The sequence below is a fragment of the Candidatus Nitrotoga sp. 1052 genome, assembly GCF_927312905.1.
GTDB lineage: Bacteria > Pseudomonadota > Gammaproteobacteria > Burkholderiales > Gallionellaceae > Nitrotoga.
In genome coordinates this window covers 1-41,206 of record NZ_CAKMHQ010000025.1, presented here as the reverse complement: position 1 = coordinate 41,206, position 41,206 = coordinate 1, and the positions used below count along the sequence as shown (strand labels likewise).

29 protein-coding genes are annotated in these 41,206 nt (G+C 52.0%); 7 read left to right on the top strand and 22 right to left on the bottom strand.

The features are described 5' to 3' along the window. The 11 genes from MJ768_RS05610 to gloA form a co-directional block, all read right to left on the bottom strand. Positions 1 to 3,882 (bottom strand): PAS domain S-box protein (locus MJ768_RS05610; protein WP_239288760.1); only part of this gene is annotated, 3,882 nt, incomplete at its 3' end. Beyond that, positions 3,879 to 5,117 (bottom strand): ABC transporter substrate-binding protein, encoded by a 1,239-nt coding sequence (locus MJ768_RS05605; protein WP_239288758.1) that lies wholly within the window; start codon positions 5,115 to 5,117, stop codon positions 3,879 to 3,881. The genes MJ768_RS05605 and MJ768_RS05610, both read right to left, overlap by 4 nt. 204 nt (positions 5,118 to 5,321) lie before the next feature. Further along, a complete protein-coding gene (locus MJ768_RS15135) occupies positions 5,322 to 5,453 on the bottom strand; it encodes a hypothetical protein (protein WP_256449828.1) in 132 nt (43 codons plus the stop codon). 39 nt (positions 5,454 to 5,492) lie between these two features. Further along, positions 5,493 to 8,768 (bottom strand): ATP-binding protein, encoded by a 3,276-nt coding sequence (locus tag MJ768_RS05600; RefSeq protein ID WP_239288756.1) that lies wholly within the window; start codon positions 8,766 to 8,768, stop codon positions 5,493 to 5,495. A gap of 403 nt (positions 8,769 to 9,171) precedes the next feature. Further along, positions 9,172 to 9,402: a hypothetical protein gene (locus MJ768_RS05595; RefSeq protein ID WP_239288753.1), complete on the bottom strand. Its 231-nt coding sequence runs from the start codon at positions 9,400 to 9,402 to the stop codon at positions 9,172 to 9,174. Between the two features lie 323 nt (positions 9,403 to 9,725). Then, positions 9,726 to 10,187: a hypothetical protein gene (locus tag MJ768_RS05590; RefSeq protein ID WP_239288752.1), complete on the bottom strand. Its 462-nt coding sequence runs from the start codon at positions 10,185 to 10,187 to the stop codon at positions 9,726 to 9,728. 200 nt (positions 10,188 to 10,387) lie between these two features. After that, positions 10,388 to 10,546 (bottom strand): hypothetical protein, encoded by a 159-nt coding sequence (locus MJ768_RS05585; RefSeq protein WP_239288751.1) that lies wholly within the window; start codon positions 10,544 to 10,546, stop codon positions 10,388 to 10,390. 222 nt (positions 10,547 to 10,768) lie between these two features. Beyond that, entirely contained in the window at positions 10,769 to 11,368 is a 600-nt protein-coding gene (locus MJ768_RS05580) for an REP-associated tyrosine transposase (protein ID WP_445082971.1), read from the bottom strand. Between the two features lie 82 nt (positions 11,369 to 11,450). Further along, positions 11,451 to 12,356, bottom strand: a complete 906-nt coding sequence (locus MJ768_RS05575) for a hypothetical protein (RefSeq protein ID WP_239288750.1) — start codon at positions 12,354 to 12,356, stop codon at positions 11,451 to 11,453. Between the two features lie 159 nt (positions 12,357 to 12,515). Next, positions 12,516 to 14,879, bottom strand: a complete 2,364-nt coding sequence (locus tag MJ768_RS05570) for a Tex family protein (protein WP_239288748.1) — start codon at positions 14,877 to 14,879, stop codon at positions 12,516 to 12,518. A 103-nt stretch (positions 14,880 to 14,982) separates the two neighbouring features. After that, positions 14,983 to 15,369 carry a lactoylglutathione lyase gene (gene gloA, locus MJ768_RS05565; RefSeq protein WP_239288746.1) on the bottom strand — a complete coding sequence of 129 codons (387 nt, stop codon included), beginning with the start codon at positions 15,367 to 15,369 and terminating at the stop codon, positions 14,983 to 14,985. Positions 15,370 to 15,973: 604 nt separating this feature from the next. On the opposite strand from gloA, the gene MJ768_RS05560 reads away from it, so the two are divergent. The 3 genes from MJ768_RS05560 to MJ768_RS05550 all read left to right on the top strand — a co-directional run bounded on the left by MJ768_RS05560 (position 15,974) and on the right by MJ768_RS05550 (position 20,219). After that, positions 15,974 to 16,960, top strand: coding sequence for a hypothetical protein (locus MJ768_RS05560; RefSeq protein ID WP_239288744.1), 987 nt, complete (start codon positions 15,974 to 15,976; stop codon positions 16,958 to 16,960). 330 nt (positions 16,961 to 17,290) lie between these two features. Continuing rightward, on the top strand, positions 17,291 to 19,483 hold the full coding sequence (locus MJ768_RS05555; RefSeq protein ID WP_239288742.1) for an InlB B-repeat-containing protein: 2,193 nt from the start codon (positions 17,291 to 17,293) through the stop codon (positions 19,481 to 19,483). Between the two features lie 241 nt (positions 19,484 to 19,724). After that, complete coding sequence (locus tag MJ768_RS05550; protein WP_239288740.1) at positions 19,725 to 20,219, top strand: hypothetical protein; 495 nt, start codon at positions 19,725 to 19,727, stop codon at positions 20,217 to 20,219. 201 nt (positions 20,220 to 20,420) lie between these two features. Here the strand turns inward: MJ768_RS05550 and radA are convergent, their stop codons facing one another. The 7 genes from radA to queF all read right to left on the bottom strand — a co-directional run bounded on the left by radA (position 20,421) and on the right by queF (position 27,658). Next, positions 20,421 to 21,779 carry a DNA repair protein RadA gene (gene radA / locus MJ768_RS05545; protein WP_239288739.1) on the bottom strand — a complete coding sequence of 453 codons (1,359 nt, stop codon included), beginning with the start codon at positions 21,777 to 21,779 and terminating at the stop codon, positions 20,421 to 20,423. 322 nt (positions 21,780 to 22,101) lie between these two features. Continuing rightward, the gene (locus MJ768_RS05540; RefSeq protein ID WP_239288738.1) at positions 22,102 to 22,977 is read right to left on the bottom strand and encodes an SEL1-like repeat protein; all 876 of its coding nucleotides are present in this window, start codon (positions 22,975 to 22,977) and stop codon (positions 22,102 to 22,104) included. Between the two features lie 234 nt (positions 22,978 to 23,211). Further along, complete coding sequence (gene trhO, locus MJ768_RS05535) at positions 23,212 to 24,156, bottom strand: oxygen-dependent tRNA uridine(34) hydroxylase TrhO (RefSeq protein WP_239288736.1); 945 nt, start codon at positions 24,154 to 24,156, stop codon at positions 23,212 to 23,214. A gap of 219 nt (positions 24,157 to 24,375) precedes the next feature. Further along, complete coding sequence (locus tag MJ768_RS05530) at positions 24,376 to 24,942, bottom strand: response regulator transcription factor (protein WP_239288734.1); 567 nt, start codon at positions 24,940 to 24,942, stop codon at positions 24,376 to 24,378. After that, the gene (locus tag MJ768_RS05525) at positions 24,939 to 26,207 is read right to left on the bottom strand and encodes an ATP-binding protein (RefSeq protein ID WP_239288732.1); all 1,269 of its coding nucleotides are present in this window, start codon (positions 26,205 to 26,207) and stop codon (positions 24,939 to 24,941) included. Before MJ768_RS05525 ends, MJ768_RS05530 begins: the two co-directional genes overlap by 4 nt. A gap of 143 nt (positions 26,208 to 26,350) precedes the next feature. Beyond that, positions 26,351 to 27,178 carry an NYN domain-containing protein gene (locus MJ768_RS05520; RefSeq protein ID WP_239288730.1) on the bottom strand — a complete coding sequence of 276 codons (828 nt, stop codon included), beginning with the start codon at positions 27,176 to 27,178 and terminating at the stop codon, positions 26,351 to 26,353. Positions 27,179 to 27,238: 60 nt separating this feature from the next. After that, positions 27,239 to 27,658: a preQ(1) synthase gene (gene queF, locus MJ768_RS05515; RefSeq protein ID WP_239288728.1), complete on the bottom strand. Its 420-nt coding sequence runs from the start codon at positions 27,656 to 27,658 to the stop codon at positions 27,239 to 27,241. Positions 27,659 to 27,718: 60 nt separating this feature from the next. On the opposite strand from queF, the gene smc reads away from it, so the two are divergent. Then, a complete protein-coding gene (gene smc, locus MJ768_RS05510; protein WP_239288726.1) occupies positions 27,719 to 31,243 on the top strand; it encodes a chromosome segregation protein SMC in 3,525 nt (1,174 codons plus the stop codon). A gap of 136 nt (positions 31,244 to 31,379) precedes the next feature. Here the strand turns inward: smc and pbpG are convergent, their stop codons facing one another. Beyond that, complete coding sequence (gene pbpG, locus MJ768_RS05505; protein ID WP_239288722.1) at positions 31,380 to 32,279, bottom strand: D-alanyl-D-alanine endopeptidase; 900 nt, start codon at positions 32,277 to 32,279, stop codon at positions 31,380 to 31,382. 209 nt (positions 32,280 to 32,488) lie between these two features. Further along, on the bottom strand, positions 32,489 to 33,667 hold the full coding sequence (locus MJ768_RS05500) for an MFS transporter (RefSeq protein WP_239288720.1): 1,179 nt from the start codon (positions 33,665 to 33,667) through the stop codon (positions 32,489 to 32,491). 152 nt (positions 33,668 to 33,819) lie between these two features. On the opposite strand from MJ768_RS05500, the gene grpE reads away from it, so the two are divergent. From grpE to dnaJ, 3 genes are all read left to right on the top strand, one after another. Next, positions 33,820 to 34,356: a nucleotide exchange factor GrpE gene (grpE, locus tag MJ768_RS05495; protein WP_239288719.1), complete on the top strand. Its 537-nt coding sequence runs from the start codon at positions 33,820 to 33,822 to the stop codon at positions 34,354 to 34,356. Between the two features lie 158 nt (positions 34,357 to 34,514). Further along, positions 34,515 to 36,458, top strand: coding sequence for a molecular chaperone DnaK (gene dnaK / locus MJ768_RS05490; RefSeq protein ID WP_239288718.1), 1,944 nt, complete (start codon positions 34,515 to 34,517; stop codon positions 36,456 to 36,458). Between the two features lie 232 nt (positions 36,459 to 36,690). Further along, the gene (gene dnaJ, locus MJ768_RS05485) at positions 36,691 to 37,821 is read left to right on the top strand and encodes a molecular chaperone DnaJ (RefSeq protein ID WP_239288714.1); all 1,131 of its coding nucleotides are present in this window, start codon (positions 36,691 to 36,693) and stop codon (positions 37,819 to 37,821) included. A gap of 59 nt (positions 37,822 to 37,880) precedes the next feature. Here the strand turns inward: dnaJ and MJ768_RS05480 are convergent, their stop codons facing one another. Both MJ768_RS05480 and MJ768_RS05475 read right to left on the bottom strand, forming a co-directional pair. Further along, positions 37,881 to 39,785 carry an ATP-binding cassette domain-containing protein gene (locus MJ768_RS05480; protein WP_239288712.1) on the bottom strand — a complete coding sequence of 635 codons (1,905 nt, stop codon included), beginning with the start codon at positions 39,783 to 39,785 and terminating at the stop codon, positions 37,881 to 37,883. Between the two features lie 167 nt (positions 39,786 to 39,952). Further along, positions 39,953 to 40,462: a peroxiredoxin gene (locus tag MJ768_RS05475; protein ID WP_239288710.1), complete on the bottom strand. Its 510-nt coding sequence runs from the start codon at positions 40,460 to 40,462 to the stop codon at positions 39,953 to 39,955. Between the last annotated feature and the right edge of the window lie 744 nt (positions 40,463 to 41,206).

The window sequence follows — 41,206 nt, the reverse complement described above, 5'->3', positions numbered from 1 at the left end:
GCGCAATTCCGCCGCTATTCTGACCGAACTGGAACGAAAATCCCGCAGGAGTTCACTGATCACCGCCGGGTCGTTCCCTACCAGCCCTTCGAGAACGCTCACGTCCACCGGTCCTGCCGCCGCGGCCGGTGCCGTGGCGGGTGGGGCCGGCGGGACGGGCGGAGCGGGTGTGGCCGGGCTGGCGGCGGCGGCCGGCAGCCATTTCGCCAGCGTGGCTTTCAAGTCCGCAAGTTGCACCGGTTTGCTCAGATAGTCGTCCATGCCGACGGCACGGCAATGCTCGGCCTCGCCCTTGAGTGCGTTGGCGGTCAGGGCGACGATCGGGATGCGGCGCTTGCCAGCCTTGCTGACCTCGTCGACGCGGATGGCCGCGGTCAGTTGATAGCCGTCCATTTCCGGCATGTGCAGGTCGGTGAGCAGCAACGCGTAGTCACCGCTCCCCCAGCGTTTCAGCGCTTCGCGGCCGTCGCCGGCGATATCTGCGGCATATCCGAGCAGCGCGAGCTGTTGCCGGATCACTTTCTGGTTGATTTCGTTGTCTTCGGCCACCAGGACCAACCTGCCCTGCTGCAGAGCCATCGCGCGCGAGGGAGGAATGATCATCGTCTCGATCTTGCCTGGGAGCGGCGACTCGTCTTCCTCATGCGCCCGTCCTGCGGCGATGGCCACTGCCCGGAGGAAGGACTGGGGATGCATGATGTCGCCGTCCAGGGTGACCAGATCCACCGTTTCGACGCGCCCCCGACGACGGTGCCCGCGCCTGATGACGATAAAGCGGGGCTCGATATCGGGCTGATGGTGCCCGTGCTCGACCACCACGAAATGCGGTTCCAGGTCAGATCGGGCGCGGAAGGCAGCGCGCAATTCCTCGATCGGTGGCGCATCGTGCCCGGCGTCGATGATAAGCAACCACAGGCCGGACGGAAGCGTGTTGATCCGTTTGCGGGCTGCGGTCAGGTCCGGCACCCGCTCAACGATCGCGCCGCTGTCTCTCAGATAGACAGCCAGATCGTCGCCCATCCCGTTGTCGTCGCCTAGCACCAGGCAGGAAAGCCCGCTCAGGTCAACCGTCTTGCCGTCGACGGCGGGCCTGGCCGGCGGCAGCGCAAACGGCAGGCGCACGGTGAAGGTGGAGCCCTTGCCGGGCGCGCTCTGCACCGCGATCTCCCCGCCCATCAGTTCCCCCAGGTGGCGGGAGATGGCCAGACCCAGTCCGGTACCGCCAAATCGCCGGGTGGTGGAGGCGTCGCCCTGGGTGAAGGAGGTGAAGAGCCGGGACTGGGTTTCCTCATCCATGCCGATGCCGTTATCGGTTATCTGAAACTCCACCGTCACCTGGTCTGGGCCTTGCTTGGCCAGCAATGCGCGCACCGATACCCGGCCTGGTTGCTGCTGACCGCTGGAAAACTTGATGGCGTTGTTAGCGAGGTTGACCAGCACTTGACGCAGGCGCAGGGCATCGCCCAGCACTTCTTCGGGAATCGCCGGGTCGATGAACAGGGTGAGCTCCACACCCTTCTTCGCGGCCAGGTGTTCCAGCATGCCGCAAGCCTTCTCTACCACGTCCGCCACATGCGTGGACACGCGTTCGATTTCCAGTCTGCCAGCTTCGATCTTGGAGAAGTCGAGAATGTCCTCGATGATCTCCAGCAGAGCAAAAGCCGATTCCCGGATGAGATTGACCATCTCCACCTGGTAGCCATTGAGGCTGGTTTGCTGCAGCACGTCGACCATGCCGATCACACCGCTCATGGGAGTGCGGATCTCGTGGCTCATGGCGGCGAGGAAAGCCGATTTGGCCTGGTTGGCCTGATCGGCCTCAAGCCGGGCCTGTTCCAGATCTTTCATGATGCGTGCCCGCTCGCTGATGTCGACGCCAGAAAGAATCAGTTTGACCACCCGGCCCTCGGCGTCGCGAACCGGCACGAGCATGAAATCGATAGTCATGAGACCGCCGCTCGCTATGCGCATATCCATGTCGTGGCGCACTATCTGGCCACTCAGTGCACGCTCGATGTCCTCACGGATTTGCGCCTGCACCACCGGTGCATAAGAAAACCATCCGGTTTCTTCGAACCGCTTACCGATAACGTCTTGGCTCTGTAGACCGCCGACTTCCAGCGCGACGCGGTTGACCTCCACCAGTGTTCCGTCCGGCATCACTTCGCCGACGAAGGCGTTCATATTGTCCACAATGGCCCGCAGGCGTTGCTCGCTTCTGCTCAGAGCCTCCTCCGCCTGTTTACGCTCACGGACGTCGCGCAGAATGCCGGTGAAGTAGCGTTTTCCCCCGACGAAGTATTCACTGACTGCAAGATATAGCGCAATGCGTTCGCCATTCTTGTGCAGCCCTTCGACTTCACGCCCAATACCGATGATGTGGGCCTGACCGGTTCGGGAATATCTTTCTATATAACCGTCGTGGCTGCTACGGTGGGGTTCTGGCATAAGCATGGAAACGTTTTGCCCGATCACTTCATCGCGGGTGTAACCGAATATTTTTTCCACGACCGGGTTGGCGGAACGGATGATGCCCTTTTCGTCGATGGTAATGACACAATCCACCATATGCTCGACCACAGAGCGGATTTCTTCTTCCTTGACCGTCATGGCTATATTGGCCTGTTCCAGGTCGGCGGTGCGCGCCGCCACTCTGTATTCCAGCTCCTGGTTGAGTTGCCTGAGATCGTTTTCAGCAACTTCCCGTTTGCGGTTACTGGCATTCAGCCGTTCCGTCATGGTGTTGAAGGCGCCCGCAAGCTGCCCCATTTCGTCCTGGCCCTCAACCGACACGCGCTGCTGCAGATTACCGGCAGCTATATTCTGCGCGCTGCGACTGAGGGTTTTCAAGGTGGAGACCATACGGCGGCTAAACAGAATGGCGCCCAGAATGGCGGCAAGGAGCGTCAAGCCGAGAATCATCAGGCCAAAGGTGCGCATACGATAAACGGGAGCGAACACCTCGTTCGCGTCCATCTTGACCTCCATGCCCCAACCCATGCGGGGCAAGTAGAGCCAGGCAGCGACCACTTCCTTGCCGCGGTAATCCATCGTGAGGCCGCTGCCATGCTGACCGTGCAGGCCACTCCAGGTCGCAGTGGAGAGCGGGGGAATATTCAGCGGGATTTTGAGCTTCAGCGCTGCATCAGGTTCATCTTTCAGCGGGGCCATTACCAGCGCGGTGTGCTCGTCCTCGAGACGCGTCACCACGGTTTCGCCGCTAGCCCCCAGCCCCGTTTTGTCTGTCAGCACCTGAAACACGCGTTCACTATATATTTGCAGCGCCAGCACGCCTTCAACTTTCCCCTGAACCACGATTGGAAATGCCATAAAGGCAGCGATTGCGCCGCCCGATGGCGCATAGAATTCAAAATCCGAGATGCCGCTTTGCAATGTGTTAAGCGCTTGGCGGGTAACCGTGCCCAGGCCGCTATTGCGATAGGGTCCAGTGAGCAGGTTGGTGGCGAAATCGGATTCATGGTTTTGGGAATACACCACCGTGCCCTGCTGGGAAATCAGGAACAGGTCGTAATAACCCGCATCCTCGATAATGCGTTTGAAGTGGTCGCGGTAGTTGGCAACCAGCTGGCGGTAGGCATCTGATTCCACCCCGCTTTTGGCAAAGACCCGGGCAAACTCGCGCATGGCCTCGCGCGTAGTGCTGACCGATTGTATAACCTTGGCATCGAGAAGGCGTTCGCGCAGATAAGTATCAATCTGTTCCGCCTTCATGTCGGCGATGGCCGAAACTTGCTGGATCGCCGTTTTCTGCATTTCCGCTTCGAAGGCACGCAACAGACTGTAGCCTATCATCAAGATTGGCAGCAGTGAAACCGCCGCGAACCAGACCGCAAAACGCTGCGTGAGGGAGGTAAACCTCATGGTTTCATTCCCTCGACGTTTTGCAGCAGCTGATTCCATTCCTCGCGCGAGCGATATGCGGGGAATGGCGCCGGCTCAAGCGGCCGCCCGGAATCCCAGACGATATCGAACTGGCCGTCACTCCGGACTTTGCCGATGCGCGCCATTTTCCACAGATGGCGGGTGGCTGGATCAAGCGAAACCACTCCTTCTGGCGCGAGCAGGCTTTGGCGCAGAATCGTGCGCTGCACTTGGGCAGGTTCGGCTGAACCGGCTTCGCGTGCCGCCTGAACCCACAAGTGCAGCCCGATGTAAGAGGCTTCCATTGGGTCGTCGAGCACGGCTTGCTGGCCGAAGCGGTCGCGAAATCGTTGCACGAACGCCTGATTTTGCGGTGATTGAATGCTTTGGAAATAACCCCACGCCGTATAGTGCCCCGCCATCATCAGGGCGTGCTTGGCTACCAGCTCCACCTCGGCAATGCTGAATGACAACACCGGTATCTTGTCCGCAGTGATTCCGGCCTTGTCCAGCGCCCGAAAGAAGGCGATGTTGCTGTCGCCGGTGATGGTATTCAACACCATATCTGGCCGCTGTTTGACGATGTCAGACACCAACTCATCCATGGCGATCTCTCCCAGCGGCAGGTAACGTTCTCCGGCCAGCACCGCGCCTTGCGCGGCAAGAATATCCTTGATGATGATGTTCACCGTGCGCGGAAAGACGTAGTCCGATCCTGCCAGATAAACGCGTTTGCCCAACTCGTTCAGCGCCCAGAGCACGGCAGGAATGATCTGCTGGTTGGGCGCGGCGCCGGTATAGATGATATTGGGCGACTGCTCCATGCCTTCATACTGCACCGGGTAAAATAGCAGATGCTGGTACTTTTCCACTACCGGTTTTACTGCCTTGCGGCAGGCAGATGTCCAGCAGCCGAACAATACTTTGACCTTTTCCTTAGTGATTAGACGTTCTGCCTGTTGGGCGCAATACGTCGGGTCGGACCGGCAGTCGACCACTACTGCCTCGATCTTCTGACCCTGGATACCGTCCGTTGCATTGGCTTCCTCGATAGCCAACTGGAGTGCATCCACCAGTGGTTTTTCGCTGGTCGCCATGCTGCCGGACAAGGAGTGCAATACACCGATCCTGATGCTTGGCGCGGCAACCGAATATTGTCGCCATGCCATGAAGGTGGTAATCAGCAGGATGCTCATTAGCACAAGCGCAATAAGAATTTTCTGGCTGACTTTCATACTCAGTCCTCCCTGGAGTCAAGCGTCTCACCATCTGAATAATTTGGATACTAACTTCTTCATCCTAGACACGATGGTTATTTTAATCGAGATTGTCCATTAACCAGTTAAATGATGGCCATGTTCGCACTAAGTATTGATATATAATTTACCTATTTTTATCAATAGGATAAATAATTATGAAGATCGACGAATTCCAAGAATTTACGCGGCCCGCCCGCTTTCGCAGAGCGCAACCGAAGTGAACCCCTGGTTTGTCAGCATGCGGGCCAGCAGCTTGAGCATGAATGGCTCGTCGTCGAGCACCAGAATTTTTACCATGAGTCTTTCAATCATCACTTTCTCTCCCAATCTTTTCACAACACGGAATTGTGTTTACAACGAACCAAGATATTCATCCACGACGGCCATTTCCGCCTCGAAGCGAGGCAACAGCACCGCCAGTGCTCCGGTGTCGCCCGCCTTCCCCGCTTGTTCCATTTCGGCGCACAGTTCGCCCAGCGCCAGCGCGCCGACCGAACGAGCCGATGATTTAAGCTTGTGGGCTGCGGCACTGACTGCCGCCGTCTGTCCCACTTGACAGGCGGCGCGCAATTCCGCCGCTATTCTGACCGAACTGGAACGAAAATCCCGCAGGAGTTCACTGATCACCGCCGGGTCGTTCCCTACCAGCCCTTCGAGAACGCTCACGTCCACCGGTCCTGCCGCCGCGGCCGGTGCCGTGGCGGGTGGGGCCGGCGGGACGGGCGGAGCGGGTGTGGCCGGGCTGGCGGCGGCGGCCGGCAGCCATTTCGCCAGCGTGGCTTTCAAGTCCGCAAGTTGCACCGGTTTGCTCAGATAGTCGTCCATGCCGACGGCACGGCAATGCTCGGCCTCGCCCTTGAGTGCGTTGGCGGTCAGGGCGACGATCGGGATGCGGCGCTTGCCAGCCTTGCTGACCTCGTCGACGCGGATGGCCGCGGTCAGTTGATAGCCGTCCATTTCCGGCATGTGCAGGTCGGTGAGCAGCAACGCGTAGTCACCGCTCCCCCAGCGTTTCAGCGCTTCGCGGCCGTCGCCGGCGATATCTGCGGCATATCCGAGCAGCGCGAGCTGTTGCCGGATCACTTTCTGGTTGATTTCGTTGTCTTCGGCCACCAGGACCAACCTGCCCTGCTGCAGAGCCATCGCGCGCGAGGGAGGAATGATCATCGTCTCGATCTTGCCTGGGAGCGGCGACTCGTCTTCCTCATGCGCCCGTCCTGCGGCGATGGCCACTGCCCGGAGGAAGGACTGGGGATGCATGATGTCGCCGTCCAGGGTGACCAGATCCACCGTTTCGACGCGCCCCCGACGACGGTGCCCGCGCCTGATGACGATAAAGCGGGGCTCGATATCGGGCTGATGGTGCCCGTGCTCGACCACCACGAAATGCGGTTCCAGGTCAGATCGGGCGCGGAAGGCAGCGCGCAATTCCTCGATCGGTGGCGCATCGTGCCCGGCGTCGATGATAAGCAACCACAGGCCGGACGGAAGCGTGTTGATCCGTTTGCGGGCTGCGGTCAGGTCCGGCACCCGCTCAACGATCGCGCCGCTGTCTCTCAGATAGACAGCCAGATCGTCGCCCATCCCGTTGTCGTCGCCTAGCACCAGGCAGGAAAGCCCGCTCAGGTCAACCGTCTTGCCGTCGACGGCGGGCCTGGCCGGCGGCAGCGCAAACGGCAGGCGCACGGTGAAGGTGGAGCCCTTGCCGGGCGCGCTCTGCACCGCGATCTCCCCGCCCATCAGTTCCCCCAGGTGGCGGGAGATGGCCAGACCCAGTCCGGTACCGCCAAATCGCCGGGTGGTGGAGGCGTCGCCCTGGGTGAAGGAGGTGAAGAGCCGGGACTGGGTTTCCTCATCCATGCCGATGCCGTTATCGGTTATCTGAAACTCCACCGTCACCTGGTCTGGGCCTTGCTTGGCCAGCAATGCGCGCACCGATACCCGGCCTGGTTGCTGCTGACCGCTGGAAAACTTGATGGCGTTGTTAGCGAGGTTGACCAGCACTTGACGCAGGCGCAGGGCATCGCCCAGCACTTCTTCGGGAATCGCCGGGTCGATGAACAGGGTGAGCTCCACACCCTTCTTCGCGGCCAGGTGTTCCAGCATGCCGCAAGCCTTCTCTACCACGTCCGCCACATGCGTGGACACGCGTTCGATTTCCAGTCTGCCAGCTTCGATCTTGGAGAAGTCGAGAATGTCCTCGATGATCTCCAGCAGAGCAAAAGCCGATTCCCGGATGAGATTGACCATCTCCACCTGGTAGCCATTGAGGCTGGTTTGCTGCAGCACGTCGACCATGCCGATCACACCGCTCATGGGAGTGCGGATCTCGTGGCTCATGGCGGCGAGGAAAGCCGATTTGGCCTGGTTGGCCTGTTCGGCCTCAAGCCGGGCCTGTTCCAGGTCTTTCATGATACGCACACGTTCACGGACGTCGCGCAGAATGCCGGTGAAGTAGCGTTTTCCTCCGACGAAGTATTCGCTGACTGCAAGATATACCGCAATGCGTTCACCATTCTTGTGCAGCCCTTCGACTTCACGCCCAATACCGATGATGTGAGCCTGCCCGGTTCGGTAATACCTCTCCATGTAACCGTCGTGGCCGCTACTGTGAGGTTCTGGCATAAGAATAGAAATGTTTTGCCCGATCACTTCATCGCGGGTGTAACCGAAGAGGTTTTCCACGACCGGGTTGGCAGAACGGACGATGCCCTTTTCGTCGATGGTAATGACACAATCCACCATATGCTCGACCACGGAGCGGGTCTCTTCTTCCTTGATCGCCATGGCTACATTGGCCTGCTCCAGATCGGCGGTGCGCTGCGCTACTTGATCTTCCAATTCAACTGACACACGCCGTAAGCGCGTAACGACCAATGCGAGCGCCCCCAATCCCAGCGCCAGTAGCGTGCCAAAGAGAATGAAGATGTCACGCAGATCGGTACGACTTTGCGCCACTAAACTGTCCAGTGGTCGAACAATCTCCAGCACACCGCGCACATCACCTACTTTCCAGTCATGCTTAGGGCTGTCCGGGCGTGCATTGTGGCAGCTTACGCATTCCGCGCGCATTACATCCGCCGTGGCGTAGCGTAGCGATGCGCGTCCCTGGAAGTCTTCAAAACGGTAGTAGGGCTGTTTAGGATTCGCCTGTAACGCCACCAAAGCCTGCTTCTCAAAATCATCATGCGCACCGCTATCCTTGCGCCAGGGAAAGGGGTAATTGCTGTATAAACGCACCATCATGCCAGAACCGCGCAAGCTGATCCTTCTGCCCAGTTCCATACTGAAGGTGGCAGGTAACGGAATAGCCCCCGGCTTTTGCAGGTAGTCGTGTGTCACTTCAACGTTGTGGCCGCTCACGCGATCCACAACTTCAGATGTATATAGGTTACGCAGTTCCATTAGAGACTTTGCATGCAGCGTAATGCCCTGCAGTGCGGCAGATTGCACCAGCGTGGTCGTGGCGTGAGATAAATACCACAAAGCAAGCAGCGCACCGCTACAAAAGATAATGCTTAACACCAGAATAGTGTGCTTATAGAGCGGAAGCAGGAACGCTGCCCAAAGCCTTTTCACTTGTTGACGCAAGCCAGATGAAATTACTGATAAATTTAGTTTTCGCACGACGGGATCCTGAATTTTGTGTAATCGGAATATGGGCGCCTCTAAAAATTCAAGTTTCTAGGCGAGACAAGGCACGAGTAAAAAATTTGAGCGCTGCATATACTTAATATGTAAGCGATAATTTTTTTCGAGTAACCCCGTATTGTGACGAAACGGGGTAAGCAGGCAAGCCGCAATGCGGCTGCTCGCAAAATTATATTTTTAGAGGTGCCCATATGTTAATGCTACGACATCCGCCCCCCAAACTGGAAATAATGCGATCAAAAGCAACTTTTCAGTCCCTGAAGGGCATCGTCCATTTTCTGCTGATGTTTTGTAGCGCCGGGGACAGAGTTTCATAATGCCTCATCAGATGGAAGCAAGCCACGATCCCTTTGGATATCTTCCCCATATTGATGTTCGTTCACCGGATCAATCGCACTGGCGGTGCAACACACCAGCCTGATTTCTGCGGAAAATCAAGAAACGCGGGAGGCATATAAGGCCGGGTTCTCGCGGCGACTGAAAAGACAAACACATTCGTGTCAGCCGCCAAGCCAAGAGTGAGCGCGGCATCTGGTAGCATCGAATGCAGGGTGAGAAAATAAATGATGGGATAGATGGTTATGATAAGCGGTGAGATGTTGGGCTTCATTTCGTTCAGCCTACCCTACCGAGCTATGGCGCTGACCGGCTACCGAAAAAGTGGTCACAGGAGCAGGGAGCGACCCCGTTAAGCCGCTTTAAGCGGCTCGCAAATTAAAGCCCCCGGCTTTACCGGGGGATACTTACTTTGACTAAACGGCACTTCAATGTATTGGTGCCGCATATTGATAGCTTGCACGCGACCATAAAAACGATGAAAAACGCCCATCGTTCGCTGGCAACGGTGGTGTTACTAAAACACCTGCATGCGATAGGACACTTACTATCGGGCGATACCGCGACTAAGTGTTTTCTGAGCGCACCTCTGCGTTTTTAGACCCCGATACCCGACGACACCGTCGCTGACTTCTTCGTCACCGACGCCGTTGACACCGTCACACTGGCGTATACCTCGTCCTTGCGGGGCATAAAGACCGGCGTGTGGATGCTAGCTTCGCCAACCTGCACCAAACCCTTGTCTTCATCGAGCTTTCCGGTATCGATCGCGCGCTTCTCGGAATAACTTATTGTGCCGGCAGCGGCCACGGTGATGTTTTTGAATGAGAGAAAAATGCCGGAGCCGGGGAACAGATAAGTGTAGAGCAAGTCGTCACCGACCGCATCATCCGACGGCAACGAGTCGTCGCCCTTATCCTCACCGAAAATCTTGATTTCCAAGCGGTAGGTTCTGCCTACGTCGCTTTCGGTAAAAGTGATGTTGCCCGCGACCGTCACATCGCGCTTATTGTTAGTGGTGGCGCCCAAGGTGAGGGTGGGTGTGCTAAGTGTTGGCATGAGAGCTCTCCTTATTGGTTAACAATCAAAATTGTAGCATTAAAAATGCTTGACTTTAAAGACGGTATCTACCGGGCTGGAGTTTCCACAAACCCAAACCGCCATTGGTATGTCCCGAAATGGCGGTTTGCCTATCGGCGAATCCGCCCTAAAGATCTGAACCCAGTATTTCTTGCCAATTATTTAGAGATGCCCTAGAGTTAATTAGACTTCTTACGCTCTTTCTCTTGTTTATTTTCCGCTTCTTCAAGTTCCGGAAACTCCTCGTAAATCGGTGGAGGTGGTGATGGGGTTGGAGTTGGAGTTGGGGCTGGTGTAGTTGGCTCGCTTGGTTCGTTTGACTCATTATCTTCTTGCATAGAAATGTTCTCCAATGATAAAGGTTTTTTTGGTTTCTTTGGCTGTACCGCAGCCTAACGTAATATATAAAACATTTTCATAAGCCAACAATGTCGCCTATATCAGTAAGCATTGTCAAGCCCGGTAGGTTGAGTTGAATGAAATGAAGCCCAACATCAAAATAATTGGCTTCGACAATTCACCCCCTCGAACAAGTTTACTGCCCCGCCACCATCATATTTTCAACCAAGATGGAACCACACTGCCGTGACCCTTGCACCAGTCAAGTAGGGTGGGCACGTCTTTGTGCCCACGCGGGCAGCTTTCCATCGCAACAGCCCAGTCATGCGCATATACCCCATCACGCACATAGCGGTGAAATGTCGAATGAGGCCAATCAACCGCACGTTGTACATGTCCGCGTTTAACCGGATTGAAATGAATGTAATTGACATGGCAGCAAAATCATTTTCATCACGAATTTGGTGTTCCCAGAATCGCCGTTGCCAGATAGTCGATTCGCGATGTTTGAGTTTTGATGCAGTCACCCAGTCGGCACGACGATAATCTTCTCTGCAGGCCAAAGAAACCGCTCGCTTGATCATCATCCAACGGGTGGAAAAATCGGCATCACCGTCAGGTAATGTCCACACGCAATGTAAATGGTCAGGCAACAATTCCCATGCATCGATGACGAAAGGACGCGCCACACGCACCGTTTCGATTGAGGCGCGCAATGCGTTGCGAATCGCTTCGTCACATAGAATCGATTGCCGCCGGTAAGCGACCACTGTAAAGAAATAGCTTGAGCCTACAGCCATTGCGCGGCGATAACGTGACATAGCTGTCTACCCCAAAATGACGAATCCGCGTGGGCACACCCTCCGGGTGCGAGAACCTCTACGAGGCAAAAACGTGCCCACCCTACATGGCTGGTTGTAAACTAGCGAGATCAATAATCTCAAGTAATTTAACCTGTATGTAACGCAGGAATATGCAGACCTCAGGCATCTCTAGGTTCTTTTGATCTGTTGTAATCGATGCTGGTGTAGCGTGAACCAGTTTGCTGGCGTAAGCATAAATATAGTCATGCTCTTCCAGCATACCTGCCTCATCTGACATCCCGCGCCATTGCCAGCGGCCCTTTAAAAGATTTTGAACATCAGCAGGCACATTTTTTTCAAATTCGGCAATCTCACTCTTAAGTCTGGAAATATTCTCCTCTACGGGAGGAATAGCTTGTGTTCCTACTAGATATGCTTGAAATTCGTAGCCGTTAGTCCTTGCCTGGTCCGCGTATATGGAAAAGCATTTGGCTGCTTCTGAATCTACTCGATCCATTGCTGAGCGTACTGTTTTCGCAAAATCCGCTGATGATGTAGATGCTCGTATATCTTCTAAGGTCATCGAATTCTCGTGATGATCCATTTCTCCAAATCGCTTGAGCAATGCGATTTCACGATGCAACTGAGCAAGCGAATCTTCGTAAAACCTAAGCTGTGTTTTGAGTAGCTCTCTATAATAAATAAGGCAATACCTCTTGTCTTTTTGAAACAGCCTCAACCATATGGTTGCTTCAAATATATATCGCGCAGTAACCAGCAAGCTTAGTGTTTCAACGATTCGAAAATTGTTCTCAGTTAACTGGCGAAGTCGGATCAAAATATTCCCATATGTATTTCTGCGCCAATTATCTGTCGAGTATTTATCGTCAGCTAACCTTTCACCATTCGGGATGTTGTTCCGAAAGTGAGCGGAAAGTTGCCCCAGGGTTTCCCCAAGCTGCCGAATGCTCACTATGTATTGAGATGCTTGATCTTGGCTTTGCATGTCGATAGGTCGTCCCGCCGTCAATTTGCTCTGCTGTGCCAATAACGTAATTTTATTTTCAGATGATCGTGGCGATGGACAACAGTAGATTATAGTTTTGGTACATTCTATTTTGGTTGCCTAACAAGAATGAATCAGGTTGCATTCTCTACCGGCCCTTTACGTTTTAATTTTGGTAAAAGCGGCTGCCATAGCGTTTGATACGGTTTGTGGAGACTCTCGTTTCTTGTCTCCCACTGCGCTCTTTATATGATTCCTACTATCTTGTTGTCCCTGTGTATTTCTTTGTTCAGGTTTGCCATTTGCTTGCGGCGCAGCGTCGGTCAAGCGCATGGTGAGTGCGATGCGCTTGCGTTTTTCGTCCACTTCCAGCACTTTCACCTTCACCACTTGTCCGGTTTTAACGATCGCATGCGGATCCTTCACGAAGCTATTCGATAACGCGGAAATATGTACCAATCCATCCTGATGCACGCCAATATCCACGAACGCACCAAAGGCAGCAACGTTGGTAATGACACCTTCGAGGATCATGTCTGGCTTCAAGTCAGACAATTGTTCTATGCCTTCCCTGAAGGTGGCAGTGGTAAATTCAGGACGCGGGTCGCGCCCCGGCTTCTCTAGTTCTTTCAGTATGTCGGAAATTGTCGGCATGCCGAATTGCTCGTTCACATATTTGGCGGGATTGAGCGCGTTCAATAGCTGGCTATTGCCAATAACGGATTTGATGTCCTGCTTGATCTCCGCGAGGATACGTTGCACCAGCGGATAGGATTCAGGATGTACGGCAGACGCATCGAGCGGGTTGTCACCCCCCATGATGCGCAGGAAACCCGCTGCCTGCTCAAAGGTTTTTTCGCCCAGGCGCGGAACCTCGCGTAATTGAGCACGAGAGGTGAACATGCCCTTGATATCCCGGTAAGCCACAATCCCCTGCGCCACACTGCTGCTCAATCCGGAAACGCGCGCCAGCAAAGGAACGGATGCGGTATTCACATCGACGCCGACGGCATTGACACAGTCTTCAACGACGGCATCGAGTGAACGCGCCAATTGGGATTGGCCGACGTCGTGCTGGTATTGTCCGACCCCGATGGATTTCGGGTCGATCTTTACCAGTTCGGCCAACGGGTCTTGCAAACGCCGGGCAATCGATACCGCTCCGCGCAGTGATACATCCATATCCGGCAGCTCACGCGAGGCAATTTCGGATGCCGAATAAACCGATGCACCCGCCTCGGATACCACGACATTGGTCAGCTTCAGCTCTGGATGGCGTTTGATCAGCTCCAGCGCCAATTTGTCTGTCTCCCGCGAAGCCGTGCCATTGCCGATAGCGATTACTGCTACGCGATGTTTTTCTGCCAATTTTGCCAAGGTGTGCAAGGAACCATTCCAGTCATTTCTCGGCTGATGCGGATAGATGACAGCGGTATCCACTACTTTCCCCGTCTCATCCACTACCGCCACCTTGACCCCGGTGCGTATCCCCGGATCAAGTCCCATCGTGACGCGTGGGCCTGCTGGGGCGGCCAGCAACAAATCTTTCAGGTTGCGCGCGAATACATTGATGGCTTCTTTTTCCGCACGGATCCGCAATGCGCCCATCAACTCGGATTCCAAATGCAAAAAACTTTTCACGCGCCATGTCCAGCGCACGGTATCCATCAGCCAATTGTCAGCAGGCCGATGTTGCTGAGAAATGCCAAACCGATTTGCAATACGGATTTCGCAAGGATTATGCGGCGCACTCCAATTTGCTTTGTCTGCCTCACTGTCGAGGCGCAATCGCACATTCAGCATCTCCTCACGACGACCCCGCAATATGGCCAAGGTACGGTGCGAAGGGATGGTCTTGATCGATTCGGAGTAATCGAAATAGTCGGCATATTTCGCTGCAAGCTCTTCCTTGCCTTCGATCACTTTAGATTCCACGATGCCATGTTCTTGCACATATTCGCGCAGGGATTGCAGCAAGGTGGCATCTTCCGCGAAGCGTTCCAACAAGATTTGGCGTGCACCATCCAGTGCCGCCTTGATGTCTGGCACGCCGGGGTTGTCGCATTGCTCAATGGTAAAGGGTGGCTTCAGATACTGGGCTGCTTCCTGTTCCGGTTGCAACATCGGATTAGCCAACAATGTATCGGCAAGCGGTGCCAGCCCTGCCTCCAGTGCAATTTGTGCCTTGGTGCGCCGTTTTGGTTTGTAGGGTAGATACAAATCTTCCAGATGAGTCTTGTCCTCGGCATGCGTGATTGCATTCAACAGCCCGGGTGTCATCTTGTCCTGCTCGGTAATCGAGGTAATGATCGTAGCGCGACGTTCTTCCAGTTCGCGCAAATAACGCAAACGCTCTTCCAGCAGCCGCAACTGGATATCGTCCAATCCCCCAGTCGCCTCCTTGCGGTAGCGGGCGATGAAAGGGACCGTTGCACCTTCGTCCAACAAGGCAATGGCTGATGCAATCTGTGCAGGCTTGGCAGCAATTTCTACTGTAAGCCGTTGTTCAATGGATGGGAGCATGTGTCGACTAACTTAGTGAATTGAATAGAACCCCAATTTCTGGGGTTGATTATGCGATTTATGCAAAAGGCGCTTTATCCTGGCTGAAAAAGCACCTGCGAGGTTAGCTCTTCTTTTGAATAAACTCGATTTTGTATCCATCCGGGTCGGACACGAAGGCAATAACAGTTGTGCCATGCTTCATTGGTCCAGCTTCTCTGATTACGCTCCCGCCGTTTTGCTTGACGAGTTCGCATGCCTTGCCAGCGTTATCGACTTCAATGGCAACATGACCATAGCCTGATCCCAAGTCATATTTTTCAACACCCCAATTGTAAGTGAGCTCTAAAACAGCACCGTCTTTTTCATCTTGGTAACCAACAAATGCCAGTGTGAATTTTCCGTCTGGATAATCATTTCGACGCAGCAATTTCATTCCCAGCACTTCTGTATAAAAAGCAATTGAACGGTCCAAGTTACCAACTCTGAGCATGGTATGAAGAATTCGCATAGGTGTCTCCAGCTAATTGATTATAAAAAGCGGCCATCTTTAGTCATATGGCTCCTTAACGACTTGGGCATTGCCACAAAAGCTGCGATCGGGTCAGCCATTCATCACATTCAAGAATATTTGAATTCATATCGTTGAGTAAACAACCAGTCTCTTATGAGCTACTTCTCTGCCCCCGTCTGCCGCGCCAAACTCCTAAACCGCCTTGCTATTGTGCAGAGATTGAATTTAAGTCTACCATAATTTTTTTTGATCTTTTATTGTGTGAACTTCAGCCACTTCAGGGTAAACCCGCACTGCTATTGGAACTCCGACCGTCCAAGGTTAGCGTCCCGGAGCAGATTCGGATATGTCGAAAATTATCGAATCTCCATATGGCATGATCAAAGCTTCGATGGATAAGCAAAAATAAGCAGTTTGCTTATTCAATTTTGTTGAATGAATCTAGACAATGATAAGCGCACCGGAATATTTAGCTTTTAGCAGCCTGTTTAAGCCTGAGGACGCAGAGGTTGATTGGTTCGGGGCCAAATCCAAATTGCGCTGTAAATTCGATCCTGCTTGATTGGGTCGCAGTTAACCTTAACCAGAGGGTGTAAAAAAAATGTTAAATCTAAAAAATGTAGTGGCCGCTTTATTTCTTGCGATAAGCTCATCGGCATGGGCATTCATGCCGGCAACCGGAATTTGGGGCGTTGATAGCGAGGACAATGGCCTTCCCGGCAGGGGATTTCAGATTGAGGTTGAAAACGAAGTAATGGTTTTCATCTACTTCGGTTACCGTGCCGACGGCAGCAGCGTGTTTTACTACGCAGCGGGTCCAATCGTAAACAATATTTTTACAGCCTCTCTGCTTGACTTACGTGACGGCACTTCGTTTGGCGCTGCCTACAAACCTGCGTCCTTATTAAATCCAGCCGGCACAGTTACGGTGAGTTTTACGAGTGGAAAGCACGGCTTCATTACATTGCCGGGCGAGAGCCAGAGAGCCATTTCCAAGAGGCCGTTCGGATACGCTGATGGGCCTGATGGGTTGCTGGGGCAGTGGATGATTACAACATTAGTGGAAGATAGCGCGTTCTCTGGCGTGAGGACATTTAACAAGAAACTTGCCGCATCTTCGACGGGTAACGGTGTTGTTTCGACTACTGCCTCTGACGTGGGATGCGAATTTCAAGTATCCGGTGAATTCGCTGAGATGGTGCTTTGCGTGGATATACCGTTAACGATAGACACCGATATGTTTGCCTTTAAGTTTTCCGGAGATCACGGAACCGGAATTTATTTCTGGGTAACAGCAATGTCTGGCGACACTCCTTCGAGTTTTTCTTCAAATTACGAGGCTCATGCACTGAGACTCGCGACCAAGACAGGCGCTAAAACTGGACTTAACGATGGAACCAAAACATCGTTATCAACACACGCTCTAAGGGTGCCTGCAAAAATATCAGTCAATCATTCTGCCAAGGATCTTGAAAAATACAATTCTTCCGGTATGGAAAAGTCATTATCCTCGGAAGATTCCATAAGGATTGCTGCCCTTGCGGCGTGGGCTTCGGAAGTCCGAGCGATTATTCAGACGGGACAGTAAGCACGGAAGCGGAAAAATAAGAGGGTGCAGAATAATCACCCATAACCCGTCAGAGATGACGGGTTAATTTATGGGCGCCTCTAACAATTCAAGTTTCTAAGCAAGACAAGGCACGAGTAAAAAATTTGAGCGCAGCATATAGTTGATATGTAAGCGATAATTTTTTTCGAGTAACGCCGTATTGTGACGAAAATTGGATTTTTAGAGGTGCCCTTATTTCAATATTTCGGGTGTATTACTGGGTAAGTTAGTTATAAATGCACTCATGCTTTGTGTGATTAGGTATAGTGTGTTGTAAAATTCATCGATACAAAAGGCGCAAAGGAAATCATGCCAGGCAACTTAAACTCCAATGTTTTAACTGCCTTATGGGTGTTACTGACGATCATCTCTAACCCATCCCACGCGCAGCCATTTGAACCCATTACTGGCCGGGTCGAATCTTTCACCCTGCCCGCACCCGCTGACGGCAGCGCCTCGCCGTTAAAGCCGCGTCGCACCAGCATCTCTCCTCCACCGCATTCAATCTCGATTGGCGCCATCTCTAATGAGAAGAAATCTGCCGAAACTAATGTCGATTCGCGCCCCGGTACACCCCGCAAAATCGGCTTCGGCCGCGATGTCCCACAACTGGGAAGTATCACTGATACAGCAACCCGACTACAGTGGCAGAACACCGCCCAAGGCGGAAAGATTGCGGCGATCAGCATTACTTCACCACAGGCAACGGGAATCCGCTTAGGCATTTTGGTGCGCCGCTTGCCGGCGGAAGTCACCTTCCGCTTCTATTCACAGGGGTCAGGAGTCGCCTACGAAATTGCCGGAAAAGAGATCATGAAGACCATTCAGCGCAATTTGGATGCAGGCGACGGTAGCGACGCGGCCCGAACCTACTGGTCGCCTCATGTCGAGGGCGAAGAAGTAACCCTGGAAATCGAATTACCGTCAGGTATCAGCCCGGATACGCTTGAAATCGCAATTCCCAGCGTCTCTCATTTTTTTTTTGGCCCCCTAAAGGCTGCGCCAGGTGAAAAAATTTCCAAGATTGGGCAAGCTGCAAGCTGTGAAATCGATGTGTCGTGCTACAGCGAATGGAGTCCTGAAAGCAAATCCACGGCAAAAATAACCTTCGTCGATTCGGGCAGTAGTTTTTTGTGCTCTGGAACGCTGCTCAATGACGCATCCTCAAGCGGAACGCCTTATTTCCTTAGCGCCAATCACTGCATCACCAGTCAGACTGTGGCATCGACACTACAAACCTTCTGGTTTTATCGCTCCGCGGCCTGCAACAGTGGCACACTTAATCCAGAATTCCAAACACGTACCGGTGGCGCAACATTGCTCTATGGTAGCCAAGCAACCGACACCTCCTTCATGCAGCTGAGCAACCTCCCACCTGCCGGAGCGTACTATGCAGGATGGTCCCCGAATGCACCTGAACTGTATGCTTACGTGACGGGCATTCATCATCCGCAAGGCGATTTACAGAAGATAAGTTTCGGCAGGTTTCAATCTTTTCAGGACTGCACTGCCACAAATCCGAACACGGGCACTTATGAGTGCACGTTCTCAAATAAATCCAACGGGAAATTTCTTGATATTACCTATACTTCCGGGATTACAGAAAGTGGCAGTAGTGGCGCCGGTTTATTCGAGACAATCGGTAACGTCCATTATTTGATTGGTCAGTTGAGGGGAGGAAATGCAAGCTGCTATGGGAGTGGATCAGATGATTATGGCCGCTTTGATGTCGCATACAGCGACGCACTTCACCAATGGCTAAACGCCGGTCCGACGTTTTTACTCTCTGTCAGCAAGCTCAATAACGGCAACGGTACTGTAATTTCGTCCCCGAGCGGAATCAATTGCGGGACGAGGTGCAGCGCGCCTTTTACCCAAGGAGCCAATGTAACGCTTACAGCTACGCCTGCTTCAGGTTCTATTTTTTCCGGTTGGAGCGGAGCATGCAGTGGCACCAACGCTACCTGTTCCGTCGCCATGAATATGCCCCAAAGTGTGACTGCGACCTTTTCCACTATTGCCGCCACTGGCACAGTCGTCGAATATTACAATCCCGACCTGGATCATTACTTCATTACGGCCGGTCCCGGCGAACAAGCTTTTGTTGACAGCGGAGCAGTCGGGCGCTGGCAGCGCACGGGCGTTACGTTCATGTCTGGAGGGAATTTACCTGTTTGCCGATTCTATGGAAGCATGTCGCCCGGGCCAAACTCTCACTTCTATACCGCTAGCGCAGATGAATGTGCGCAGCTTAAGCAATTGCAGGCGACAACTCCGGCAACACAAAAGCGCTGGAATTTCGAGAGTCTGGACTTCCTGACGATGGTGCCCGTAAATGGCGCATGCCCCACTCATACCTCGCCGGTATATCGCGCCTATAACAACGGATTCAGTAGAGGCATAGACAGCAACCACCGGATCACCAGCGATCAAGCAGCGATTCAGGAAGTAGTGGCACGCGGTTGGATCAATGAAGGTGTGGTGATGTGCGCACCGCAGTAAGCACTATCCGGCTATCCTGAAATACCCATACGCGATAGAAATGTCTTGACTGGTTGGATCGATAAAGTGTACTTTCAATTCGCATAAATTGAAAAGGTGCTTTTAAATTCCTATCCATTTTTGCAGACTGAGTGGCCCATTCCAGACCGACGTATCAGGTCGGTACGTCCAAGCTTGAACTCGATAACCCGCCCACATCCCAATCGGGTTAACCCACAACCTTTTGCGAAGGAGATTAATCTTGCCCCTACCCATCGAACCTGAAAGCCGCGTCAGTGAAGAGCTGGCGGAGGCCATGGAAGCGATCGTTAATGATCCCGATATCGAGGAGCCTGTGACACTGGCACTGGTGCGCGACAAACTGCGAGAGCAGCTTGCCACACAGGGTGTCGAGGCGGAGCGGCACGACTTTGGCAACGAGGAATCGCTCTATGCCGAGATTGAGGCGCTGATCGATGAATTCGGTGAAGATGCCTTCGCAGCTGACTTCACCACAGTCAAGGCGAGCCAGGAGCTGTCCGAGGTGATCGAATCGATTCTGGACAACAGCGAAGCGGACATTGCGCCCACCCTCGGGACCGTTCGTGAGGCCATGACCGAGGGCTGGCTGGCCCACTTGGTTGGCAACGGCGTCATTGAAACCGATGGAGAGGAGAGCCTGCTCGCCGAGATTGATTTTCTCATTGAGCGCTATGGCCCCGATTTTCTGGCCGAGAATGTGCTAGGGTTCGAGTGAACCGGGAACCTTGGCTTACTTGCCCGCGCAGGCTACAGTTTTTCAAGAAATGGGCGACTTAATGTGACTGGGACACTATAAAGTCAGCCATTAAAAGGTTTGAAATCCGTCCAGTCAGATTCTGGACGAACGGCTCACTATTTAATGGCATAAATTATAACTTTATGATTCAAATGGTTGCATGAATTATATTGAGCATCCCTAGCGCATTTTCGCTACCGCATCCTCCACCCGCTCCACCGCAATAATTTCCATACCTGCTATTTCTTGCTTCGGCTTGTTAGCCTTGGGAATAATGGCCATTGTAAAGCCTAGTTTGGCAGCCTCTCGCAGGCGTTCCTGACCACGCTGCACCGGACGTACTTCGCCAGCCAGGCCGACTTCCCCGAACACCACCATTTTTTCTGGCAGAGGTTTATTGCGCAGCGAAGACACGATGGCGAGCAATACGGGCAAGTCGGCGCCCGGCTCGGTAATTTTCACTCCGCCCACCGCGTTGATAAACACATCTTGATCAAAACAGGCAATGCCTGCATGGCGGTGCAATACGGCCAGCAACATGGCCAAACGGTTTTGTTCCACGCCCAATGAAAGGCGGCGCGGATTGGGCGAGTGCGCCTCATCCAGCAGGGCCTGAATTTCGACCAGTAGCGGACGTGTACCTTCCTGCGTCACCATCACGCATGAACCCGCCACTTGCGCGCCATGCTGCGACAAAAACAACGCGGAGGGGTTGCTCACCTCACGCAAGCCTTTTTCGGTCATGGCGAACACGCCAAGTTCGTTTACTGCTCCGAAGCGATTTTTGAACGCGCGTATCATGCGAAAGCTGGAGTGGGTATCGCCCTCGAAATACAGCACTGTATCCACGATATGTTCTAGCACACGCGGCCCGGCCAACGTGCCATCCTTGGTGACGTGGCCTACCAGAATCATGGTCACTGCTGTGCTCTTCGCCATGCGCGTGAGTTGCGCTGCGGATTCACGCACCTGCGCTACCGAGCCAGGGGCTGATGTGAGGTGTTCAGAATACATGGTCTGGATGGAATCGATCACCACCACATCGGGTTTTTCCTGCTTGATCACAGACTGGATTTTTTCCAGCTGAATTTCAGCCAACAGGTACATTCCACGCGCATCCAACGATAGTCGCCTAGCGCGCAAGGCGATTTGCTGCGCCGATTCCTCGCCACTGACATATAAAACTTTTTTATGTGTAGCGAGATGCGCCAGTGCTTGCAATAGCAGGGTGGATTTACCTATTCCGGGATCACCGCCTATCAAAACAACACCGCCACTCACTAGACCGCCACCCAACACGCGGTCAAACTCGGCGATTCCGGTTGGCGTGCGCGGCACTTCTTCCGCCCCTACTTCGGCCAGCGTCTGCATCATGCTCGTTGTCGCCAGCGAGCTGTAGCGATTTTTTCCGCTAGTTGCCAATTCCGCCACGCTTTCCACCAGCGTATTCCAAGCCGTGCAATGCGGGCACTGCCCCTGCCATTTTGAAACCTGTCCGCCACATTCAGTGCAGCTATATATTATTTTTGTTTTCGCCATGATTACCTTTTATTTAAAGCAAAACAGGAAAAATTGGCGCGGTCAAAAATACAAAATTTCTAAATAAGGCCAGGTTTAAACGAGATTAGATGCGAGAAAGTTTTTGCTGCGGAACTAATCGTCTTGAATAAATAAAAACCTCAACGCATCGCCTGCACCGTCAATGAATGGCATCCAGATTGAATAAGAAGGAGCTGCCACAACATTCCTTTGTCTGTAAGGCGAAGCAAATGGTTTGATGGATTGCGACACTTTACCCATCCTGGGCAGGCTCTTGCTTTTATAAAGCCTTCAATGCAATTCGTCCACTGATCACCAACACCTATGGGTGAGATTTTTTCCAATCATTTGCCAATTCCTTCGCTTCGGCAATTTGAGAGGCCGTCATAAACGATTCTGCGATCTTCAGTCCATTTTTTGCACTTTCATCACCAGCCTCACTGGCAAGACTAAACCATTTATGTGCTTCGATGTAATCCTGTGCAACACCATGGCCCTGCGCATACATGAGCCCCAAATTGTTTTGTGCAACTGGATGTCCCTTTTCTGCGGCCTTACTCCACCAAGTCACAGCCTGCTTTTGATCTTGTTCTACACCTTCACCAGTGTCGTACAAGCCGCCCAGATTTAATTGGGCATCTGCACTTCCCTGCCCTGCAGCCATGCTGTATAAAAACACAGCTTGCTGGTAATCCTGTTTAACACCTATGCCTTTTTCATACATAAAGGCCAAGTTGTATTGGGCCACTTCATCTCCCTGCTCTGCAGCCTTGCGAAACCAATGAACTGCCTGTTCATCGTCTTGAGTAACACCCTGACCTTTTGCATACATGAATGCAAGATTATATTGTGCCTCCGAGTTTCCCTGCTCGGCGGCTTTAAGCAGCCAGAACACCGCCTGCTTGTAATCCTGCGCAACCCCTTCACCTCTGGCATACATGAGCCCAAGGTTATTTTCTGCTAATGGCTCTCCCTGCTCTGCTGACTTGCGAAACCAAGGCTCTGCTTTCTGAAAATCGTGTGTAACTCCCAGGCCTTTTGCGTATATTAGACCCATATAGTTTTGTGCCAGTGCATGTCCCTGCTCTGCAGCTTTCTTGAATGATTTTATTGCCTTAGCGTAGTCTTTGCTGGCTATAAGTCTTTCACCTTCCTCAAAATCTTTAGTAACCGCCCCTGCGGGTGTTGCTGGCTTCATAATTTCTCTCCGTTATTTTAATCGTGGCTAGCGGCAAATCTAATTAACGCTGTGGGAATAAGTTTAATAGTCAGAATCATTGATCGCACAATGACTCGCACCTTCGAATGATGTCACCAATCACGCGCCGATGTCGAGAATATATTTTGTTTTTTTCTTCAAGCAGGAAGCTGCTGTTTTCAATCGCGCAATTGGTTCCGTTTCTAACTAGAATGTAAATAGCCATCTACGGCATCAGCTCTCGCTTTGCGTTTCTGTTTGTTTTTTTTGCGACACCCCAATGTGCGCATCGCCTCGCTTAAGCGCCAGTTCATTCTGTTTTTGCCGCTCAACAGCTCGGGCGCGTGTTTTTTCCGGCAGGGTATCAAAGCAATGCGGGCAAGATATTCCGGCTTGATAGCTGGGTAACGCCTTTTCATCCTGTGAAACGGGATGACGGCAGGCATAACATTGATCATGCGTCCCTACTTTCAAGCCCTGTCCAACAGAAATTCGCTGGTCGAATACAAAGCACTCGCCTTCCCACATGCTCTTTTCAGCAGGAATATTTTCCAGATACTTGAGGATGCCGCCCTGAAGGTGGTAGACCTCCTTGAAACCCTGGCCAAGCATGAAAGAAGTCGCTTTTTCACACCGAATTCCACCAGTACAAAACATGGCAATTTTTTTATGCTTTGCGGGATCCAGGTTTTTGCTGATGTACTCGGGAAACTCGCGGAATGTAGTGGTGTGGGGGTCAACTGCACCACGAAAAGTTCCTATATCGTATTCGTAGCCATTTCGTGTATCAATCAGCACTACATCCGGATCGGAAATTAGTGCATTCCAGTCCTTCGCGTCCACGTAGGTTCCAACCTTTTCGTTCGGATCCACTCCTGGTACTCCTAGCGTGACAATCTCCTTTTTCAGGCGGACCTTCATTCTGTCAAAAGGCATTTCATCAGAATAGGACTCTTTGTGTTCGATACCTGTTAATCGCGCATCGGCGCGCAAGAAAAACATCAATGCATCCACCCCCGCGCGCGTACCGGCGACAGTTCCGTTGATACCTTCCGCAGCAAGCAAAATTGTTCCATTGAGCCCTTGCGCCACGCAAAAATCGAATAAACCGATCTGCATCTCGCGGTAGTCGGGGAGTTTGGCAAATTTATATAGTGCAGTTATAACAATTTTGGACATGAATTATTTGACTCTATTAAAACCTATGTGAGGATATTGCATAAAATTTTCGTCTATTGAGCCCGAAGTTGGGAGCGCGTATGGCACAGCATCCGATTATATGCTGGCATTGATTCCAATGTTCGCTGTGTGCCTCAAACTGAATTTTAAACCGGTTCAGAGCGGCTTTCCAGTCTTGGTGCAAGCCAATAACATCTGGCTACTGTTATTTTTTCTGAATTAGTCACCTCGCTCAGGAGCCGGATGTTTCTGCAATTTGCGTTGTAACGTGCGCCGATGCATATTAAGTGTGCGTGCGGCAGCGGAAATGTTACCGCCACAGTCAGTAAGCACCTTTTGCAGATGCTCCCACTCCAGGCGATCCACTGACATGGGTTTCGTCATAATCGCAGCTTCAGCGATGCCTGGCCGATGATCAAAAGCCGCGACAATTTCATCCGCATCCGCGGGCTTGGCCAGATAGTATGTCGCACCCAACTTCACTGCCTCCACGGCGGTTGCAATGCTCGAATAGCCGGTGAGCACCACGATGCGCGCGTCAGACTTACGCTCTTTGAGATATGCCACCAGTGTCAAACCTGACGGGCCGGGCATCTTTAAATCAATCACCGCGTGCGTCGGCAGATTTTGCGCAATCATTTGAATGGCATCATTCACATTGTTTGCCACACTTACCTCGAAACCTCGCCGGGAAAGAGCCTGCGCCAACACCGTGCAATAGGTGACGTCATCGTCTACCAGCAGCAGCTTGCGGGGAAGCGAATTTTCCAGTCCTGGTAAGGTCATATTGAATTCATCACACGTAAACGAGCCAGGGGCAATGTCACACGGGTGCACACACCTCCACCATCCCGATTGGACAATGAGAGTGCACCGCCAAACCGGCGCAGTGCGGCATTAACCAGAAATAATCCAAGTCCCTGCCCGCTTTCTTTGGTGGTAAAAAATAATTTTCCGGCATGAGTTTCCGCAGAGGGAGTCAAGCCTGTCCCGCGGTCGGAGACTTCGATCTTTAATTGCTCTGCATCGCAACTGACCTCAACCTCAACACTGTGCTCCGAAGCATCGGCAGCATTGTTTAGAATATTGGTAATAACTTGCCCCAACACTTGTTCCGCTACAATCTGCGGCGCGGGTGATGGACCCGTCCAGCGATAACTTACCTGCGCCGAGGGACGCATGCTGCGCCATTGCGCAAGCAAGTCTGCAAAATAACTATCAAGCGCGATGCTGTAACCACTTTCCGCGCGCGCTTGTTCTGTGGACGAAAGCATATGGGAAAGCGTGTTTTTACAACGCGTAACTTGGTCACGCAACAAGTGCAACTCTTTCACCAATTCTGGTTGCATCGCATATTGGTGTTCAAGTTCTTTAAGCACTACCGCCATCGTGCCCAGCGGCGTGCCTAATTCATGCGCCGCACCCACTGCCAGTGCGCCTAGCGCCACCAGATGTTCATCACGCAGCGCGTTTTCACGCACTTCCGCCAGCATGCGCTCGCGTTCGCGCAGGGTGTTGCCCATCTTCACCACATAGTAGCCGACCAACCCCACGCCCAGCACGAACCCGAACCACATGAACCAGGCACTTGAGTCGAGGCGGGCAACGTGGTCAATATGAAAATGCGGCAGCGGGATGTAAACGAACATCAAGAACGTATAGCAGGCCACGATTATCGCAGCCAACAACCAGGCATAAAATGCCAACAGCGTGGCGGAGGCTATCGCGAGCGGCAACAATAGCAGCAACACAAACGGATTGGTGGTGCCTCCGGCCAGATAGAGCAACGCGCTCAGCAACAGAACATCCAGCACCAACTGCCCGAACACCTCAATTTCCTGCACCGGCCATGGCAATTTTAACCGTATCCAGGTAAGTATATTGAGAACCAGCAGCACGGTGCCTATCACCGCAAACGGCAACGGCATCCCCATGCCTTTGGCAACCACCAGCACCGCCAAGGTCAGACCGACCACGGCGATATTTTTGAGCACCAGCACGCGTCGCAGATTCACAGGCGTCGACGTTGAAAAAGAGACAGATGGTTTCATTTAAATATCCATACTATTTTGATAGCCTCGGCGTGCGCCGGATGTGAGCTTAACAAGCATGGCCCGGATGGAATGGGATGAATCCATGGATTAAATTTACACCCAGAATTTGGCAGCGCTATTTCGGATTACTTGTGGCTCTGTTATTCCTCCGCCGCTGGTAAACGTATGGTGTATTGACCTGTTTTTTCATCACGCACCATCATGAGCAGATTGTGCTTCTGCGCGTCCTCCACCAATTCTTTGAACGAACGATAGCCGTAAGCCGATTCAGCAAAGCCCGGCTTACGCCGCTGCATGGTTGGCTTAACCATGGAATACCATACTTTTTCCTCCCCCCGTTCGGCAATCAATGCTTCAATGGTTTCGACAATAAAGTCGAGAGCTTCCTGCCGTTTGTCATCTTCAGTCTTCAATATTGATTTTTTCGTCGTGCCACCGGCAGGCGCTTTTGCCGGAGATTTTTTCTCAGCACGTTTTTTCTGTGCTTCTTGCTCACGCACCAGATCATCATAAAAAATGAATTCATCGCAATTGGCGCTGAGCAAATCAGAAGTCGAGTCCTTAACCCCAATCCCGATCACATATTTATTGTTCTCTCGCAGCTTTGAAACCAATGGAGAAAAGTCAGAGTCACCGCTGATAATGACGAAGGTATCAACATGGGATTTGGTATAGCAAAGATCCAGCGCATCGACGACCATGCGGATATCGGCAGAATTTTTACCTGATTGGCGCACATGCGGAATCTCGATCAATTCAAAAGCCGCTTCATGCATCGTCGCCTTGAATTCCTTGTAACGATCCCAGTCACAATAAGCTTTTTTGACGACAATGCTGCCCTTGAGCAGTAAGCGTTCAAGCACCTTCTTGATGTCGAACTGTGCATACTTGGCGTCGCGCACCCCTAACGCAATGTTCTCGAAATCGCAAAACAAAGCCATGTTGGTAATTTCAGGTTGACCAGCCATCTGTTACTCCTAAATTAAATTCGTTAATGCTGAGGCACCCGTTCCCCGAACTATTGCCAACTAGCCTCGCGTATTCGACTGCGTCTCGAACTGCATCAGATCCACTAGCGGCTGCGCTTGCCAGCCTGGCTTCCGGTGTTCCGTCACAATATTAGTGAAAATGCCGCCACGAACGTAAAATTTGGCGGTAAGGCGCATGAAGCGCGGCTGGATGGCGGCGACCAAATCATCCAGAATGCGATTGGTAACGTCTTCATGAAAATGTCCTTCATTACGGAATGACCAGATATAGAGCTTGAGACTTTTCAGTTCTACGCAGGTCGTATCCGCGATGTAATCGAGGATCAACGTAGCAAAATCGGGCTGGCCGGTCTTGGGGCACAGACAGGTAAACTCGGGGATTTCCATGTGGATGTGGTAATCGCGCTCGAGACTGGGATTGGCGAAAGTTTCCAGAAGTTTGCTGGGCAGAGCGCTCATTTTGATATGCCTTGTGGGTCAGTTAGAATACAACACATTATAATGTCCAACTGATTGAAATTGCGTCTTTCTCACGTCAAGATCGCTGGATTCAAATCCTTCGTTGATCCCACCCATATTGCTCTACCTGGGCAGGTCGTCGGCATTGTCGGTCCGAATGGCTGCGGGAAATCGAACATCATCGACGCGCTACGGTGGGTACTGGGCGAATCTCGCGCTTCGGCACTACGCGGCGAATCTATGCAAGATGTCATTTTCAACGGCTCCGGTAAGCGCAAACCGGTCTCGCGCGCTAGCGTCGAGCTGATATTCGATAACAGTTTGGGCAAGGCTGCCGGCCAATGGTCAAGCTACGCCGAAATCTCTATCAAGCGCGTGCTGCTGCGCGACGGTGATTCCAGTTACCACATCAACAATCAGCATGTGCGGCGCAAGGATATAACCGACATTTTTCTGGGCACTGGACTAGGTGCACGAGCATACGCCATTATCGAACAGGGCATGATTTCGCGCATCATTGAGGCTAAACCGGAAGAACTGCGCATATTTCTGGAGGAAGCTGCAGGCGTATCTAAATACCGCGACCGCCGCCGCGAAACTGAACTTCGCATTGCCGATACGCACGACAACCTGCTACGCGTTGATGACATCCTGCTAGAGTTGACCAAGCAACTTACCCATCTGACCGAACAAGCAGCGGTAGCCACGCATTACCGCGAATTAGAATCAAAGCGCGACACTACGCAACAATTGCTGTGGCTGGTGAATAAACAGGAAGCCGAGACACGCCGGGGGCGTTTTGTCCTAGGAATGGAGAAAACAAAAAACGAGCTGGAAGCTGAGACTGCACGTCTGCGTGAAATGGAAAGCCTACTGGAATACACGCGCAGTGAACATTACGCGCAGGCTGATGCGCTGCATGCCAAGCAGGGCGAGCTATATGCTGCTAATGCTGAGATTGCGCGACTAGAGCAGCAGATTGCCCACCTCAACGATCAACGCACGCGCTTGACCCAGCAGACAGCCAATAGCAAGCTGCAGGTCGAGCAGCAGTGCATTCAGTTGCAAGGCGTGGAGTCTTTACTGGCACATTGGCAGCAACAACAACAAGAAGCAGACATCCGAGTTGAGAGTTGGGAAAGCCGCGCGAACTCCGAAGCACTTCATCTGCCGCAAGCGGAAGAAGCAGCGCGCACCGAACTGGAGCGCCACAACACGATGCAACGCGAACATCTGATCTCGCAACAACAACTGCAACTAGCCGATACGCAACGCGAACATATCCAACGCAATGTGCAACAACTAGAAGCGCGTCGCTCGCGTTTACTGCTGGAGCGGGACAACCTCCCGCAGGTGGATGGCGAAGCGCTGGCAGAGATGCAGTCTTTATTCGTTGAGATGGAGATGGAACGCAACGCGCAGCAGCAACAGTTGACTCAACTTCAGGCGCAATTACCGGGGGCTGATACGACACGGCGCGACCAGCACATCGTAATGCAGGAACTGGAACGGCAACTGTCGCAGGTGGAGGCGAAACTTTCCGCGTTGCAACAGCTTCAGAAACAGGTCGATAACGACAAGAATCTGAAACCGTGGTTAACCGAACACCAATTGGACCAACTGCCGCGCCTGTGGCAATCCATCGGCATTGAGGCAGGCTGGGAAGATGCGCTGGAAGCCGTTTTGCGCGAACGTCTCAACGCGCTAGCCCTGCCCCACCTGGACAATGCTGCGCGTTGGAGCGATGCGCCACCGTCCAGGCTGGCTGTATTCGCAGCGGACGGAGCGCAAAATTTCAAAACCCAACAAGATGTTGGGCTGACCCCGCTGGGGCAGTTCGTAAGCTACCAGGATCCAAAAACTGCGCCCGTGGTGACGGACTGGTTATCTGGTGTGTATGTCACGGAAACGCTGGCACTAGGATTGAGCTTGCGTGAACGATTGCCTGCCGGTGCCTGGTTAGTGACGCCGCAGGGACACCTGATTGGCGCGCATAGCGTGCTGTTCCATGCTCCGGACAACCAAGTGCATGGCGTGCTGGCGCGGCAGCGTGAAATTGAACGGTTGCAGGAGGCAGCACAGCAACAGGCAAAGTCATTAGATCATGGCAAGCGCCAGGCAGCACTAGCAGAGGAAACCTATCACGCTATCGAAAGCCGCATTGCGCTCTTGCGCACGGCAGACAGTGAATTACAACAGCGCCAACATGGAATACAGGTACAGATTCTAAAATTAACCCAAGCCAACGAACGCAGCCACGAGCGCGCCGCGCAGATCGCGCGCGAATTGCAGGAATTGGCCGAACAGTCTGCTGAAGAGCAATACCAGCAGCAGGAAATCGCTGAGCGCATGGACATTCTGCGTGTAAGCATTGCGACTCAGCAGGTCGAAGTTGAGCAGGTAAGGCTGCAAGCTGCCACGCAGGAATCTACGCTGCGCCAACAGCGCGAACGTTCACAAAAAACGCAGCACGAATTGCAAGAAGCCCGTTTTTATGTCAAAACTTGCACGGAGAAAATCGCCGATCTAAAACACAATATTAGACAGATCGAGTTGACGCTGGCACAGTTAGAACAAACTTTGAGACAAAACCATGCGGAGTTAGACCATATAGAAGACGGCACTAGCAAGCAACAATTGCAGGAGGCGCTGCAACTGCGTCAAGCGCGCGAACAGGCGCTGGCCGAGGCGCGCAACATGCTGGAACAAACCACCAACAATCTGAACAAACTGGAACAAGAGCGCCTCTCCTGCGAACAAAAATTACATCCACTGCGTGAAAAACTCAGCGAGTTGTCGCTCAAGGAACAGGAAGCACGTCTGCAATATGAACAATGGGCAGAGCAATTGCAAGATGTGGATGAAACAAAACTGCTCTCCCTGTTGGAAAGCGGCAATATCAAGCTGAATGCGTTACAGATTGAATTAAATCGCCTGAACAGCGACATAACTGGGCTGGGCTCGGTGAATCTGGCGGCGCTCGAGGAATTGCATACGGCACAGGAACGCAAAACATATCTGGATGCTCAAGCGAAAGATTTGACCGAGGCGATGGACACGCTGAAAGGGGCAATACGCCGCATTGACAAGGAATCGCGTGACTTATTGATGAACACTTACAATGAAGTAAATCGCCATCTAGCAGAAATGTTCCCAGTGCTGTTTGGCGGTGGCGAGGCGCGCTTGGTGCTCACTGGCGATGAAATACTGGATAGCGGCGTGCAGGTGATGGCACAACCACCGGGCAAAAAAAATGCCTCAATTCACTTGCTATCAGGCGGCGAAAAAGCGTTAACTGCAATTGCGCTGGTATTCTCGATGTTCCAGCTTAACCCAGCTCCTTTCTGCCTGTTGGACGAGGTTGATGCACCACTGGATGATACCAACACCGAACGGTTGTGCAAGCTGATCCAGAAAATGGCACAGCACACCCAATTCATCTTCATCAGCCACAACAAGATCACCATGGAGCTGGCGCAGCAATTGGTAGGCGTAACCATGCAGGAACGCGGCGTATCGCATGTGGTGGCAGTGGACATTGAGGAAGCACTACGCCTGCGCGACGACAGCACAATAGCCACATAGCAATGCCTAGTAGCGAATGTCCAAAAGGGACTTAACGGTTACGGTCTTGGAATTAAATTACGGGGTAGCGGGATAAAAGTGTACGTATAGAATTGCCATGTCAAATTTGATCAAATGCAATTTGCGCACAGAAAGGTTAACCACGCCGCGTATTTCGTCCACGCGTAGCAGCGGCGCTTTCCATCCATTTCTTTATGCGGTTGGCATCACCAACGCGCGTATACTTCCCTTGTGAATCCAATAGCACGATGATCACCGGGCGGTGCATAATATGAGCATGCATCACTAGACAGCGCCCTGCTTCATTGATGTAGCCAGTTTTACTCACACCGATATCCCAAGATGCATTTTTCACCAATGGATTGGTATTTCCAAAACGCAGCGGGGGAAACCCAGGTACCGTAACCAAATGTGACGCCGTAGTGCTGTACTTATGGATGAGCTTATAGTGTTGTGCTGCAATCAACATTTTTACCAAGTCCTGCGCAGTGGAAGTATTGCCACTGTTCAGACCAGTCGGATCACGAAAATGGGTTTTCATCATACCCAGTTCGAGCGCTTTTGCATTCATCATCGCCACGGCTGCACTGGTGCCACCCGGATAAGTGCGCGCTAATGCAGCCGCCGCACGATTCTCAGAAGACATTAGCGCCAGATTGAGCAATTCGCCACGTGTCAGCGTCATGCCAATGCGCATACGCGAATGACTACCTTTGAGAATATCAAAATCAAACACGCTGATAGTAATTTTTTCATCCAGCGGCAACTCTGCGTCCAACACCACAATCGCAGTCATCAGCTTGGTAATGGACGCAATAGGTACGACAGCATTCGCATTCTTGCTATATAGAGGGCGTTGCTCCTGTTCGTCGTAAATCAGTGCAATCGATGAGCTCAGTTTGGGCGAAGAAGTGTACTTCAGCACCGTCGTAGTCAGATCGTCAACCTGTTTTTGGGTAATTGCTTTATCGGGCGCGGCCTGTACTACCAGTGCAGGCGCTAGCAGCAACACCAGCATAATGAGTTTTTTGCACATATCTTCTCCATAGGGGAAAACTACTAAGCGGAGCATACCGCAACATAGTAATAAATCAAAGGGGAAGCCTCTTCCAATATGAAATAAGTCTGAAGCCGGGTCGTATTTCCAACGAGGAATGGGTCTGAGCAGTTGAAGTTCGGAATCAGTCACAATGCAGGGCAAAGTGATCGACATGGACGAAGCATGGCTGCAAACCTTGTCGCAAATTAAAAAGTGGAGTCCGACTGACTTCTAGGCAACACTACTATTCTCAATTTCCATAATATCAACAATAATCCAAGCAGCGCCGCCACGGCGCTAATCGAGTACATCACGCTTGCGCCCCAGTGTTCCCATAGCGGGCCACTCAATAATCCACCAACCATACCGCCCGCGCCGTAAGTAATGCTACCAAACAGCGCCTGCCCCTTGGACTGATGCCGCCCGCGGAAAAACTGGTGTACCAGCGCCATAGCCACCGCATGAAAGGCACCGAAAGTTGCTGCATGTAATACTTGCGCAAACAGCATCAGCGGCAGCAAGCCCACCCCCCAGCCAATCAACAGAAAACGCAGCACTGCACCGGCAAAACTTACAATCATGATTTTCGGCAATGTAAAACGCAACATTAGCCACGGCATGGCGAAAAATACCGCGATTTCGCAGATTACACCCAGCGCCCACAGCCAGCCAACTGCGCTTTTCGAATAGTCATTCTCCACCAGATAAATCGAATAAAAAATGTAATAAGGCCCATGCGCCAGTGCCATCAGAAAACATGCGCCAAACAATACCAGCACTTGCGGCTGCAATACCAAACGTAGGATGGGTTGGCTGTCGGTATGGTGCGCCAACACTTCGGTGGGCGGGATCTGACGTGCGAACAATAAAATGCCTAGTTTTATCGCCACACCTACCCACAATATCCACGCGATAGCAATGTAGTCAAACGCATAGCCCAGCCCCAATACCGCCACAATAAAGCCAACCGAACCCCAAGAACGAATACGGCCGTAGCGCGCAGTGTGCTTACCCAGATAGGTCAGCGTAGTCGCTTCCACCAGTGGCATGGAAGCACTCCAGAAAAAACTCATCGCCATCATAACCAGCAACAAGCCGGCAAATTCAGTCGTGAAGAACACTCCCAAGTAACTGAGAACACTGCACAGCGCCGCCAGTTGCACCACCAGCAAACGCTTCCCGGTATGATCGGCTAGCCAGCCCCATAGTGTAGGAGACAACATCCGCATCACTGGCTGCACCGACATTAAAACGGCAATTTGCATTGCATTGAAATGAATGGATTGCAGATACAAACTCCAGTAAGGCGCGAACATGCCCACAAAAGCGAAGTAAAAGAAATAGAAACCGGCGATACGCCAGTGATAGTTTTTTTGAAGGGTCACAGCAACATAGTGGGATCAAACTTGCGGTTAGCATCCGCAAAAATGCATTATCTCACGTGAATAAAATAATATTGCGCAATGCTCTTGAAATCAAAAAAGTCGACCCCATTTTTACGCTACGCATTTTTGAAGAAATCATTTTGGAGAAGCAGATGGAACCCACCGAATCCTCATCCCAGCAGCCTGAACAGACTACCCAAGCTGAAGATACGCTTAACCCAGAGGTTATGCCAAGCATTGAGGAGATGTTGCAACAAGCTGAGCGCAAGGCACAGGAACACTACGACGCTTGGATGTACGCCAAGGCTGAAGGCGAGAATATTCGTCGTCGCGCGCAAGAAGACGTTAGCAAAGCAAAGAAATTGGCCGTGGAGCATTTCTCCAATGAAATGCTGATGGTGAAGGATAGCCTGGAAGCGGGATTAGCTGTTGAAACCGCCACTGTAGAAAGTTTCAAGAGCGGCATGGAACTCACTCTCAAGCAGCTCGCTGCTGTATTCACTAAATTCAACATCAAAGAGATCAATCCGCTCGGCGAAAAATTCGACGCCCACAGGCACCAGGCCATCAGCATGGTAGACAGTGAGCAAGAAGCCAACACGGTAGTGAGCGTAATGCAGAAAGGCTATCAACTGCACGACCGGGTGTTACGTCCTGCATTGGTGATGGTGGCCAAGGCGAAAGAATAACAACCCTATAACCAACCAGCAGCTCATTGCTTTTTAATTGCATTTTCGCGGAGTTTTGCGAAAAATTATCGTAACACTTGAAATACACATCTGCTGCCCACAGATTAATGCAACACAGGCAGCAAAGACTTTCAACATTACAACGAAAAGGGAACATTATGGGCAAGATTATTGGTATTGACTTGGGCACCACAAACTCGTGCGTTGCTGTCATGGAAAACGGCAAACCCAAGGTGATTGAGAACGCCGAGGGTACGCGCACCACGCCATCCATCATCGCTTACATGGAAGACGGCGAAGTACTGGTTGGCGCGCCGGCCAAACGGCAAGCAGTAACCAACCCAAAAAATACACTATACGGCGTAAAGCGGCTGATCGGGCGCCGTTTCGAAGAGCCAATGGTGCAGAAGGACATGGGCATGGTGCCGTATGGCATCGTTAAGGCCAAGAACGGTGATGCATGGGTTAAAGTCCGTGACAAAGACATTTCCATTCCGGAAATTTCCGCACAAGTGCTCATGAAAATGAAAAAGACCGCCGAGGATTATCTAGGTGAATCGGTCAGTGAAGCTGTCATCACAGTGCCTGCCTACTTCAACGATAGTCAACGCCAGGCCACTAAAGACGCTGGCCGCATTGCCGGTTTGGAAGTTAAGCGCATTATTAATGAGCCAACTGCGGCTGCGCTGGCATTTGGTATGGATAAGCAGGAAGGCGACCGCAAGATCGCGGTCTATGACTTGGGCGGCGGCACTTTCGATATTTCCATTATCGATATCGCTGAAATTGACGGTGAACACCAGTTCGAAGTGCTGTCCACAAACGGCGACACCTTCCTTGGCGGCGAAGATTTCGACATGCGCGTAATTGAATTCCTGGTAGAGGAATTCAAGAAAGAAAGCGGCATCGACCTGAAGAAGGACATGTTGGCTCTGCAGCGTCTGAAAGACGCAGCTGAAAAAGCCAAAATTGAACTGTCTTCCGCACAGCAAACTGAAGTGAACCTGCCTTACATCACGGCTGATGCCAGCGGCCCGAAACATTTGGCCATCAAAATTACCCGCGCCAAGCTTGAAAGCCTGGTGGAAGAATTGGTCGCGCGCACCATCGCCCCATGTAAGATTGCCATGAAAGATGCGGGCGTTTCCAATGCCGACATCGCCGACGTGATTCTGGTGGGCGGACAAACACGGATGCCGATGGTGCAAGAAAAGGTCAAGGAATTCTTCGGTAAAGAAGCGCGTCGCGACGTCAACCCAGATGAAGCAGTGGCAGTGGGCGCGGCCATTCAGGGTGGCGTGCTGCAAGGTGAAGTTAAAGATGTTCTGCTGCTGGATGTAACCCCACTCAGCTTGGGTATTGAAACCTTGGGCGGCGTGATGACCAAACTGATCAAGAAAAATACCACCATCCCAACCAAGGCCTCACAAATATTCTCTACGGCCGATGACAATCAGAGTGCAGTGACCATTCACGTGTTGCAAGGTGAGCGTGAAGTTGTTTCTGGAAATAAGAGCTTGGGACAGTTCAACCTCTCCGACATTCCACCCTCACCACGAGGCATGCCGCAGATTGAAGTGACATTCGACATTGACGCCAACGGAATCCTGCATGTAGGCGCAAAAGACAAGGCAACCGGTAAAGAATCCAAGATTACCATCAAGGCCAATTCCGGTTTGTCCGAAGCTGAAATTCAAAAAATGGTTCAGGATGCAGAAACGTATGCCGATGACGACCGCAAGGCAATCGAATTGGTTACATCGCGTAATCAGCTGGATGCATTAATTCACTCCACGCAGAAATCTATGAAGGAATATGGCGAGCAACTGAGTGCGGATGAAAAAGCTGCGATAGAATCCGCTTTGAAAGAAGCTCAAGATGTAGTGAAAGGCGACGACAAGGAAATTATAGACGCCAAATCTGAAGCACTCTCCACCGCTGCGCACAAACTGTCAGAAAAGATGCACGCCGCTGAAGCTAGCCAGTCCCACCAGCCTGGTGAGTCTGGTGCACAAGCCGACAGCAAGAAAGATGACAGCGATGTCGTAGATGCCGAGTTCACCGAAGTAAAAGATGAAAAAGCAAAAGACGAAAAAAAGTAATATAAAATGGAACCAGGGATGTCTGAAGGGCAATCACCGCGACTTCAAAATCTACACGACATCCCTCTTTCCTTTCCAGAAAATATGATTGATTCAGCCTAATACAGCGATACCTGCCCTTGGTTATTGCTGTTATTGGTTCACTATTTATTAAGCTAATGACGTCAATAAGAGACCAATTACATAAATCTTAAATCATTAACTCCTTAACCCCTTTTCGCTTCATGCAAAAATGAAAAAACGTGACTATTACGAAATACTTGGCGTCAACCGTGACGCGTCAGAAGAAGATATAAAAAAATCTTATCGCAAGCTGGCAATGAAGCATCATCCTGACCGTAATCCGGACAATCCCAAAGCTGAAGAGCACTTCAAGGAAGCCAAAGAGGCTTACGAGGTACTATCCGATTCGCAGAAACGCGCCGGCTATGACCAGTTTGGACACGCTGGTGCCGAGGCCGGTATGGGTGGGGGAGGATTCAGTGGCGGTTCAGCCGGCTCCCATTTCGGCGACATTTTTGGTGATATCTTTGGTGCCGGAATGAGCGGGGCGGGCTCACGCGGAAACAACCAAATGCACCGTGGCGCCGACCTGAGCTACAATTTAGAAATCACGTTGGAACAAGCTGCACGCGGTACCGAAACACAAATTCGCATACCGACCATGACCAAGTGCGATACCTGTCACGGCAGCGGTGCCAAGCCAGGCACGAGCACGACTACCTGTACCACCTGCGGCGGACATGGGCAAGTACGCATGCAGCAGGGGGGGTTCTTTTCTATCCAGCAAACCTGCCCGCGCTGCCATGGCAGCGGCAAATCCATTATATCGCCGTGCGGTTCTTGCCACGGCACAGGTCGCATCAAGCAGCATAAGACACTGTCTATAAAAATTCCGGTCGGGGTTGACAACGATGACCGCATCCGTCTGTCCGGCGAAGGAGAACTCGGCAGCAACGGAGGCCCACCCGGCGACTTGTATGTGGTCATCCGCATCACGCCGCACTCGGTATTCCAGCGTGACCACAACGACCTGCATTGTGAAATGCCGATCAGCTTTGTTGTTGCGGCGCTGGGTGGCGAAATCGAAATCCCCACTCTGGATGGTTCCGCACGCATCAAGATTCCAGCTGAAACGCAATCCGGCAAAGTCTTCCGTCTTCGCGGCAAGGGAATCAAAGGGGTACGCAGTTCAACCTTTGGCGACCTGCACTGCCACGTGATGGTAGAAACCCCGGCCAATCTCACTGATCGGCAAAAGGAATTACTGCGCGAATTCGAGCAGATAAACGAAGAAGATAGCGCACGCCACAGCCCGCGCGCGAAATCCTGGATGAACAAGGTTAAAGAATTCTTCGGATAGTAAATAAGTAAGAGAGTTTGCCTCAGGACATTTTGAATAGGCGATGTTGCCGATAAATTTTATCGGCTCTCCAACTCTTCCCAGCGCGCCATCAGTTGCAACAACTCATCCTCGATAATAGCGGTGCGTTCCTGCAGCTGTTTGGCGTGAGCGGGATTGTCACGGTAGAGATTGCCCGTGCCCAAAGTGGCAGCAAGTTCTTCCTGCTCTTGTTCCAGGGATGCGATTCGCTGTGGAATCTGCTCTAGCTCACGCGCTTCTTTGAAGCTCAACTTGGTGACAGGTTTGGATTGAACCTCAGCCTGCGGCAATGATGGCTTGGCAGTTACGGCTGCACTTACCGGCATTCGCTGCACGGCCTGCTGCTTTTTTACGCGCACCCAATCTTCATAGCCGCCGACGTATTCCATCAATTTGCCATCGCCCTCGAAGGCGATGACCTGAGTCACCACATTGTCGAGGAAAGCGCGATCGTGGCTGACCAGAAACAGCGTGCCATCGTACTCGGCGAGCAGATCTTCCAGCAGCTCCATAGTCTCAATATCAAGGTCATTGGTCGGCTCGTCCAGCACCAGCACATTTGCTGGGCGGCTAAACAGGCGCGCCAGCAGCAAGCGGTTGCGCTCGCCGCCGGACAAACTTTTTACCGGCGAGCGGGCACGTTCCGGCGCGAATAAAAAGTCGCCGAGATAGCTAATGATGTGCTTGCGTACGCCTCCAATTTCAATGAAATCAGCGCCCTGGCTGATGGTATCGGCCAGCGTGGCCTCTTCATTCAGTTGCGCACGCAATTGATCGAAATAGGCCACGGCCAACTTGGTGCCCAGATGCACCTTGCCGCTATCCGGGGCTAATTCGCCCAAGATAATTTTAAGCAGCGTGCTCTTGCCCGAGCCGTTCGGTCCCAACAGGCCAATTTTGTCACCACGCTGAATGCGGCAGGAGAAATCTTTAATGATTTGCCTGTCACCGAATGATTTGCTGATGTGCGACAGTTCCGCCACCAGCTTGCCGGATCGGTCGCCCGCCTCCAGACTCATTTCAACTTTACCCACACGCTCACGCCGCGCACTGCGCTCGCGCCGCAACTGCTCCAGCCGCCGCACGCGTCCTTCATTGCGCACGCCCCGCGCCTTGATGCCCTGACGTATCCAAACTTCTTCCTGCGCCAGCACCTTATCGAACTTGGCGTTGAGCACCGTTTCGTCCTGCAACATCTGCTCCTTGAAACGCAGGTAAGCCGCAAAATTTCCGGGGAAACTGGCAAGATTGCCGCGATCTAATTCGACTATACGGGTAGCGACGTTATCCAAAAAATACCGATCGTGGGTCACGAACAACACGCTGCCGCGAAAGTTGTTTAGCAAGCCTTCCAACCATTCAATGGATGAGAAATCAAGATGGTTGGTGGGCTCATCCAGGATCAACACATCCGGCTCAGCCACCAACGCCTGCGCCAGTGCCACGCGCTTACGCACGCCGCCGGAGAGATCACCCACACGACTGTCGGCATTCAGTTCCAGACGCTGGATGGCGGTCTCAATGCGCGCCTGCACCGCCCAACCATTTTGCGCTTCAAGCTTTGTTTGCAGCGGTTGCATTGCCTCCAGCAAACCTTCGTAATCGGCATCCGGTTCGGCAAGTTGATGCGACAAATGATGGTAATCGGTAATAATTTGTTGTAGCTCACCCAGCCCGCGCGCAACTTCGTCAAACACAGTCGCTTCAACATTTAACTCTGGCTCCTGGCTCACATAACAGATGCGCACACCGGGTGCACGCCATACGAGGCCATCATCTAACACAGCCTGTCCGGCCAGCACTTTTAACATACTGGACTTACCGCCGCCGTTGCGCCCAATCATGCCGACGCGCTCACCTTCGTCCAGTTGGAAATTAACATGATCAAGCAGTGGTACATGGCCGTAAGCAAGCGCGGCCTTATCAAGAGTAATGTATGGCATCAGATATTATATTTTTGATTAGCTAAGAGGGAAGATAGATAAACGAAGAGCGCACCGGCCATAGCGCAATGGAAAAAACATGAGCGCCACAACGAAGTTCGGCAACCGCGATAGAATTACGACTGGAACGGATAACGTCGCCACCAGAGTGTTGCTGACAGGAGATTTCATCCTTTTCCAGCAGCCAATAATTTATTCAAATCCTCAATAATTTCTTTCGAATGACGCGACGTTTCAACCTTGTCATACACCTTGCTAATTTTACCTTGCGGGTCAATCAGAAAAGTATATCGCCGTGCCACCTTGAATATCCCAAGATTCCGCAACACGGCATAACGCGTAGTCACCTCGGCGTTCTTGTCCGCCAGCAGCGGAAAGGGAAGAGAGTATTTCTTGGCAAAATCGGCATGGCTCTTGCTGTCGTCCACGCTAACGCCTACCACCTGAGCACCGAGCCCAGCTAATTGATTCAGATCGTCACGAAAGTTGCATGCCTGCTCGGTGCAGCCTGGCGTATCATCCTTTGGGTAAAAATACAGCACTAACCACTTGCCGTGAAAATCCGCCAACGTAAAAAACTTTCCATTCTGGTCGGGTAGATTGAAATTAGGTGCTACTTCTCCAACTTTCGGCAATTCGCCCGCACGTGCCAGCTGGCTGGCTATCAGCAATGCCAATATGCTTAATATACCAAATATTATCAATATCTTAATGCTACTCTCCTCATATTTTATTTGCAGGCAAAACCCCAAAGCCACAGTAATAACTCACCATAGAGACGGCATCTAGCCCAACACCGCAATGATACCAGCCGAACACTATATCGCGCTTGTACTCAATTCAACAGAAGCTAATGTTTAAATATGCTGTAGTGGGTTAATAAACTGTCTGGATTTATAGCACAGACTTGTCCGGGAAAAATTGCTACATGGGAATTAAGAAAATGAGATTTGAAGGAACTCAGGATGGTTGGGCAGGCAGGGCGACTGGTAAAGAAAGATGCTGCATGGTTAGCCTTCTGCTCTGCGAAAATCTGGCTGCTAGTCTTCCATCGACATAATTACGTGCCAGGCCTGATACACACTTGGAGTAAGTGGCAGCGCTGCTTGGCCTCATATTATTCAGCTCAACCTAGATTAGCCCATGCTACGCTTGCTGAATTTGCATCAGCGGCAGCCATTCAGGTAATACAAAAAACTTGCAATTTCCTCTAAATATTAAATTAATGGGGAGCATTTATGACGCTCAAAAAGACACGGCCTGCCTTACTATTGGCGTTGGCATTACAACAACTCTGCAATCCTGTCTTCGCACAGAACTCAACGCACAACAACATGCGTCAACATTGATAGTTGAACTAATATTTTTAGGTTCATCTGACATTTGCGTGGGTAAAAGTTAATCTATCGTCTCGAACTTGG

Excerpts from the sequence above, each read along its gene's own strand:
- MJ768_RS05580 (WP_445082971.1), bottom strand. The coding sequence starts at position 11,368 with ATGTCACGTTATCGCCGCGCAATGGCTGTAGGCTCAAGCTATTTCTTT.
- dnaJ (WP_239288714.1), top strand. The coding sequence starts at position 36,691 with ATGAAAAAACGTGACTATTACGAAATACTTGGCGTCAACCGTGACGCG.
- MJ768_RS05590 (WP_239288752.1), bottom strand. The coding sequence starts at position 10,187 with ATGCCAACACTTAGCACACCCACCCTCACCTTGGGCGCCACCACTAAC.
- MJ768_RS05575 (WP_239288750.1), bottom strand. The coding sequence starts at position 12,356 with ATGCAAAGCCAAGATCAAGCATCTCAATACATAGTGAGCATTCGGCAG.
- MJ768_RS05555 (WP_239288742.1), top strand. The coding sequence starts at position 17,291 with ATGCCAGGCAACTTAAACTCCAATGTTTTAACTGCCTTATGGGTGTTA.
- dnaK (WP_239288718.1), top strand. The coding sequence starts at position 34,515 with ATGGGCAAGATTATTGGTATTGACTTGGGCACCACAAACTCGTGCGTT.
- grpE (WP_239288719.1), top strand. The coding sequence starts at position 33,820 with ATGGAACCCACCGAATCCTCATCCCAGCAGCCTGAACAGACTACCCAA.
- MJ768_RS05525 (WP_239288732.1), bottom strand. The coding sequence starts at position 26,207 with ATGAAACCATCTGTCTCTTTTTCAACGTCGACGCCTGTGAATCTGCGA.
- MJ768_RS05520 (WP_239288730.1), bottom strand. The coding sequence starts at position 27,178 with ATGGCTGGTCAACCTGAAATTACCAACATGGCTTTGTTTTGCGATTTC.
- MJ768_RS05530 (WP_239288734.1), bottom strand. The coding sequence starts at position 24,942 with ATGACCTTACCAGGACTGGAAAATTCGCTTCCCCGCAAGCTGCTGCTG.
- MJ768_RS15135 (WP_256449828.1), bottom strand. The coding sequence starts at position 5,453 with ATGATTGAAAGACTCATGGTAAAAATTCTGGTGCTCGACGACGAGCCA.
- MJ768_RS05570 (WP_239288748.1), bottom strand. The coding sequence starts at position 14,879 with ATGCTCCCATCCATTGAACAACGGCTTACAGTAGAAATTGCTGCCAAG.
- trhO (WP_239288736.1), bottom strand. The coding sequence starts at position 24,156 with ATGTCCAAAATTGTTATAACTGCACTATATAAATTTGCCAAACTCCCC.
- gloA (WP_239288746.1), bottom strand. The coding sequence starts at position 15,369 with ATGCGAATTCTTCATACCATGCTCAGAGTTGGTAACTTGGACCGTTCA.
- MJ768_RS05560 (WP_239288744.1), top strand. The coding sequence starts at position 15,974 with ATGTTAAATCTAAAAAATGTAGTGGCCGCTTTATTTCTTGCGATAAGC.
- pbpG (WP_239288722.1), bottom strand. The coding sequence starts at position 32,279 with ATGTGCAAAAAACTCATTATGCTGGTGTTGCTGCTAGCGCCTGCACTG.
- radA (WP_239288739.1), bottom strand. The coding sequence starts at position 21,779 with ATGGCGAAAACAAAAATAATATATAGCTGCACTGAATGTGGCGGACAG.
- MJ768_RS05595 (WP_239288753.1), bottom strand. The coding sequence starts at position 9,402 with ATGAAGCCCAACATCTCACCGCTTATCATAACCATCTATCCCATCATT.
- MJ768_RS05585 (WP_239288751.1), bottom strand. The coding sequence starts at position 10,546 with ATGCAAGAAGATAATGAGTCAAACGAACCAAGCGAGCCAACTACACCA.
- queF (WP_239288728.1), bottom strand. The coding sequence starts at position 27,658 with ATGAGCGCTCTGCCCAGCAAACTTCTGGAAACTTTCGCCAATCCCAGT.
- MJ768_RS05480 (WP_239288712.1), bottom strand. The coding sequence starts at position 39,785 with ATGCCATACATTACTCTTGATAAGGCCGCGCTTGCTTACGGCCATGTA.
- MJ768_RS05540 (WP_239288738.1), bottom strand. The coding sequence starts at position 22,977 with ATGAAGCCAGCAACACCCGCAGGGGCGGTTACTAAAGATTTTGAGGAA.
- MJ768_RS05605 (WP_239288758.1), bottom strand. The coding sequence starts at position 5,117 with ATGAAAGTCAGCCAGAAAATTCTTATTGCGCTTGTGCTAATGAGCATC.